Origin of the sequence: Streptococcus mitis (genome assembly GCF_009496285.1) — a bacterium.
In the GTDB taxonomy this organism is placed as follows: Bacteria; Bacillota; Bacilli; order Lactobacillales; family Streptococcaceae; genus Streptococcus; species Streptococcus mitis_BP.
Genome location: NZ_WIJK01000010.1, coordinates 1 through 57,671, shown reverse-complemented (window position 1 = coordinate 57,671; position 57,671 = coordinate 1). Strand labels below are relative to the sequence as shown.

At 40.7% G+C, this 57,671-nt stretch carries 45 protein-coding genes and 1 tRNA gene (1 of these 46 running past the window's edge); 42 read left to right on the top strand and 4 right to left on the bottom strand.

Annotated elements, in window-relative coordinates; all coding sequences use genetic code 11:
- On the top strand, positions 1–890 hold the end of the coding sequence (locus tag GEZ89_RS04715; protein ID WP_153225138.1) for a peptide ABC transporter substrate-binding protein. It extends 1,075 nt beyond the left edge of the window; only the last 890 of its 1,965 coding nucleotides appear in the window; its start codon lies off the left edge, out of view; it ends in the stop codon at positions 888–890.
- A gap of 249 nt (positions 891–1,139) precedes the next feature.
- Here the strand turns inward: GEZ89_RS04715 and GEZ89_RS04710 are convergent, their stop codons facing one another.
- Positions 1,140–2,984 (bottom strand): APC family permease, encoded by a 1,845-nt coding sequence (locus tag GEZ89_RS04710; RefSeq protein ID WP_153225137.1) that lies wholly within the window; start codon positions 2,982–2,984, stop codon positions 1,140–1,142.
- 154 nt (positions 2,985–3,138) lie between these two features.
- Here GEZ89_RS04710 and GEZ89_RS04705 point away from each other — a divergent pair, with 154 nt between their 5' ends.
- The 13 genes from GEZ89_RS04705 to pflA all read left to right on the top strand — a co-directional run bounded on the left by GEZ89_RS04705 (position 3,139) and on the right by pflA (position 15,272).
- Positions 3,139–3,915 carry a TatD family hydrolase gene (locus GEZ89_RS04705; RefSeq protein ID WP_153225136.1) on the top strand — a complete coding sequence of 259 codons (777 nt, stop codon included), beginning with the start codon at positions 3,139–3,141 and terminating at the stop codon, positions 3,913–3,915.
- Positions 3,912–4,475: a ribonuclease M5 gene (gene rnmV, locus GEZ89_RS04700; protein WP_075232259.1), complete on the top strand. Its 564-nt coding sequence runs from the start codon at positions 3,912–3,914 to the stop codon at positions 4,473–4,475. The genes GEZ89_RS04705 and rnmV overlap by 4 nt, the downstream gene beginning before the upstream one ends.
- Before the next feature lie 132 nt (positions 4,476–4,607).
- Positions 4,608–6,035 (top strand): SseB family protein, encoded by a 1,428-nt coding sequence (locus GEZ89_RS04695; protein ID WP_153225135.1) that lies wholly within the window; start codon positions 4,608–4,610, stop codon positions 6,033–6,035.
- Between the two features lie 89 nt (positions 6,036–6,124).
- Complete coding sequence (locus GEZ89_RS04690) at positions 6,125–6,838, top strand: dimethyladenosine transferase (RefSeq protein ID WP_153225134.1); 714 nt, start codon at positions 6,125–6,127, stop codon at positions 6,836–6,838.
- Between the two features lie 19 nt (positions 6,839–6,857).
- Complete coding sequence (gene rsmA / locus GEZ89_RS04685; protein WP_153225133.1) at positions 6,858–7,730, top strand: 16S rRNA (adenine(1518)-N(6)/adenine(1519)-N(6))-dimethyltransferase RsmA; 873 nt, start codon at positions 6,858–6,860, stop codon at positions 7,728–7,730.
- 1 nt (position 7,731) lies between these two features.
- Positions 7,732–8,610, top strand: a complete 879-nt coding sequence (gene rsgA / locus GEZ89_RS04680; protein WP_153225152.1) for a ribosome small subunit-dependent GTPase A — start codon at positions 7,732–7,734, stop codon at positions 8,608–8,610.
- Positions 8,611–8,620: 10 nt separating this feature from the next.
- Positions 8,621–9,277, top strand: a complete 657-nt coding sequence (gene rpe, locus GEZ89_RS04675) for a ribulose-phosphate 3-epimerase (RefSeq protein WP_049528300.1) — start codon at positions 8,621–8,623, stop codon at positions 9,275–9,277.
- On the top strand, positions 9,240–9,902 hold the full coding sequence (locus tag GEZ89_RS04670) for a thiamine diphosphokinase (RefSeq protein ID WP_153225132.1): 663 nt from the start codon (positions 9,240–9,242) through the stop codon (positions 9,900–9,902). Before rpe ends, GEZ89_RS04670 begins: the two co-directional genes overlap by 38 nt.
- Position 9,903: 1 nt before the next feature.
- Positions 9,904–11,160, top strand: coding sequence for a DNA recombination protein RmuC (rmuC, locus tag GEZ89_RS04665; protein WP_075232255.1), 1,257 nt, complete (start codon positions 9,904–9,906; stop codon positions 11,158–11,160).
- Positions 11,150–12,091, top strand: a complete 942-nt coding sequence (locus GEZ89_RS04660) for a 3'-5' exoribonuclease YhaM family protein (RefSeq protein WP_075232254.1) — start codon at positions 11,150–11,152, stop codon at positions 12,089–12,091. Before rmuC ends, GEZ89_RS04660 begins: the two co-directional genes overlap by 11 nt.
- A gap of 102 nt (positions 12,092–12,193) precedes the next feature.
- Positions 12,194–13,018, top strand: coding sequence for a pur operon repressor (gene purR, locus GEZ89_RS04655; RefSeq protein ID WP_045762704.1), 825 nt, complete (start codon positions 12,194–12,196; stop codon positions 13,016–13,018).
- Positions 13,019–13,090: 72 nt separating this feature from the next.
- A complete protein-coding gene (locus tag GEZ89_RS04650; RefSeq protein ID WP_153225131.1) occupies positions 13,091–14,344 on the top strand; it encodes a diaminopimelate decarboxylase in 1,254 nt (417 codons plus the stop codon).
- A gap of 133 nt (positions 14,345–14,477) precedes the next feature.
- On the top strand, positions 14,478–15,272 hold the full coding sequence (gene pflA, locus GEZ89_RS04645) for a pyruvate formate-lyase-activating protein (protein WP_001287990.1): 795 nt from the start codon (positions 14,478–14,480) through the stop codon (positions 15,270–15,272).
- 83 nt (positions 15,273–15,355) lie between these two features.
- On the opposite strand, the gene yidC is transcribed toward pflA, so the two are convergent.
- Positions 15,356–16,282, bottom strand: a complete 927-nt coding sequence (yidC, locus tag GEZ89_RS04640) for a membrane protein insertase YidC (RefSeq protein ID WP_322741482.1) — start codon at positions 16,280–16,282, stop codon at positions 15,356–15,358.
- 77 nt (positions 16,283–16,359) lie between these two features.
- Complete coding sequence (locus GEZ89_RS04635) at positions 16,360–16,638, bottom strand: acylphosphatase (RefSeq protein WP_153225130.1); 279 nt, start codon at positions 16,636–16,638, stop codon at positions 16,360–16,362.
- 33 nt (positions 16,639–16,671) lie between these two features.
- Here GEZ89_RS04635 and GEZ89_RS04630 point away from each other — a divergent pair, with 33 nt between their 5' ends.
- From GEZ89_RS04630 to GEZ89_RS04580, 11 genes are all read left to right on the top strand, one after another.
- Positions 16,672–17,412, top strand: a complete 741-nt coding sequence (locus GEZ89_RS04630) for a TrmH family RNA methyltransferase (protein ID WP_153225129.1) — start codon at positions 16,672–16,674, stop codon at positions 17,410–17,412.
- A gap of 54 nt (positions 17,413–17,466) precedes the next feature.
- The gene (locus GEZ89_RS04625) at positions 17,467–18,150 is read left to right on the top strand and encodes a Bax inhibitor-1 family protein (RefSeq protein ID WP_153225128.1); all 684 of its coding nucleotides are present in this window, start codon (positions 17,467–17,469) and stop codon (positions 18,148–18,150) included.
- A gap of 252 nt (positions 18,151–18,402) precedes the next feature.
- Positions 18,403–19,395, top strand: coding sequence for an aspartate--ammonia ligase (gene asnA / locus GEZ89_RS04620; RefSeq protein ID WP_153225127.1), 993 nt, complete (start codon positions 18,403–18,405; stop codon positions 19,393–19,395).
- A 60-nt stretch (positions 19,396–19,455) separates the two neighbouring features.
- Positions 19,456–19,995 (top strand): 16S rRNA (guanine(966)-N(2))-methyltransferase RsmD, encoded by a 540-nt coding sequence (rsmD, locus tag GEZ89_RS04615; protein ID WP_049509607.1) that lies wholly within the window; start codon positions 19,456–19,458, stop codon positions 19,993–19,995.
- The gene (gene coaD, locus GEZ89_RS04610) at positions 19,985–20,473 is read left to right on the top strand and encodes a pantetheine-phosphate adenylyltransferase (RefSeq protein ID WP_153225126.1); all 489 of its coding nucleotides are present in this window, start codon (positions 19,985–19,987) and stop codon (positions 20,471–20,473) included. The genes rsmD and coaD overlap by 11 nt, the downstream gene beginning before the upstream one ends.
- A complete protein-coding gene (locus tag GEZ89_RS04605; RefSeq protein ID WP_000730764.1) occupies positions 20,457–21,494 on the top strand; it encodes a SepM family pheromone-processing serine protease in 1,038 nt (345 codons plus the stop codon). Before coaD ends, GEZ89_RS04605 begins: the two co-directional genes overlap by 17 nt.
- A 56-nt stretch (positions 21,495–21,550) precedes the next feature.
- Positions 21,551–21,781, top strand: coding sequence for a DUF1146 family protein (locus tag GEZ89_RS04600; RefSeq protein WP_000615324.1), 231 nt, complete (start codon positions 21,551–21,553; stop codon positions 21,779–21,781).
- Between the two features lie 25 nt (positions 21,782–21,806).
- Positions 21,807–23,093 carry a UDP-N-acetylglucosamine 1-carboxyvinyltransferase gene (gene murA / locus GEZ89_RS04595; protein ID WP_153225125.1) on the top strand — a complete coding sequence of 429 codons (1,287 nt, stop codon included), beginning with the start codon at positions 21,807–21,809 and terminating at the stop codon, positions 23,091–23,093.
- Positions 23,080–23,274, top strand: a complete 195-nt coding sequence (locus GEZ89_RS04590) for a DNA-directed RNA polymerase subunit beta (protein WP_080979309.1) — start codon at positions 23,080–23,082, stop codon at positions 23,272–23,274. Before murA ends, GEZ89_RS04590 begins: the two co-directional genes overlap by 14 nt.
- Positions 23,275–23,480: 206 nt before the next feature.
- On the top strand, positions 23,481–24,311 hold the full coding sequence (locus tag GEZ89_RS04585; RefSeq protein ID WP_153225124.1) for a DNA/RNA non-specific endonuclease: 831 nt from the start codon (positions 23,481–23,483) through the stop codon (positions 24,309–24,311).
- Positions 24,312–24,565: 254 nt separating this feature from the next.
- The gene (locus GEZ89_RS04580; RefSeq protein WP_153225123.1) at positions 24,566–25,897 is read left to right on the top strand and encodes a hemolysin family protein; all 1,332 of its coding nucleotides are present in this window, start codon (positions 24,566–24,568) and stop codon (positions 25,895–25,897) included.
- 1,231 nt (positions 25,898–27,128) lie between these two features.
- On the opposite strand, the gene GEZ89_RS04575 is transcribed toward GEZ89_RS04580, so the two are convergent.
- Positions 27,129–27,199, bottom strand: a tRNA-Cys gene (locus GEZ89_RS04575).
- Positions 27,200–27,379: 180 nt separating this feature from the next.
- Between GEZ89_RS04575 and GEZ89_RS04570 the strand changes: the two genes are divergently transcribed.
- The 17 genes from GEZ89_RS04570 to GEZ89_RS04490 form a co-directional block, all read left to right on the top strand.
- The gene (locus GEZ89_RS04570; RefSeq protein ID WP_153225122.1) at positions 27,380–29,359 is read left to right on the top strand and encodes a peptide ABC transporter substrate-binding protein; all 1,980 of its coding nucleotides are present in this window, start codon (positions 27,380–27,382) and stop codon (positions 29,357–29,359) included.
- 65 nt (positions 29,360–29,424) lie between these two features.
- Entirely contained in the window at positions 29,425–30,921 is a 1,497-nt protein-coding gene (locus GEZ89_RS04565; RefSeq protein ID WP_153225121.1) for an ABC transporter permease, read from the top strand.
- The gene (oppC, locus tag GEZ89_RS04560) at positions 30,921–31,847 is read left to right on the top strand and encodes an oligopeptide ABC transporter permease OppC (RefSeq protein WP_000104373.1); all 927 of its coding nucleotides are present in this window, start codon (positions 30,921–30,923) and stop codon (positions 31,845–31,847) included. Before GEZ89_RS04565 ends, oppC begins: the two co-directional genes overlap by 1 nt.
- Positions 31,848–31,855: 8 nt before the next feature.
- Complete coding sequence (locus GEZ89_RS04555; RefSeq protein WP_153225120.1) at positions 31,856–32,923, top strand: ABC transporter ATP-binding protein; 1,068 nt, start codon at positions 31,856–31,858, stop codon at positions 32,921–32,923.
- Positions 32,924–32,933: 10 nt separating this feature from the next.
- The gene (locus GEZ89_RS04550) at positions 32,934–33,860 is read left to right on the top strand and encodes an ATP-binding cassette domain-containing protein (RefSeq protein ID WP_001291283.1); all 927 of its coding nucleotides are present in this window, start codon (positions 32,934–32,936) and stop codon (positions 33,858–33,860) included.
- Between the two features lie 446 nt (positions 33,861–34,306).
- Positions 34,307–35,290 (top strand): acetylxylan esterase, encoded by a 984-nt coding sequence (locus tag GEZ89_RS04545; protein WP_153225119.1) that lies wholly within the window; start codon positions 34,307–34,309, stop codon positions 35,288–35,290.
- A 368-nt stretch (positions 35,291–35,658) separates the two neighbouring features.
- Complete coding sequence (locus GEZ89_RS04540; RefSeq protein WP_322741481.1) at positions 35,659–40,017, top strand: SIALI-17 repeat-containing surface protein; 4,359 nt, start codon at positions 35,659–35,661, stop codon at positions 40,015–40,017.
- A gap of 622 nt (positions 40,018–40,639) precedes the next feature.
- Positions 40,640–44,203, top strand: a complete 3,564-nt coding sequence (locus GEZ89_RS04535) for an SIALI-17 repeat-containing surface protein (RefSeq protein ID WP_153225118.1) — start codon at positions 40,640–40,642, stop codon at positions 44,201–44,203.
- A 387-nt stretch (positions 44,204–44,590) separates the two neighbouring features.
- A complete protein-coding gene (locus tag GEZ89_RS04530) occupies positions 44,591–45,289 on the top strand; it encodes an N-acetylmannosamine-6-phosphate 2-epimerase (protein ID WP_001135642.1) in 699 nt (232 codons plus the stop codon).
- Positions 45,290–45,403: 114 nt separating this feature from the next.
- On the top strand, positions 45,404–46,729 hold the full coding sequence (locus tag GEZ89_RS04525; RefSeq protein WP_153225117.1) for an ABC transporter substrate-binding protein: 1,326 nt from the start codon (positions 45,404–45,406) through the stop codon (positions 46,727–46,729).
- 233 nt (positions 46,730–46,962) lie between these two features.
- Positions 46,963–47,829 carry a carbohydrate ABC transporter permease gene (locus GEZ89_RS04520; RefSeq protein ID WP_075227343.1) on the top strand — a complete coding sequence of 289 codons (867 nt, stop codon included), beginning with the start codon at positions 46,963–46,965 and terminating at the stop codon, positions 47,827–47,829.
- A gap of 15 nt (positions 47,830–47,844) precedes the next feature.
- Positions 47,845–48,687, top strand: coding sequence for a carbohydrate ABC transporter permease (locus GEZ89_RS04515; RefSeq protein WP_001183246.1), 843 nt, complete (start codon positions 47,845–47,847; stop codon positions 48,685–48,687).
- A gap of 200 nt (positions 48,688–48,887) precedes the next feature.
- Positions 48,888–49,340, top strand: coding sequence for a YhcH/YjgK/YiaL family protein (locus GEZ89_RS04510; protein ID WP_016466212.1), 453 nt, complete (start codon positions 48,888–48,890; stop codon positions 49,338–49,340).
- 20 nt (positions 49,341–49,360) lie between these two features.
- The gene (locus GEZ89_RS04505; RefSeq protein WP_153225116.1) at positions 49,361–50,011 is read left to right on the top strand and encodes a YesL family protein; all 651 of its coding nucleotides are present in this window, start codon (positions 49,361–49,363) and stop codon (positions 50,009–50,011) included.
- Positions 50,012–50,175: 164 nt separating this feature from the next.
- Positions 50,176–51,093 (top strand): dihydrodipicolinate synthase family protein, encoded by a 918-nt coding sequence (locus tag GEZ89_RS04500; RefSeq protein ID WP_153225115.1) that lies wholly within the window; start codon positions 50,176–50,178, stop codon positions 51,091–51,093.
- Positions 51,094–51,108: 15 nt separating this feature from the next.
- Positions 51,109–51,993, top strand: coding sequence for an ROK family protein (locus tag GEZ89_RS04495; protein ID WP_153225114.1), 885 nt, complete (start codon positions 51,109–51,111; stop codon positions 51,991–51,993).
- 322 nt (positions 51,994–52,315) lie between these two features.
- Positions 52,316–57,671, top strand: a 5,356-nt coding sequence (locus GEZ89_RS04490) for an alpha-L-fucosidase (RefSeq protein ID WP_153225113.1), incomplete at its 3' end; no start/stop codon positions are given.

Genomic DNA, 57,671 nt, shown 5'->3' with positions numbered 1-57,671 from the left:
CTGATCGAATCCTTAGAAATACAGTCACACCAAGTAACTTTGTTCAAATTGGTGGAAAAAACTTTGGAGATGCGGTCAATGAAAAGATGGTCAACTATGGTACAGAGTGGTCTAATATCAATCTGAACGATGCTCAAGCTGCTTTCTTGGATCATGAAAAAGCCAAGGCTGAATTTGCCAAGGCTAAAGATAGTTTGCAAGCAGAAGGTGTGACCTTCCCTATCCACTTGGATATGTTGGTTGATCAGACTGCTAAGTTGGATGTTCAGCAAGCAAGTTCCTTCAAGCAAACCGTTGAAGCAACGCTTGGATCAGATAATGTTGTGATTGATATCATTCAGTTGTCACCAGATGAGAAAGACAATGCCACCTTCTTTGCGGATACCGCCGATCAAAAGGACTATGACATCGATATCTCAGGATGGAGCGGAGATTTCTCAGATCCGAAGACCTATCTTGACCTTTTGGATCCAGACTCGGGTTCTCAGTTGAAAAATCTTGGCTTGACTCCAGGAAAAGACAATGAAGTCAAAGAAAAACTTGGTCTAGCTACCTACAAGGAGTTGTTGGATGCAGCAGATAAAGAGAATGAAAATACGCAAACACGTTATGAAAAATTTGCCGAAGTTCAAGCTTGGTTGACAGATAGTGCTCTCTTCCTACCAGTTCAAAGTGGAGGGGCTAATCCTATCTTCCGTAAGACAGTTCCATTTACAGCGGCCTTCTCATTTGTTGGGCACAAAGGAGATGCGGACAACTACAAATATGTTGAATTGCAAAAGGAACCAGTGACTGCTAAACAGTATCAAGAACTTTATGAAAAATGGCAAAAAGAAAAAGCTGAGTCTAATAAAAAAGCCCAAGAAGATTTGGCTAACCACGTTCAATAGAAGAAGGTTATCAATAAAATTTTAATACTCTTCGAAAATCTCTTCAAACTGCGTCAACGTCGCCTTGCCGTAGGTATGGTTACTGACTTCGTCAGTTCTATCCACAACCTCAAAACAGTGTTTTGAGCAGCCTGCGGCTAGTTTCCTAGTTTGCTCTTTGATTTTCATTGAGTATAAGTCTAATTTTAGGGACTAGATTCAGAAAAAAGGCACTACCAGGAGCTTGTTGGTTCTGGTAATGCCTTTTCTTTATTCTTTCAAATGATATGAATAGCTGGCAACGACGACATCTTCGTGCCATCTGAGAGCATATTTTAATTTGAGGCTCATTTGATTGTGTAGGATATTTTGCCAAGGTTTGTTAGGGATAAACTGGGGAACTAGAACTGTAACCGTATAGTTCTTTTCCTTGGCTTCTTGAGAGATTTTTCGAACATAGCGGACTGTAGGAGTAATGATATCGCGATAGCTAGTATTAATGTTTTTTAGAGTAATATTTGGGAAGTAGTCGGCAAATTCTTGGAGGATTTCTTGGTCTTTTTCCTCAGTTTCCTTGGTGGAAATGTGCATGGCCAAAACTTCATCTCCAATACTTTGAGCATAGTTAATAGCTCCGACGCTTACTCGAGTAACATTTCCTACTAAGACAAGGACGACATTGCCATCGTAGGTTTTCTTTTGAATCCCTTCATAAAGTCGAAGTTGTTTGGCCACTTTTTGGTAATGACTGTGGATGGACAGAAATAGGAAGGTTAGGATCAGGATAATTGGGAAGAATGGCCAGATATCTCCAAGTCTGAAGAAGAGTAGGATAAGAACGATAGCGTAACAAATGATAGCGCCGAGGATGTTAGCAAAGGCAGATTTTAAGAAATGAGAGCCTTTTTCTTTTTTCCAGTGGCGAATCATACCTGTTTGAGAAAGTGCAAAGGGGACGAAAACTCCGATAGTATAAAGAGGGATCAAGCGTTCTGTATTTCCGTTGAAAATGAGCAAAAGGATCATAGCGCCAAAGGCTAAGGTCAAAATACCGTTTGAATAACCAAGGCGGTCTCCTTTTTCCATAAAGAGATGGGGCATGTACTTGTTTTTAGCCATATTGTAAGCCAACATCGGAAAGGCAGAAAAACCAGTATTTGCAGCAACGGCTAGGATTAGGGCAGTTGAGAATTGGAAGAGATAATAAACAATCTGACCGAGAGTTGAATCCCCTAAAATTCCTTTAGCCATTTGTGAAAGGATTGTTTCTCCGTGTTGAGGAGTAATGCCCATCCAGTAGTTTAGGAAGGTAATTCCTGCAAAGAGAAAACCAAGAATCAGAGACATGATGGTCAGTGTTTGAGCTGCATTCTTCTCTTTGGGAGTTTTGAAAAATGGAACGGCATTTGAGATAGCTTCAACCCCTGTTAGTGAAGCTGAACCGCTGGTGAAGGCTCTTAAAATCAGGACGATTGAGAGACTTGGGACAGTTTGACCAATTGCAGAAGTTGCATGATAGCTGAGAGAACCTGTCAATAGTTGGAAGATACCAAACAATAAGAGGAAGACCGTGCTAAAGATAAAGAGATAGACAGGGATCATCAGAGAACTGGCAGATTCCTTCAAGCCACGCAGATTCAAAAGCATGAGCAAACATACTAGAAAAATGGAGATATGGAGATTGTAGGGATGGAGTGCAGGAAGTGCTGCTGTGATCGCATCAGCTCCTGCGGCCACGGATACGGCTACTGTTAGCATATAGTCAACAAGCAAGCTTCCACCGGCAATCAAACCGAGCTCAGGAGAAAGATTTTCTCGTGTTACCATGTAGGCACCCCCACCTTGAGGGTAGGCGTGAATGATTTGTCGGTAAGAAATGGTTAGACTAGCAAGTAGCAAGAGGACAAAAATGCCGATAGGGAGACTCCACCAAATAGCAAGCGGAGATAGACTAGCCAAGACAAGAACGACCTGCTCAGGTCCATAAGCAATAGAAGATAGGGCATCACTTGAAAGCATTGCAAGTGCCTGTGTTTTTCCAAGTAGTCCTCCATCGCCTTCAGTCAAGGACTTAAGAGGACGACCAATAAAGGTATATTTTAATTTTGTAAACATTTTCTTTCCTTTTCCGAAAATTTCAACAAGAGCTATTATACTGCTATGAAAATAAGCAGTCAAGAAAAAATGAATGATTTCAAAATATTTTTTCCTATAAGAATGAGACTAGTTTTTTGGTATAATAGAAGGTAGAAAAAACGAGGGAATATACATGATTTTTGATACACATACCCACTTGAATGTGGAAGAATTTTCAGGAAGAGAAGCAGAAGAAATAGCCTTAGCAGCTGAAATGGGTGTAACTCGGATGAATATTGTTGGATTTGATAAACTGACCATTGAGCGAGCCTTGGAATTGGTGGAAGAATATGACCAACTTTATGCGACTATTGGATGGCATCCGACAGAAGCAGGGACCTATACAAGGGAAGTTGAGAAATACCTGTTGGACAAGCTCAAACATCCTAAAGTGGTAGCCTTGGGTGAGATTGGAATGGACTATCACTGGATGACAGCGCCTAAAGAAGTTCAAGAGAAGGTTTTCCGTCGTCAGATTCAGCTATCAAAGGAATTGGACTTACCTTTTGTAGTTCACACTCGTGATGCGCTCGAAGATACCTATGAAATTATCAAAAGTGAGGGAGTCGGTCCCCGTGGTGGCATCATGCACTCCTTCTCAGGTTCTCTGGAATGGGCTGAAAGGTTTGTGGAGTTAGGTATGACCATTTCCTTTTCTGGAGTGGTGACCTTTAAAAAAGCGACAGACATTCAAGAGGCGGCCAAAGAATTGCCTTTGGATAAGATTTTGGTAGAGACTGATGCCCCTTACTTGGCACCCGTTCCCAAACGTGGTCGCGAAAACAAGACAGCATACACGCGCTATGTAGTGGACTTTATTGCAGATTTGCGTGGCATGACAACAGAAGAATTAGCTGCTGCGACAAGTGCAAATGCAGAACGAATTTTTGGACTGGAACGTAAATCATGAAAAAGAAAATTTCCCAAGTCATCGTAGTCGAAGGGCGTGATGATACGGCCAATCTCAAACGTTATTTTGATGTGGAGACCTATGAGACTCGTGGCTCCGCTATCAATGAGCAAGATCTTGAACGAATCCAACGTCTACACCAACGTCATGGGGTGATTGTCTTTACAGATCCTGACTTTAATGGGGAACGCATTCGCCGGATGATTATGACGGCTGTTCCAACAGTTCAACACGCCTTTCTCAAACGTGATGAGGCAGTGCCGAAGTCCAAGACCAAAGGACGTTCCCTAGGAATCGAACATGCCAGTTATGAAGATCTGAAAACAGCGCTGGAACAAGTCACAGAGCAATTTGAAGCAGAAAGCGACTTTGACATTAGCCGTAGTGACTTGATTCGTCTTGGTTTTCTAGCAGGCGCAGATAGCCGAAAACGCAGAGAATATCTAGGAGAGAGTCTACGTATTGGTTATTCCAATGGGAAACAACTTCTCAAGCGTTTAGAATTATTTGGCATCAGTTTAGCTGAAGTTGAAGATGCCATGAAATCTTATGAGGATTGAGAAACTCCCCCAAAATGTAGGGGGAATATGATACAATAGAAGTAAGCATATACGGTTTAATCAGGCTTGATAGCAAGCATTAGAAAAGTGCTCCACGGGATTAGCCTTGTGTGGAGTTAATGAGGAAAAGTTATGGGAATCTTTGATTTTTTAAAAAAGACGGAAACTGCAGAGGCAACTGAAATAAGTGAAGCACAGAAAGAAAGAGAAGAATCTAAAAACAATGCATGTATTGGAGTTCTAGATTTGTTCCCGATGAAGGAAACGAATCAATTATTGATTGTTGGAAGTCTAGAAGGTAGTCTCAAGGTTGGAGATCAGTTGCAGTTTTGCAATCCCGACCAAGGAATGGAAAGTCTTGGTACTGTAGAGGTTAAAAAACTCAGCAGTCAGAATAAGGATGCAGATAGTCTTACTGATGAAGTTCTCGCGCATCTTGTGGTTGATAGGGTTCCTTCTCTTGATAAACTGAAAAAAGGAAGTGTGCTCTTTAGTTCGGGTGTCGAGGAAGAGCAAAAATTATCTAGCTATTCAGATGCTCTTTATCGTGCTTTTGTAGCCATCCAAGAAGGTCAATTGACTAATGAAGACTATTTGGCAGCTAGCCTTGATGATAGCGTAGAGATTTTACGCCTCTTTTTATGGAAATGCCGTCAAAATCAGGAAACTGAAAGTGAAGAAAGCTATCAAGCTAACACCCGCAAGTTGGAGCGTCTAGCAGAAATTGTCAAGGATAAGTTGTTAGCAGCAGATTCAGTTTATGCAGTTTTTTCAGAAAAAACAGGTGAACCCTATCTTTTCTCAACTACCTATGACAGGGGAGAAGAGGGGTATCTCTGTACGGATCCCATGATTATGCTTTTGACGCCATCTTGGTATCGCCAATTCAAGGAAACCATTGATAGTCGACCAAACTCTGTCGTAAAACTGATTGAAAATACGGAAGATAAAAAAGGGATTGAGAATTTCCTTGGAACAGCCTTTTACTTAAATGGTGCCTTGGGAGCAATCTTTAATTCCAAGGAAGTTAGCATCAGTGCCTCAGCCTTGGTCCAAAAACCAGATTTTTCTGATTTGCCAGAAATACAAGTGCCTGTCATGAATCCTGACCTGGTAAGGTGGATGCTCCTGATGGGACAGATGGATCAACCGACTACAGAAGAGCAAGAACTAGTTTATGGGCTTTACTACAAGTTCTTCTCTATGGCTATGCCTAAAGCAAAATTCTTGCTTCCATTAGATGCAGCATCAGGATTCCCAGAGGATAATTCAGAAGGGAATTCCTTTGTTTTGGAAAAAGATGCAAACTTTAATATTCCCGTTAGAGAGGGAAAAGATGGACGAAATTCCGTCCCAGTCTTTACCGATTGGAAACGTCTGAGAATGGTCTTTGATGAAAAGTGGAATGGCATGATTGAAGAAGCTGGAGGCATGATTGAAGTTTTTGACTATGCCATTAATCCAACGGAATACTATGAAGCGGGTGCCTATGTTAGTCTAACAGCTTTTAAAGAGATGCAAGAGCTCAGTGAGGAACTAGAAGGCAGAGCTAAAGATTAGAGAGTTTCTTTACATTGGGAAACTATATAGTTTTATCTACATCCTACTTGAACCACTAACCTTTTTCAAAGATTGTGAAAGGAAATGATATGGCAAATAGAAGTTATATTTACTTAAAAAACGAAGATGGAGCTCGTATTTTAACAGAAGGCATCTACACGATACCTTATTTTTGGCAATTGTTTTGGGATGAAGAAGATTTAAAAGCTCCGATTGCTCTCTGGGAAACGGCAGAAAAACTGGAAGAAGATGAAGAGCAAGCAGAAAGATTTTACCAAGAGCAGAATGTAGATATCTTGCTTTCTATTGAAAAATTCCAGCAGAATGCCCTCAAAAACCGATCTTTTTTAGAAGAGAATGCCCCACAATCCGTGCAACTATATGATGCCTTTGTTCGTTATATTCTTGCAAACGTAAAAGATGGTGATGTGCTCGGATTTGATCTTTTAGATGTTGTTTTTATGGACCAAGTGTCTGTTGTTTCTGATAAACTGTTAAAAAATATACGGGCTATTCGGGAAAATCAACCCAAAGATTTAGATTTTTCTTTGACTGAAAAGAACTTAATTGGTCTTGCTATGGGCTTTCCTGACTATTATGCTTCAGAATTATTGCCAGAAGACAATATTCTAGATTCGGTTGCCTATCAGGATGAACTGAAGAAAACGAACCCCCAAGAAGATAAGAAAGTGCTTGATACGACTGGATCTGATTCAAAAGGGAGCAAACCTCGTGTTCTTTTAGTGTTTTGGATTTTGTTGGCACTAGGAATTATGTGGGTTTTATATATTATTTTTAGCTAATAAATAGAAAAGAGAATAAATGAGAATTGCAGATTATAGCGTGACCAAGGCAGTGCTGGAGCGTCACGGTTTTACCTTTAAAAAGTCCTTCGGGCAAAATTTCCTGACGGATACCAATATCCTTCAAAAAATTGTGGATACGGCTGAGATTGATGACCAGGTTAATGTTATCGAAATCGGGCCAGGTATTGGTGCCTTGACAGAGTTTCTGGCTGAGCGTGCAGCTCAAGTCATGGCTTTTGAGATTGACCACCGCTTGGTACCAATCCTAGCGGATACCTTGCGGGATTTTGACAATGTGACCGTAGTCAACGAGGACATTCTAAAAGTTGACCTAGCGCAACATATCCAAAATTTCAAAAATCCTGACTTACCCATCAAGGTAGTGGCAAACTTGCCTTATTACATCACGACCCCTATTCTCATGCACTTGATCGAAAGTGGGATTCCTTTTAGTGAGTTTGTGGTCATGATGCAAAGAGAAGTGGCAGATCGTATCTCTGCTAAGCCAAATACCAAGGCTTACGGCAGCTTGTCGATTGCCGTTCAGTATTACATGACAGCTAAGGTTGCCTTTATCGTACCTCGTACGGTCTTTGTGCCAGCACCAAATGTGGATTCAGCTATCCTGAAAATGGTGCGTCGTCCAGAACCGGCTGTAGCAGTAAAAGATGAGAACTTCTTCTTTAAGGTTTCCAAGGCTAGTTTCACCCATCGTCGTAAGACCTTGTGGAACAACTTGACAGGTTACTTTGGCAAGACTGAGGAAGTTAAGGATAAGTTGACTAGGGCTTTGGACCAGGCCGGACTATCCCCAAGTGTACGCGGTGAAGCTCTTGGCTTAGAAGAATTTGCTAGTCTAGCAGATGCGCTTAAAGGACAAGGACTCTAAGATGCAAGGACAAATCATTAAAGCTTTGGCTGGCTTCTACTATGTGGAAAGTGATGGTCAGGTTTATCAAACACGCGCGCGTGGGAATTTCCGTAAAAAAGGTCATACGCCCTACGTTGGAGATTGGGTAGATTTTTCTGCGGAGGAAAATTCCGAAGGTTATATTCTCAAGATTCATGAACGAAAAAATAGTCTGGTTCGCCCACCCATTGTCAATATTGACCAGGCCGTTGTCATTATGTCTGTTAAAGAACCTGACTTTAATAGCAACTTGCTGGATCGCTTCTTGGTCCTTTTGGAGCACAAGGGCATTCACCCTATTGTCTATATTTCCAAAATGGACTTACTAGAGGATAGGAGAGAACTGGATTTCTACGAGAAAACATATCGTGCTATTGGTTACGATTTTGTGACGAGTAAAGAAGAACTTTTACCCTTGTTGACAGGCAAGGTTACGGTCTTTATGGGGCAGACAGGTGTTGGAAAGTCAACTTTGCTCAATAAAATCGCACCTGATCTCAATCTAGAAACGGGAGAAATCTCAGACAGTCTGGGTCGTGGTCGTCACACCACTCGAGCGGTTAGTTTTTACAATCTCAATGGTGGGAAAATCGCAGACACACCAGGTTTTTCATCGCTAGATTACGAAGTAACAACAGCAGAAGACCTTAATCTAGCCTTTCCAGAAATTGCTAGTGTCAGTCGAGACTGCAAGTTCCGTACATGTACTCATACCCATGAGCCATCTTGCGCAGTGAAACCAGCAGTAGAAGAGGGGAACATTGCCACCTTCCGTTTTGACAACTACCTACAATTCCTCAGTGAGATTGAAAATCGTAGAGAAACCTATAAAAAAGTCAGCAAAAAAATTCCAAAATAAGGAGAAACCTATGTCTCAATACAAGATTGCTCCGTCAATTCTGGCAGCGGATTATGCCAACTTTGAACGTGAAATTAAACGCCTAGAAGCAACTGGGGCAGAATACGCCCATATCGATATCATGGATGGTCACTTTGTACCTCAGATCAGCTTTGGTGCAGGTGTGGTTGAAAGCCTTCGTCCTCATAGCAAGATGGTCTTTGACTGCCATTTGATGGTCTCTAATCCTGAACATCATCTAGAGGACTTTGCGCGTGCGGGAGCGGATATTATCAGCATCCATGTTGAGGCAACACCTCATATCCATGGCGCTCTTCAAAAAATTCGTTCTCTCGGTGTTAAACCTTCGGTAGTCATCAATCCTGGTACGCCTGTTGAAGCGATTAAGCATGTGCTTCATTTGGTTGACCAAGTATTAGTCATGACCGTTAACCCAGGTTTCGGCGGACAAGCATTTCTGCCTGAAACCATGGATAAGATACGTGAATTGGTTTCCCTTCGTGAGGAAAAAGGCTTGAATTTTGAAATTGAAGTGGATGGTGGGATTGATGATAAAACTATTGCTCAAGCCAAAGAAGCTGGTGCAACAGTTTTTGTAGCAGGATCCTATGTTTTTAAGGGAGATGTCAATGAACGAGTGCAAGCTCTCAGAAAACAACTGGACTAAAGTTGCAGTTTTTGCAGGCGGAGACCGCGGTCACTATCGGACAAATTTTGACTGCTTTGTCGGTGTGGATCGAGGCTCGCTTTGGGTACTAGAGGAAAAACTTCCTCTTGCTCTTGCAGTTGGGGATTTTGATTCTGTGACTGTAGAAGAACGTCAGTTGATTCAGGCGAATGCCCAGCGCTTTGTCCAAGCCCAGCCAGAAAAAGATGATACGGATCTGGAACTAGCGCTTTTAACGATTTTTGAAAAAAGTCCTCAAGCTCAGGTCACTATTTTTGGTGCCCTAGGTGGTCGCATTGACCATATGTTAGCTAATGTCTTTCTACCCAGCAATCTTAAATTGGCGCCCTATATGCGTCAAATAGAGATTGAGGATGGGCAAAATTTGATTAGCTATTGCCCAGAAGGGACCAGTCAGCTAGAACCACGTTCGGACTATGATTATTTGGCCTTTATGCCTGTGAGGGATAGTCGTTTGACAATACTCGGTGCCAAGTATGAACTGACAGAGGAGAATTTTTTCTTTAAGAAAGTTTACGCTTCTAACGAATATATAGATAGGGAAGTGTCAGTGACTTGCCCAGATGGCTATGTGGTTGTCTTGCATAGCAAGGACAGGAGGTAGGATGGAGATTGTATTACTACTGTTATTAATTGCTAACCTAGCCGGGCTTTTTCTGATTTGGCAAAGGCAGGACAAGCAGGAGCAATATTTGACCAAGAGTTTAGAAGATCAGGCAGATAATCTCTCAGACCAGCTGGATTATCGCTTTGAACAAGCTCGACAAGCTAGTCAGATTGATCAAAAAAATCTTGAAGTGGCTGTCAGTGATCGCTTGCAGGAAGTGCGTATCGAATTGCATCAGGGTCTGACTCAGGTTCGGCAGGAAATGAATGAGAACCTCCTCCAAACCAGAGATAAGACCGACCAACGTCTCCAAGCCTTGCAGGAATCAAATGAGCAACGCTTGGAACAGATGCGCCAAACAGTCGAGGAAAAGTTAGAAAAGACCTTGCAAACTCGCTTGCAAGCATCCTTCGAGACGGTTTCTAAACAACTGGAATCTGTCAATCGAGGTCTGGGTGAAATGCAGACGGTTGCGCGAGATGTCGGTGCGCTTAATAAAGTCCTTTCTGGAACCAAGACCCGAGGAATTCTAGGTGAATTACAACTGGGGCAGATTATTGAAGACATCATGACACCTGCCCAGTATGAACGAGAATTTGCAACGGTTGAAAACTCTAGTGAACGTGTGGAATACGCCATCAAGTTACCTGGGCAAGGTGACCAGGAATATGTTTATCTACCGATTGATTCTAAGTTTCCCCTGGCGGATTATTACCGTCTGGAAGAAGCCTATGCAGCAGGTGATAAGGATGAAATCGAACGCTGCCGTAAGTCTCTCTTAGCAAGTGTCAAGCGTTTTGCCAAGGATATCAAGAGTAAGTACCTGGCGCCACCTCGGACAACTAATTTTGGAGTCTTATTTGTTCCGACAGAAGGTCTCTATTCGGAAATCGTTCGCAATCCGATTTTCTTTGATGATTTGAGACGGGAGGAACAGATTATTGTTGCAGGTCCAAGTACCTTGTCGGCTCTTCTTAACTCCTTATCAGTTGGCTTCAAGACTCTCAATATCCAAAAGAGTGCTGACCATATCAGTAAAACCCTAGCTAGTGTCAAAACAGAATTTGGCAAGTTTGGAGGTATTCTGGTCAAGGCACAAAAACATCTCCAACATGCCTCTGGCAATATTGATGATTTATTAAACCGTCGTACTACAGCTATCGAGCGAACGCTTCGTCACATTGAGTTATCAGAAGGTGAGCCTGCGCTTGATTTGCTACAATTCCAAGAAGATGAGGAAGAATATGAAGATTAGTCACATGAAGAAAGATGAGCTTTTTGAAGGCTTTTACCTGATCAAGTCAGCTGACCTGAGACAGACACGTGCTGGGAAAAACTACCTAGCCTTCACCTTCCAAGATGATAGTGGAGAAATCGAAGGGAAGCTCTGGGATGCTCAACCCCACAATGTTGAAACCTTTACAGCAGGGAAAGTAGTCCATATGCAAGGTCGTCGTGAAGTGTACAACAATACGCCTCAGGTTAATCAAATCACCCTTCGCTTACCACAACCTGGCGAACCAAATGACCCAGCTGACTTCAAGGTTAAATCTCCAGTAGATGCCAAAGAGATTCGTGAGTATATGGCGCAGATGATTTTTAAAATTGAAAATCCAATTTGGCAGCGAATTGTTCGGAATCTCTACACCAAGTATGACAAGGAATTCTACTCTTATCCAGCTGCTAAGACCAACCATCATGCTTTTGAAACAGGTCTTGCTTATCATACTGCCACTATGGTTCGTTTGGCAGAAGCAATTGCAGATATTTATCCTCAGCTCAATAAGAGCTTGCTCTATGCGGGAATTATGTTGCACGACCTTGCCAAGGTTATTGAGTTGACAGGTCCTGACCAGACAGAGTACACAGTAAGAGGAAACCTTATCGGTCATATCGCTTTGATTGATAGCGAGATTACCAAAGCGGTAATGGAACTTGGCATTGATGATACCAGAGAAGAGGTTGTACTTCTTCGCCATGTCATTCTCAGTCATCATGGTCTCCTTGAGTATGGTAGTCCAGTTCGTCCTCGAGTGATGGAAGCAGAAATTATTCATATGATTGATAATTTGGATGCCAGCATGATGATGATGACAACAGCTCTGGCCCTTGTTGATAAGGGAGAAATGACCAATAAAGTATTTGCTATGGACAATCGTTCCTTCTACAAGCCAAAATTAGACTAGAAACTAAAAAAATGAACTTTATTTAGGCAATAAAGTTCGTTTTTTTGCTTTAGTGTGATATAATGAGAAAAAGACTAAATAAAAAAGAATGGTAAAAATATAATGAAATTAAGAAGAAGTGATCGGATGGTTGTCATTTCCAATTACTTGATTAACAATCCATACAAATTAACCAGTCTCAACACCTTTGCGGAAAAGTATGAATCTGCCAAATCGTCTATTTCTGAAGATATCGTCATCATTAAACGTGCTTTCGAAGAAATTGAAATCGGTCATATTCAAACGGTGACAGGTGCTGGTGGTGGTGTTATTTTTACACCATCGATCTCTACCCTTGAGTCTAAAGCGATTATCGAAGAGCTTCGTGATAAACTTTCAGAGAGTGACCGTATTCTTCCGGGTGGCTACATTTATTTATCTGACCTATTGAGCACTCCAGCTATTTTGAAAAATATCGGTCGCATTATTGCTAAGAGCTTTATGGATCAGAAGATTGATGCCGTTATGACTGTTGCGACCAAAGGGGTTCCGCTCGCAAATGCAGTGGCAAATGTTCTCAATGTTCCATTTGTCATTGTCCGTCGCGACTTGAAAATCACTGAAGGTTCAACTGTTAGTGTCAACTATGTTTCAGGTTCTAGTGACCGTATCGAAAAGATGTTCCTTTCAAAACGTAGCCTCAAAGCAGGAAGTCGTGTCTTGATCGTCGATGACTTCTTGAAGGGTGGAGGAACCATTAACGGGATGATTAGCCTCTTGTCTGAGTTTGATTCAGAGTTGGCTGGTGTAGCTGTCTTTGCTGATAATGCACAGGAAGACCGTGAACAACAGTTCGACTACAAGTCACTCTTGAGAGTCACAAATATTGATGTGAAGAACCAACAAATTGCTGTTGAAGTTGGAAATATCTTCGATACAGAAAAATAAGAATTGACTTGAAATACAAAGGTTGGAACTTTCGTCCCAGCCTTTCTTTGATAATGAATATGAAGGAGTCCTATGAAAACACCATTTATTAAACGTGATGCCTTAGAAAAGATTGTTGAGGAGTTTCCAACCCCGTTCCATCTTTACGATGAAAAAGGGATTCGTGAGAAAGCACGCGCAGTAAACAAAGCCTTTTCTTGGAATAAGGGCTTTAAAGAATACTTCGCAGTTAAAGCAACCCCAACACCAGCTATCTTGAAGATTTTGCAAGAAGAAGGATGTGGAGTGGATTGTTCTAGTTATGTCGAACTCTTAATGAGTCATAAACTAGGATTTGCAGGTTCCGATATGATGTTCTCATCTAATAATACTCCAGATAGAGAATATGCCTATGCTCGTGAATTAGGTGCGACGATTAATTTAGATGCCTTTGAAGATATCGAGCATTTGGAACGTGCAGCAGGCATCCCAGAAATCATCTCTTGCCGTTACAATCCTGGTGGCGTATTTGAACTGGGTACGGACATTATGGATAATCCTGGTGAAGCTAAGTTCGGGATGACTAAGGAACAGCTTTTTGAAGCCTTTGCCATCTTGAAGGAAAAGGGAGCTAAAACCTTTGGGATTCATTCCTTCCTAGCTTCCAATACAGTGACCCATCTCTACTATCCAGAATTAGCACGTCAGCTTTTTGAATTGGCAGTAGAAATCAAGGAAAAGTTAGGTATTTCACTGGACTTTATCAACCTTTCTGGAGGTATCGGAGTTAACTATCGCCCAGATCAAGAGCCTAATGACATCGCTTTGATTGGTGAGGGAGTTCGTCAGGTTTATGAAGAGGTTTTGACACCAGCAGGTCTTAGTCAAGTTAAGATCTTTACAGAACTAGGACGCTTTATGTTGGCACCTCATGGAATTTTAGTCACAAAAGTAACTCATAAAAAGAAAACCTACCGTACTTATCTAGGAGTAGATGCGTCAGCTGTTAACCTGATGAGACCAGCTATGTACGGTGCTTACCACCACATTACTAATATGATGCATCCTGATGGTCAGACTGAAGTAGTTGATGTTGTTGGCTCTCTTTGTGAAAACAACGATAAGTTTGCAGTTAATCGTGAACTACCTCAAACAGAAATTGGTGATTTGTTAGTCATTCATGATACAGGTGCCCATGGCTTCTCTATGGGATACCAGTACAATGCTAAACTTCGTTCGGCAGAGATTCTCTATACAGAGGACGGTGGTGCTCGACTAATCCGTAGAGCAGAGCGACCAGAGGACTATTTTGCGACTCTCTATGGGTTTGACTTTGACAAGGATTAATAAATATTTTGAAAATCATGAAAGTTGAAAGTGAAAAACAGATTGTTTTCTAAAAAATAGGCAAAATCTGTGGTTTTTCTTTTCAGTCATGGTATAATAAAGACTATAAAACGTTTTCAAGGAAGGTAACGATATGTCTGAGGAAATAATTGACTATGGACAAGTGACAGGAATGGTGCATTCGACAGAGAGTTTTGGGGCGGTAGATGGCCCTGGAATTCGTTTTATTGTCTTTTTGCAAGGCTGTCAGATGCGTTGCCAATACTGCCATAACCCTGATACTTGGGCTATGGAAACCAATAAATCTCGTGTACGAACAGTAGATGATGTTCTAGAAGAAGCGCTTCGTTATCGTGGTTTCTGGGGAGACAAGGGAGGTATCACAGTCAGCGGAGGAGAAGCCCTCTTGCAGATTGATTTCTTGATTGCTCTCTTTACTAAGGCAAAAGAAAAAGGTATCCACTGTACCTTGGATACTTGTGCCCTTCCATTCCGTAACAAACCACGCTATCTAGAAAAGTTCAACAAGTTAATGGCCGTGACAGACTTGGTTCTCCTTGATATCAAGGAAATCAACGAAGCACAACACAAGATTGTAACCAGTCAAACCAATAAAAACATCTTGGCTTGTGCCCAGTACTTGTCAGAAATCGGTAAACCTGTTTGGATTCGTCACGTTCTTGTACCTGGATTGACAGACAGAGATGAAGATTTGATTGAACTTGGTAAGTTTGTAAAAACTCTCAAAAATGTTGATAAGTTTGAAATCTTGCCTTACCACACCATGGGTGAGTTCAAATGGCGTGAACTTGGGATTCCATATTCCCTTGAAGGAGTTAAACCTCCAACAGCAGATCGCGTCAAGAATGCTAAGGAACTAATGGATACAGAAAGCTATCAAGATTATATGAAACGTGTACATGGATAAAATGAAAGAAGAGGTCGGGGTTTTTTCTCGGCCTCTTTTCGACTATAGAAAAGGCTCAGCATTTAAGCTAAGCCTTTTAATTTTTATCTAGAATGTTGTTTTCCAGAATTGCGTTTTTTATTTTTCTTCTTGTTAGAAGTTGTGATAGCTGTTGCTGGTTCAGGGGTTACATCTTTACGAGCGCCTGAAGTTTTGTTTGCTTTTGGTGGGTTCTTAGCAAATTCTTCGCGTACTTTTTTACGAAGTTTTGGACGAACGATGTAGTTGATGATAAATTGTTGAAGAATCATCATAAAACCACCGACAACCCAGTAAAGTGTAACGCTGGCTGGTGAGAAGACAGAGAACACGACAATCATGAGAGGGCTCATATAGAGCATCTTCTTGATTTGTTCTCTTTGAGTTTCATCCTCAACTCCATGTAAAGAAAGGAGTGATTGAAGATAGTAAAGGATACCAGCAAAGGCAACCAAAATCATACTAGGTGAGCCTAGAGGAATTCCTAGGTAGCTTGCTTGGGCAACTCCTTCAGTATGTTGGGCAGCAAAGTAGATAGCAGAGAAGAAAGGCATTTGAATGAGGATAGGGAAACATCCCACGCCGCCAAACATGCTGATGCCGTGCTCTTTTTGAGCAGCAAAGAGAGCTTGTTGAGCTTCTAATTTTTCTTCTTGAGTCGTTGCTTCTTTCAGACGAGTCTGATGTGGTTCAAGAACATGCTTGAGAGCATTCATCTTCTCAGAGTGAAGCGTTGCTTTCCATGATTGGTAGATACCAAGTGGGAGGATAATCAAGCGGACGATAATGGTTACAATGATGATTCCAACACCGAAACCGAGGCCTTGGTCATTAGCGAAGTATTTGATAGCTTCTCCCATCGGAGCACCCAAGAAATCCCAAACGGGACCAATTGGCTTACCTGTTGCTTTATCAACCTGGACACAACCTGTCAAGACTAATAGCATAGCCACTCCCATGACTGAGAGAGCGATTCGTTTAATTGATTTCACTGTTTTTATTCCTTCTTTAAAAATTATACCTTTCTATTCTACTGTTTTTTTGGAAAATATACAATAGTTCTAGAGACCTAATTTGCGACTTTGAAGTCTGAATAAGATGGAAAGTTACTCAATTGAACATCAAGATAGGTTACTTTAGAGAATGGGGTAGGGCCTTTTCGGATCTCTTGGATAAACTTAGCCATGATGGCAGAAGAGTCTGCTTGGGCCAGGATTCCAACGGTTCCGTCATCGTTATTCCAGACACGACCCGTAATGCCACCTAGTTCTAGAGCCAGACTATAGACACCCCAGCGGAAGCCCACTCCTTGGACGCGACCTTGGGCAATCATTTTAACCTTTTGCATACCAAACCTCCTTGATTGTGTTATAATATTTCTATGACTATTATAACCTCTAAAGCCAATTCTGTGGTAAAAAATGCCAAGAAATTGCATCAAAAAAAATATCGGAAAACCTCTTACTTGATTGAGGGATGGCATCTGTTTGAAGAAGCTATTCAGGCAGGTGCAAAGATTGAGAAAATTTTTGCTCTCGCAGAGTATGGTGAAAAATTAGTAGATTATCCTCAGACTGTCCTTGTGACAGAAGAAATCTTGCTCGATTTAGCAGATTCGCAAACTCCTCAGGGTATTGTTGCCATTGTTCAAAAGGAAGAGGAGCAGTTACCAGATTTGAGCCAAGGAAAGTATCTCTTTTTAGAAGATGTGCAGGATCCTGGAAATGTGGGGACCATGATTCGGACGGCAGATGCAGCAGGTTTTTCTGGAGTCATCGTTTCCAGCAAGTCAGCAGATATCTATAGCCTCAAAACGCTTCGCTCCATGCAAGGCAGTCATTTCCATTTGCCGATTTATCGTATGTCTGTCGAAGGGTTTGTGGAACAAGCTAAAAAGAGCGGTTTACCAATTCTGGCAACCACCTTATCACAAAACTCTAAAGATTATCGTGAACTGGCTTGCCTAGAGGATTTTGCCTTAGTCATGGGAAATGAAGGTCAAGGCATTAGTCCATTCATGACAGACCAGGCGGACCAACTGGTCCACATCAGCATGAAGGGCCAGGCGGAAAGTCTCAATGTTGCCATTGCAGCGGGTATACTCATGTTTTATTTGAGTTAAATCATTTTATTTTTGTTATAATCAGTAAAAAGATTTCATAAGGAGAAAAAAGATATGAATCAAACAATTATTCAAGAACGTTCTGGTTTGAATCAATTCTATGCAAAAGTCTATGCTTTTGTAGGTTTGGGAATTGGCTTATCAGCCCTTGTCTCAGGACTCATGTTGACAACTTTCCAGGATTTGCTCGTTCAAATTATGATGAATGCTCGTGTATGGCTAATAGTTGCGGGCTTTGTAGAAGTTGCTCTGGTCTATGTAGCGAGTAGTATGGCTTTAAAAAACAGTCCAGCAGCCTTGCCAATTTTCTTGCTTTATTCCGTTTTAAACGGTTTTACACTGAGTTTCGTTGTCTCGCTCTATACCCCAGGTACTGTTTTGACAGCCTTTGTATCTAGTGCAGCTCTTTTCTTTGTGATGGCTCTTATCGGAGTTGTGGTTAAGAAGGACTTGAGCGGTATGGGACGTGCCTTGTTGGCAGCTTTAGTGGGCCTCATACTAGCTATGATTGTCAATATCTTTTTAAACAGTAGCCTTTTTGACTATATCATCAGCATTATCATGGTTTTCGTTTTTGCAGGCTTGATTGCTTGGGACAACCAAAAGATTCGCTATGTTTATGAGGAGTCAGGTGGTCAGGTTGCAACAGGTTGGGCAGTTTCTTTGGCGCTCAGTCTTTACTTAGATTTTATCAACGTATTCCTTAGCTTGCTCCGTATTTTCGGTAGTGACGATTGATTTTTTAGAGAGTGGGACAGAAATCGTTAATTCGGTAGAATTCGATTTCGTCGTCCCACCTCCGCACAGTTGAGTAGGGCTGTAAAAGCTGATGAAATCAGCGTAGTAGAGCCCACTCAACCACTGCGTCTTGCGCGACAATCCAAAGACAATTGAGAGGCTGGGAAAAAGTCCCAGCCTCTTTTTTAATTTTTACTTTCATTTTTACTGGCAAAAGGGTATAATCATCTTATTATTCAAAAGGAGAGATGTATGAAGAAAAGTTTTATCCATCAACAGGAAGAAATTTCCTTTGTAAAAAATACCTTTACCCAGTATTTAAAAGATAAGTTAGAAGTGGTTGAGGTACAAGGTCCTATCTTGAGTAAGGTTGGGGATGGGATGCAGGACAATTTATCAGGTGTGGAAAATGCCGTGGAAGTTAAGGTTTTGCAAATTCCAGACGAAACCTATGAAGTGGTACATTCCCTTGCTAAGTGGAAACGCCATACCTTGGCTCGTTTTGGTTTTGGCGAGGGTGAAGGCCTCTTTGTTCACATGAAGGCCCTTCGTCCAGACGAAGATTCGCTAGATGCAACTCACTCAGTCTATGTGGACCAGTGGGACTGGGAAAAAGTTATTCCAAACGGACAGCGCAATCTTGCCTATCTTAAAGAAACGGTAGAAAAGATTTATAAGGCTATTCGTTTGACAGAGTTAGCAGTGGAAGCACGCTACGATATTGAGTCAATTTTGCCTAAGCAAATTACCTTTATCCATACAGAAGAGTTGGTAGAACGCTACCCAGACTTGACACCAAAAGAACGTGAAAATGCTATCTGTAAGGAGTTCGGTGCGGTCTTCCTAATTGGTATCGGTGGAGAATTGTCAGATGGAAAACCTCATGATGGACGTGCACCAGACTATGATGACTGGACAACTGAATCTGAAAATGGCTATCATGGCTTGAATGGGGACATCCTTGTTTGGAATGATAATTTGGGTGCAGCCTTTGAATTGTCTTCAATGGGCATTCGTGTCGATGAAGACACCCTCCGTCGCCAAGTAGCTATCACAGGAGACGAAGACCGCCTTTCTTTGGAGTGGCACAAAGCTCTCTTAAACGGCCTCTTCCCATTGACAATTGGTGGAGGAATTGGCCAATCTCGTATGGCTATGTTCCTGCTTCGTAAGAAGCACATCGGTGAAGTCCAAACCAGTGTTTGGCCACAAGAAGTGAGAGACACCTACGAAAATATTCTTTAATCAATCGAGCCGTAAGGTTCGATTTTCTTTTTTTGATAAGAATTTGGTATAATATACGGTATGAAAATCGTATCAGGTATCTACGGAGGGCGTCCTTTAAAGACGCTGGACGGTAAAACAACTCGACCTACTTCAGATAAGGTAAGGGGCGCTATTTTTAATATGATTGGTCCCTACTTTGAAGGTGGGCGAGTGCTAGATCTTTATGCTGGCAGTGGTGGTCTATCCATCGAAGCAGTCTCAAGAGGGATGTCCAGTGCCGTTCTGGTCGAGAAGGATCGCCGAGCCCAGAATATAGTCGCAGAAAATATCCGAATGACTAAGGAAACTTCCAAGTTTCAATTATTGAAAATGGAATCCAGTCGTGCATTAGAACAGGTGGATGGTGCCTTTGATCTAATTTTTTTGGACCCTCCCTATGCAAAAGAACAAATCGTGTCAGATATTGAAAAAATGGCAGAGAGAGATCTTTTTTCAGAAGATGTCATGGTGGTTTGCGAAACCGATAAATCAGTAGAACTTCCAGAAGAAATCGCCTGTTTGGGTATCTGGAAGGAAAAAATATATGGGATTAGTAAGGTGACGGTTTATGTCAGATAAGATTGGGCTATTTACAGGTTCCTTTGATCCGATGACCAATGGACATTTGGATCTCATTGAGCGTGCAAGTAAGCTCTTTGATCAATTGTATGTAGGAATTTTTTATAATCCTCATAAAACAGGATTTTTGACGATTGAGAGCCGAAAGAAAACTGTTGAAAAAGCACTAGCACATCTCAAAAATGTCCAAGTCATAGCTTCTCACGATGAATTAGTCGTTGATGTTGCTAGAAAATTAGGTGCAGAGGTCTTGGTGCGTGGCTTGCGTAATGCAACAGATCTTCAGTATGAAGCCAGTTTTGATTTTTACAACCATCAGCTAGCAGGAGAAATGGAGACAATCTACCTTCACAGTCGGCCGGAGCATGTTTACATCAGCTCTTCAGCTGTGAGAGAACTATTGAAATTTGGTCAAGATATCAGTGATTATGTACCAAATGCTGTCCTAGAGGAGTTAAACAATGAAGAAAAAAACTAGATGGCCCTTATATCTCATTATTGGGCTCATTATCACTTTTATCGCTTTTACGGTGCCCCTGCCTTATTATATCGAGGTGCCAGGAACTTCTGAAGATATTCGAAAGGTTTTACAAGTTAATAACCAACCTGACCAAGAGGAAGGTTCCTACCAATTTGTGACGGTTGGAGTTAAGCACGCTAGAATGGTTGACTTGTTTTATGCCTGGCTAACTCCTTTCACGGACATACATAGCGCCAAAGAGATGACTGGTGGTTCATCAGATGCAGAATTTATGAGAATCAACCAGTTTTACATGGAAACTTCGCAAAACATGGCCAAATATCAAGGTCTAAAGACGGCGGGTAAGGAAATAGAGCTCAAATATTTGGGTGTCTACGTTTTGACTGTAACAGATAACTCGACTTTCAAGGGAGTTCTTAATATTGCTGACACCGTAACAGCTGTGAATGATAAAACTTTTGAGAGTTCAAAAGAGATGGTGGATTACGTTAATTCTCAAACTCTAGGCGATCAGGTGAAGGTTACTTATGAGGAGGATGGAAAAGTTAAGACTGCCGAAGGAAAGATCATTACTCTAGAAAATGGGAAGAATGGTATCGGAATAGGTTTGATTGACCGCACAGAAGTATCTAGTGATGTACCAATCAAATTTTCAACTGCTGGCATTGGAGGTCCTAGTGCCGGAATGATGTTCAGTTTATCCATCTATACGCAAATTGCAGATCCTACTCTTCGAAATGGACGTATCATTGCGGGTACCGGAAGCATCGATAGAGATGGTAACGTAGGTGACATTGGCGGAATTGATAAAAAAGTGGTTGCCGCAGCTAAAAAGGGAGCTACTGTATTCTTTGCTCCTAACAATCCAGTAACTGAGGAAGCTAAAAAGGCAAATCCAAATGCCAAGAGTAACTATGACACAGCTCTAGAAGCAGCTCAAATGATTAAAACAGACATGAAAATCGTTCCAGTCAAAACGCTTCAAGATGCGATTGACTATTTAAAAAACAATCCCTAAACAGTAGGCGAATCCCTAAACTAGCGTAGAAAAAAAGAAGATGGTATAATAGGCAAATGATTCAATTGTTTTTTACCCTTAGTAGTCATATGTTTTTTGTCTACCTAGTCTTTCAGCTCTTGAAAGATTTGGTCAGATGGGATCAAATTTTGAAGGTGACAAAGGATAATGCGAAGAAGGTTCGACTCTTGGTAGTATTGTGTAGTATCGGTTTAGGATATCTGATTAGTTCCTTTTTTCTGAACCTCTACCAACTTTGGCAAGAAGCAGTTAGAACGTTATTCTAAAATTGTAAGTGAAGGAAAATACTTTATGGAAAAAATTGTAGTTCAAGGTGGCGATAATCGTTTGGTTGGAAGTGTTACCATCGAGGGCGCAAAAAATGCAGTTTTGCCACTGCTTGCAGCAACTATTTTAGCAAGTGAAGGAAAAACGGTCTTAAAAAATGTTCCTATTTTATCGGATGTTTTTACCATGAATCAGGTGGTTCGTGGATTAAATGCGAAAGTAGAATTTGATCAAGAAGCACATATTGTTGAAGTTGATGCTACTGGAGACATCACCGAAGAAGCACCTTATAAGTACGTCAGCAAGATGCGTGCTTCAATTGTAGTATTGGGGCCAATCTTGGCTCGTGTAGGACATGCAAAGGTTTCTATGCCAGGTGGCTGTACGATCGGTAGTCGCCCTATCGACCTTCACCTAAAGGGACTCGAAGCGATGGGGGCTCAAATTACTCAAACGGCAGGATATATCGAAGCTAAGGCAGAACGCTTGCACGGAGCTCACATTTACATGGACTTCCCAAGTGTAGGTGCTACTCAAAACTTGATGATGGCGGCAACTCTTGCTAACGGAGTGACTGTCATTGAAAATGCTGCGCGTGAACCTGAGATTGTCGACTTGGCTGTTCTCTTAAATAAAATGGGTGCCAAGGTCAAGGGAGCAGGAACAGAAACTGTGACCATTACTGGTGTTGAGCAACTACACGGTGCAACCCACAATGTTGTACAAGACCGTATCGAAGCAGGGACCTTCATGGTAGCAGCTGCCATTACAGGTGGAGATGTCTTGATTCAAGATGCCATCTGGGAACACAATCGTCCCTTGATTGCTAAATTATTGGAAATGGGTGTTGAAGTCATCGATGAGGACGAAGGAATTCGTATTCGTTCTCAACGTGAAAAATTAAAGGCTGTCCACGTCAAGACACTTCCACATCCAGGATTTCCGACAGACATGCAAGCGCAGTTCACTGCTCTAATGACCGTTGCTCAAGGTGAGTCAACCATGGTGGAGACTGTGTTTGAGAATCGCTTCCAACATTTAGAAGAGATGCGTCGGATGGGCTTACACTCAGAAATTATCCGTGATACAGCCCGTATCGTCGGAGGACAGCCTCTCCAAGGTGCAGAGGTTCTATCAACCGACTTGCGTGCTAGTGCGGCCTTAATTTTAACAGGCCTAGTGGCTGAAGGTGAGACAGTTGTAGGAAAGCTTGTCCATTTAGATAGAGGTTACTACCGTTTTCATGAAAAATTAGCCCAGTTAGGAGCTAAGATTGAACGGGTAAGTGTGGAAGCTGATGAAGATGAATAAACGATCCAAATATGTCTTACGTCGCTTTATCCTAGTAATTGTAGTATTACTACTAGGATTCTTAGCTCTTGCTATTGGTTTGATGATTGGCTATGGTATTCTAGGAAAAGGTCAAGATCCTTGGGCCATTTTAGCACCAGCAAAATGGCAAGAACTCATCGCAAAATTTACAGGAAAATAGGCTGGGAGACCAGTCTTTTTCTAGGAAGTGAATGTAATACTCAATGAAAATCAAAGAGCAAACTAGGAAGCTAGCCGCAGGTTGCTCAAAACACAGTTTTGAGGTTGTGGATAGAACTGACGAAGTCAGCTCAAAGCACTGCTTTGAGGTTGCAGATGGAAGCTGACGTGGTTTGAAGAGATTTTCGAAGAGTACAAGGAGAAAATATGAATAAAAAAACAAGGCAGGCCCTAATTGGCCTCTTGCTCTTTTTGCTCTTGTCAGCAGGAAGCTACTATATTAAACAAATGCAGTCTTCCAACACTGCACCACAAACACAAGTAAAACAAAAATCACAGTCGTCTGATACTCCAAGTCAAGAACTGGCAGAAAGTGTCCTAACAGATTCGATTAAAAAACAAATTAAGGGTACTCTAGAGTGGAATGGCGCAGGAGCCTTTGTCGTCAATAACAATAAAACCAATCTGGATGCTAAGGTTTCAAGCAAACCCTATGCAGATAACAAGACAAAAACGGTAGGAGGAGAGACAGTTCCCACAGTAGCGAATGCGATCATGTCAAAAGCAACAAGGCAGTACAAGGACCGTGAAGAAACTGGCAATGGTTCAACATCTTGGACGCCTGCGGGTTGGCATCAGGTTAAGAATCTAAAAGGAAGCTATAACCATGCGGTCGATAGAGGACACTTGTTAGGCTATGCCTTGATAGGTGGTTTAGATGGCTTCGATGCTTCTACCAGCAATCCTAAAAATATTGCCGTACAGACAGCTTGGGCCAACCAAGCGCGTGCAGAAGATTCTACAGGCCAAAACTATTATGAAAGTCTGGTTCGAAAAGCTCTAGATCAAAACAAACGAGTGCGTTACCGTGTGACGTTGCTCTATGCGTCTGAGGAAGACTTGGTGCCGTCTGCATCGCAGATTGAAGCTAAGTCCTCTGATGGAGAATTGGAGTTTAATGTCGTTATTCCAAATGTCCAAAAGGGAATTCAGTTAGATTACCGAACAGGTGAGGTCACAGTCACAAAAAATAACTAATTGATCAAGAGGTTGAGAGGAAATCCCAACCTCGTTTTTTATTAGTCATGAACTGTTGACGCGATTGCTTGTATTTTCCTCTTTTCAGATTTTAAAGAGCATTTTTGAAGATTTACAAGGCTTGAACTAGGGCGTCGGAATTTGGATTGCAGCTCTCTATTCAGCGACCCTTTATCATAGAAATTGAAAATTAATGTGTAGAAATTGGAAAATATGGTATAATAGTTTCAATTATACTTTTTAGGAGAAGGAAAATGGAAGACCCGAGCAGTCAGGATTTGTTACTGCAATTTGTTTTATTAGTTGTTTTGACCTTTTTAAATGCTTTTTTCTCTGCTACAGAGATGGCTATGGTTTCTCTTAGTCGCTCACGTGTTGAACAAAAGGCTGAAGAGGGGGATAAACGCTATATCCGTTTGCTAAAGGTACTTGAAAACCCCAATCACTTTTTATCAACCATTCAAGTTGGTATTACGTTAATTACAATCTTGTCAGGGGCTAGGTTAGCAGATTCTCTTGGCGAATTGATTGCCTCTTGGATGGGAAATAGCGAGACTGCGTATGCAGTAGCTTCTTTCTTATCACTTGCTTTTTTGACCTATATTTCAATCGTTTTTGGTGAACTTTATCCTAAACGCATTGCTCTAAATCTTAAGGATGCCTTGGCAATCCGAACTGTACCATTTATTATTGCTATCGGTAAGATTGTGAGTCCCTTTGTTTGGTTGCTATCTGCATCAACCAATCTTTTGAGCCGTTTGACGCCGATGACATTTGACGATGCAGACGAAAAAATGACTCGTGATGAGATTGAGTACATGCTGACTAAAAGCGAAGAAACTTTGGATGCTGATGAAATCGAGATGTTGCAGGGGATTTTTTCACTAGATGAACTTATGGCGCGTGAAGTCATGGTTCCTCGAACAGATGCTTTCATGGTAGATATCCAAGATGACACTCAGACCATTATCGAAAGTATCTTAAAACAAAACTTTTCTCGAATTCCTGTTTATGACGGCGATAAGGACAATGTTATTGGTTTGATTCATACAAAGAGTCTGCTAAAAGCAGGATTTACCGATGGTTTTGATAATATTGTATTGAGAAAGATTTTGCAGGAACCGCTCTTTGTACCTGAAACTATTTTTGTGGATGATTTATTAAAAGAGTTGAGAAATTCCCAAAGACAGATGGCTATCCTACTGGATGAGTATGGAGGTATGGCTGGTCTAGTTACGCTAGAGGATCTCCTTGAGGAGATTGTCGGTGAGATTGATGATGAAACTGACCGTGCTGAGGTTTATGTTCACACTATTGGTGAGAATACCTACATTGTTCAAGGTACGATGAACTTGAACGACTTCAATAGTTATTTCGATGTTGAACTTGAAAGTGATAATGTAGATACAATCGCTGGTTATTATTTGACGGGTGTCGGGACTATTCCAACAACTGAAAAGCTTAGCTATGAATTGGAAAGTGCCAACAAACACATTACATTGACTAATGACAAAGTCAAAAATGGCCGTGTGACCAAGTTGAAGGTTCAAATCACAGAAATTGAGCTGGAAGAAGAAACTGATTAACAAAAGAAGCTTTACTAGTCCTCGGCCAGTAAAGCTTCTCCATTTTGTAAAAAAAGACTCCAACTGGAGTCTTCTGAATCATAGAGGCGGTAGAATCAATAAATAAGGTGTAAAACAGTCAGTAACTTATCATGATTTTGTTAACAAAAGAAACAAGCAGATTGATCTTGAAGGTGAACTCCATAAGGTAAACGGAGTTCAAATTTTGTCACATGTGCGCCATGGTTATAATCATGACGAATATGGAGAAATTCATGCTTTGAGTTCTGAAGATATGAAAATAGTTGAAAAAACGGTCAAATCTTGCTATAGTAGAAAAAGAAATAGGATAGTAGTTTACGAGTGAAAACATGGTATAGCACCATTGGAAAGTGATGGAGCTAGCGAGGGTACACGAAATTTAGTAGTATCTAGCTATTGAAGCATGTGCGATTATCAAGACGACGGTTGAAATCCGTCCACCTATAATCTTTGGCCTCAATTCAATGTTGGGGCTTTTTTGCATCCTAAATCCAAAACAATAGTAACACATCCTCTTTTGAATTATAAATAATGAAATGATAAGTATAAAATATTTGTGATTTTTTGTTTTCCCTGAAAGTAGCAGAAAAAGCAATAAGCTTTGGTTTTTTCTTGTAGTGTGTGGGCGTAAGCAGTCATGCTGATAGCGTGTTTTAAACTCATGTTCATAATATCTGATACACCATTTTTATACTTATTCTACGGCCTGAATAGATACGCACAGTTTTTGCTGATAGCATAGGCTGTGGCGTTATCTAAAAGCCAGCGGATAGCTTTAATATCTACTGACATATATTACCTCATAAAATACCAAATTAGAAATAGAAGCAGAAGAAGTCCAATAATAAATTCAACTTTTTCACGTTTAGTAGTTTTTCTAGTTTTAAAATTTACTTTCATTATTTTTCCTGTTATAATTTAAGAACACCCCAAAAAGGGGCTGATAGTGATTTCTCACTATCCAAATTCGATATGCCATTCAAAGCTGATTATAAATGTGTTTATTTTGACTACTAGCTTATTTGTTTTGACTTTGAGTGGCTTCTTTTTGAACCTAAATATTTTTTCGCCCCAAACTCGCCCCAAAAGTTTTTTAAAGTTATCCTTATTTATATGAATTTATATGAAGATAAAAATAAAAAAGCCCGTAAAATCGGGCTTTGTTTTCGGATAAATTCCTATAATATAGTATAAAAATATAGTATAAAAAAGGCGGTAGACGGATTTGAACCGACGATCAAGCTTTTGCAGAGCCGTGCCTTACCACTTGGCTATACCGCCTTAACTTTTATTATTATACCTTTAAAATCTGCTCTCGTCAATAGTTTCTTTTCTGAAAATGTAAGTTTTCCGACTTTCAAAATGTGTGCGACAAAATATTCTGAAAATTCGTTTACTTTTTGAAGTAGTTGTGGTATAATAAGCATTATCTTATTAATTTCAACAGAGGAGTTAAGTAATATGAAAAAAAGTCGGATTTTTGCAGTAGCAGGCGTAGCCCTACTTGCAACAGGTGTTCTCGCAGCTTGCAGTTCTTCAAAATCATCTAATGCTGAAGCGCCAAAAGCCTATGGGTATGTATATACTTCTGATCCTGAAACTTTGGACTACCTTATCTCTGGTAAGCAAAGTACAAAAGTCGCTACTTCAAATGGTATTGATGGTCTCTTTACTAATGATAAATATGGTAACCTCACTCCTGCAGTCGCTGAAGACTGGTCAGTCTCTCAAGATGGCTTGACATATACCTACAAGATTCGTAAGGGTGTGAAATGGTATACATCAGATGGTGAAGAATACGCAGAAGTTACTGCTAAAGACTTTGTCAATGGTTTGAAACACGCAGCTGATAAGAAGTCAGAAGCCTTGTATCTTGCTCAAAATTCTGTAAAAGGATTGGCTGATTATGTAGCTGGGAACTCGACAGATTTCTCAACAGTTGGTGTTAAAGCAGTCGATGACTACACTCTTGAGTATACTTTGGCAAAACCAGAACCATATTGGAACACTAAGATGTCTTACTCAATTTTCTGGCCCTTAAATGAAGAATTTGAAAAATCAAAAGGCTCAGACTTTGGTAAAGCGACTGATCCAACATCATTGCTTTACAATGGACCTTTCTTGCTTAAAGGATTGACTGCTAAGTCTTCTATTCAGTTTGCTAAAAATGAAAACTATTGGGATAAAGATAATGTTCACTTGGACACTGTAAATCTTGCTTTCTATGATGGATCAGATCAAGAGTCAATCGAACGTAACTTTACAAGTGGTGCATATAGCTATGCTCGTCTATTCCCAAACAGTTCAAACTACTCTAAGATAGAAGAAACGTACAAAGACAATATCTATTATACTCCGCAAGGACCTGGTATTGGTGGTTTGGGTGTCAACATTGACCGTCAATCATACAAATACACTTCAAAAACTACTGACGAAGAAAAGACTGCTACTAAGAAAGCCCTTCTTAACAAGGATTTCCGTCAAGCTTTGAACTTTGCCTTTGACCGTACATTGTACTCAGCTCAAATCAATGGTAAAGATGGAGCAAGTCTTGCAGTTCGTAATATGTTCGTGAAGCCTGACTTTGTTTCTGCGGGAGATAAAACCTTTGGTGATTTGGTAACTGAAAAAGTTGTTTCTTATGGAGATGAGTGGAAAGATGTAAACTTTGCTGATGGTCAAGATGGTCTCTATAATGCTGATAAGGCTAAAGCAGAATTTGCTAAAGCAAAAACAGCTCTTGAAGCTGAAGGTGTGAAATTCCCTATCCACATCGATATTCCAGTAGACCAAACTTCTAAAAACTATATCGCTCGTATCCAATCCTTCAAACAATCAGTTGAAACAGTTCTTGGTACTGAAAATGTAGTGATTGATATTCAACAAGTTACTCAAGATGAATTGTTGAATGTTACTTATTATGCGGCTAATGCAGCCGCTGAAGACTGGGATCTTTCAGGTGCCGTTGGATGGAACCCAGACTATATCGATCCATCAACTTACCTTGATATCCTAAAAACTACAAATGGTGAAACTACTAAATCATACATGGGTTATGATGATCCATCAAACCCAGCGGTTGCTAAAGTAGGTTTGAAAGACTTTGATAAGTTACTTGAAGAAGCTGGAAACGAAACAAGCGATCTTAACAAACGCTATGAAAAATACGCAGCAGCACAAGCTTGGTTGACAGACAGTTCACTCTTCCTCCCAGCTATGTCGTCTGCAGGAGCAGCGCCAGTTATCTCTCGTGTTGTCCCATTCTCAGTATCTTACACTCAAGCTGGAGATAAAGGTTCAGACGTTTACTTCAAATATCTTCAATTGCAAGCAAACACTGTAACAACTAAAGAGTACCAAGAAGCTCGTGAAAAATGGCTCAAAGAAAAAGCTGAATCTAATGAAAAAGCTCAAAAAGAATTAGCGAGCCATGTCAAATAAATAATGCTCATCAGAACTTTCTCTCCACAAGGGGAAGGTTCTTTTGGGATTTTAAAGGAAATAATATGAAAAAATATGTTTTTATGCGTATCTTGCGGTCGCTTGTTTCTATCTTTTTAGTAACGACCTTGATTTACACGATTATCTATACGATGGTCCCACGGAAGTTGATTTTCAAACAAGATACGAACTACAATAAAATTGCTACGACTGCTGATAAACGGGATAACTATGAAAATACCGTTTTTGAACGTATGGGTTATATCGAATACTATGATACAAAAGAGTTGCAAGAAAAAGCTAGTAGTATGGACTCTTCTGTAACAGTTGAAGCAAATGATACCAATAAAGCTATCTATGAAAAGTATGTTCAACAACTTGGTAATGGCTGGACTTTAGGTGTCTTCACAGAAAGTGGCCAATTCTATGCGACACGTGAAATTCCAATTTTTGAACGTGTGTTTAAATTCTATGCAAACTTACTTGATATCGACCACACAAACAAGATTCAAGACCCAGAAAATCCAAACTTAGAGCGTTATTTGCGTTTTGAAAATGACCCAGCTATCGGCTGGTCTCTGGTAGGTTCAGGGACTAAACACAAGTACCTCTTGTACTTCAATAGTCAGTTCCCATTTGTTCACCAAAACTTTGTGAACTTGAATTTGGGTGATTCATATCCAACTTATGCTAATACTCCTGTTCTTCAAGTTATCACACAAGGCCAAGGTCAAACTAAGACATCAGAAGTGCAATTCCCAACTGGTAAGAAAACATCTTCAGTTAATATCTACTCAAGAACTTATAAATCTCCGAGTCAAGCTGATGCTCGTGAAGTAGCCAACTACGGTAAAGATGATCCATATACAGCTACTGAGAGCAACTATCAATACCCATCAATGATTGCAAGTTCTGCTATCACTGGTTTGATTGGTCTTGCGATTTCATATGCGATTGCAGTTCCTCTTGGTTCAGCAATGGCTCGTTTCAAGAATACTTGGATTGACAGCCTATCTACAGGTACTTTGACCTTCTTGATGGCCCTCCCAACGATTGCTCTAGTTTATATCATTCGTTTGATTGGTTCTTCTATCGGATTCCCAGACTCATTCCCAATCTTGGGTGCTGGCGATTGGCGATCTTATGTCCTTCCATCAGTCATTCTTGGTTTACTTGGAGCACCTGGTCTAGCTATCTGGATTCGTCGTTACATGATTGACTTACAATCTCAAGACTTTGTCCGTTTTGCTCGAGCTAAAGGTCTTTCTGAAAAAGAAATTTCTAACAAACACATCTTTAAAAACGCTATGGTACCACTCGTTTCTGGTATCCCAGGCTCAATTATTGGTGTTATTGGTGGAGCAACTCTTACTGAAACAGTCTTTGCCTTCCCAGGTATGGGTAAAATGTTGATTGACTCTGTAAAAGCATCAAACAACAATATGGTAGTTGGTCTGGTCTTCATCTTTACATGTGTTTCAATTTTCTCTTACTTGATTGGAGATATTTGGATGACTATTATTGACCCACGTATTAAATTGACAGAGAAAGGAGGCAAATAATGTCTACGATTAGTAATGATAAATTTCAATTTGTAAAACGAGATGATTTTGCCTCTGAAGCAATTGATGCTCCTGCCTACTCATATTGGGGTTCTGTCTTTAGACAGTTTTTGAAGAAAAAATCAACAATCATCATGCTTGGTATTTTGATTTCCATCGTATTGATGAGTTTCATCTATCCAATGTTTTCTGATTTTGACTTCAATGATGTAAGTAAGGTAAATGATTTTAGCGCTCGTTACATTAAGCCAAATGCTGAACATTGGTTTGGTACAGATAGTAATGGTAAATCTCTCTTTGACGGTGTCTGGTTTGGAGCACGTAACTCTATCTTGATTTCCGTAATTGCGACCTTTATAAACGTTGTTATCGGTGTTATTGTCGGCGGAATCTGGGGTATTTCAAAATCAGTTGACCGTATCATGATGGAAGTTTATAACGTTATCAATAACATCCCTTCACTTTTGATCGTTATTGTTTTGACTTACTCTATCGGTGCAGGTTTCTGGAACTTGATTTTTGCCATGAGTGTAACTACTTGGATTGGTATTGCTTATATGATTCGTATCCAAATCATGCGTTACCGTGATTTGGAGTACAACCTTGCTTCACGTACACTGGGAACACCAACCCATAAGATTGTTATTAAAAATATCATGCCTCAATTGGTTTCTGTTATTGTTACAACTACATCACAAATGCTTCCTGCATTTATCTCATATGAAGCCTTCCTGTCATTCTTTGGACTCGGCTTGCCAATCACAGTACCAAGTTTGGGACGTTTGATTTCGGATTATTCTCAGAACGTAACAACCAATGCTTACCTCTTCTGGATTCCATTGACAACTTTGGTCTTGGTATCCTTGTCACTGTTCGTAGTTGGTCAGAACCTAGCGGATGCTAGTGATCCACGTACACATAGATAGGAGTAGACATGATAAAAGGAAAAAATGTAATTTTGACTGCTCAAGATATTGTCGTGGAATTTGATGTTCGTGACAAGATTTTGACAGCTATTCGAGGTGTCTCCATCGATCTGATCGAGGGAGAGGTTCTCGCTTTAGTTGGAGAGTCAGGTTCAGGTAAATCAGTTTTGACAAAAACATTCACAGGAATGTTGGAAGGAAATGGTCGTATTGCACGAGGTAGTATTAATTACCGTGGCCAAGAATTGACCAGCCTTACATCTAATAAAGAATGGGAAAGTATTCGTGGTGCGAAGATTGCAACTATCTTCCAAGATCCGATGACCAGTCTAGACCCCATCAAGACAATCGGAAGTCAAATCACAGAAGTTATTGTTAAACACCAAGGCAAGACTGCGCAAGAAGCTAAAGAATTGGCTATCGACTATATGAATAAAGTTGGTATTCCAGATTCTGAGAAACGTTTTGACGAGTATCCTTTCCAATATTCTGGGGGAATGCGTCAACGTATCGTTATCGCGATTGCTCTTGCTTGTCGTCCAGACATTCTTATCTGTGATGAGCCGACAACAGCTCTTGACGTGACCATTCAGGCACAGATTATTGATTTGTTGAAGTCACTTCAACACGAATACCACTTTACAACAATCTTTATCACCCACGACCTAGGTGTCGTAGCAAGTATTGCTGATAAAGTAGCGGTTATGTATGCTGGTGAAATCGTTGAGTATGGTACTGTTGAAGAAATCTTCTACGACCCACGTCATCCATATACATGGAGCCTCTTGTCAAGCTTGCCTCAACTTGCGGATGACAAAGGTGAATTGTACTCAATCCCTGGAACACCTCCATCGCTTTATACTGAATTGAAGGGAGATGCTTTTGCTCTTCGTTCAGATTATGCTATGAAGATTGACTTCGAGGAAAAAGCACCTCAGTTTGCAGTATCTGATACTCATTGGGCTAAGACATGGTTGCTTCATGAACAAGCTCCAAAAGTTGAAAAACCAGCGGTGATTGCAGATTTACACGACAAGATTCGTGAAAAGATGGGCTTTACACATCTTGAGGACTAGGAGGAAGGAAATGTCTGAAAAATTAGTAGAAATTAAAGACTTAGAAATTTCCTTCGGTGAAGGAAGCAAAAAGTTTGTCGCTGTTAAAAATGCGAACTTCTTTATCAACAAAGGAGAAACTTTCTCACTTGTTGGAGAGTCTGGTAGTGGTAAGACAACAATTGGTCGTGCTATCATCGGTCTTAATGATACCAGCAAAGGTGATATCATCTTTGAAGGTCAAAAAATTAATGGTAAAAAATCACGTGAACAAGCTTCGGAATTAATTCGTCGTATCCAAATGATTTTCCAGGACCCTGCTGCAAGTTTGAATGAACGTGCAACGGTTGACTATATCATTTCTGAAGGTCTTTATAACCACCATTTATTTAAAGATGAAGAAGAAAGAAAAGAAAAAGTTCAAAATATCATTCGTGAAGTGGGACTTTTGGCTGAACACTTGACACGTTACCCACATGAGTTTTCAGGTGGACAACGTCAACGTATCGGGATTGCTCGTGCCTTGGTTATGCAACCTGACTTCGTTATTGCGGATGAGCCGATTTCAGCCTTGGACGTTTCAGTACGTGCCCAAGTTTTGAACTTGCTCAAGAAATTCCAAAAGGAATTAGGATTGACTTATCTCTTTATCGCCCACGATTTGTCAGTAGTTCGTTTCATCTCTGATCGTATCGCGGTAATTTATAAGGGTGTTATTGTTGAAGTGGCTGAAACTGAAGAATTGTTTAATAATCCAGTTCATCCATATACGCAAGCACTTCTATCAGCTGTTCCTATTCCAGACCCAATCTTGGAACGTAAAAAAGTTTTGAAAGTCTATGATCCAGATCAACATGACTATGAAACTGATAAGCCTTCTATGGTAGAAATTCGTCCAGGTCACTATGTTTGGGCAAACCAAGCAGAGTTGGAACGCTATAAAAAAGATTTGAAATAAGAAAGAGTTTTGTAATCTTGGTAGAATAATTCTATTAAGATTATGAAACTTTTTTATTTTTGTAAAAGAACATTAGTTTAAAGATAGACAACGATATACCCGAAAACATGCTAATACTCAATGAAAATCAAAGAGCAAACTAGGAAGCTAGCCGCAGGTTGCTCAAAGCACGGCTTTGAGGTTGCAGATAAAGCTGACCTAGTTTGAAGAGATTTTCGAAGAGTATAAGACTAGTCTTCAATGACTCTTGGATGAGAGAGAAAAGAAGTTGTTATTCTTTGAAAGTGTATTGAATGTATACAGAATGGAATGGATAAAACTACTTTCAGATAAGCTTTTATGAATCTTCAAAATTAAAATCACTTTCTATTTAAAATATCAGTCTTGCATTGCCTCCCTTTATGTGCTAGAGTTATGGTAACGGTTACAAAATTAAGGAGGGTTTTATGAGAAATCCAGCACTAATAGAAGAAATGAAAACTTACAGAGGGCGAGATGAAGTTCCGCAAGACTTCGATGCTTTTTGGGATGGGGAAATAGAGAAGGTTTCAGTCTTGCCAGATTACCAACTAGAGGAACGTGAATTTCGTATTCCAAACGTGAAGTGCTATGAGTTAACCTTTAAAGGTACACGCGATGGTCTTGTTTATGCACGTGTGGTCTTACCAAAATCAGAAAAGAAAGTACCAGTTATTTTTCACTTCCATGGATATATGGGACGTTGTTGGGATTGGACAGATATGTTATCCTTTACAGTCGCTGGTTATGGTGTCGTATCTATGGATGTCCGTGGTCAGTCTGGTTACTCACAAGATGGGTTACGCTCGCCTCTCGGAAATACAGTTAAGGGTCAAATCATTCGTGGTGCAGTAGAAGGAAAAGAGCAACTCTTCTACAAGGATGTTTATCTTGATATTTATCAATTAGTTGAGATTGTAGCTAGCTTCCCACAAGTGGATGAAGGCCAATTAGCAAGCTATGGAGCTTCTCAAGGAGGAGCGCTGGCTCTGGTGGCTGCGGGGTTGAATCCACGTATCAAGCGTACAGTTGCTATTTATCCATTTTTATCAGACTTTAGACGAGTGCTAGAGATTGGAAATACCAGCGAAGCCTATGATGAGCTCTTTCGTTACTTTAAGTTCCATGATCCATTCCATGAGACAGAAGAGCAGATTATGGAAACACTTAGCTATATCGATGTGAAAAATCTTGCTCATCGAATCAAAGGTGAGGTGAGAATGATTACTGGGCTTGATGATGATGTCTGCTATCCAATCACTCAGTTTGCTATTTACAACCGTTTGACTTGTGAAAAGAGTTATCGTATCATGCCTGAATATGCTCATGAAGCCATGAATGTTCATGTCAATGATCAAGTTTACAACTGGTTGTGTGGCAGTGAGATCCCCTTTACCTATCTTGGTCACTAAAAATTGAAAAAAAGCTCTGTAGTTTCGAATGAACTACAGGCTTTTCTTTATGTGACCCAGATAATGAGAAAGTAGTTTCAGGTAGTTTGAAACTTCTAAATATCTTTGAAAGTAGAATCTATTATAGATTATAAAGTCTAAAATTTAGAATATTTATTATATAATATGGTTAAAATAAAAAGTGAAAGGAGTATAGCTAGTTGCGAATCTTTTAACATAGAGTTTATAAAAGTGCAACAGCATTTCATTTACAAAGAATGGCAATTCCATTCAATAATACAGTTTCTTATTTGCAGCTAGTCTGAAAGGCTAAAAATTTTAAGCAAAAAAGAAAGCGCTTTATTTTTTAAAATAACGGAAGGGAAAACATGAATCAGAGAGATTTTGATAGAAAACAGAGGTACGGAATTCGAAAATTTGCAGTTGGAGCGGCATCAGTAGTCATTGGAGCGGTTGTTTTTGGTGCTGCCCCTGCTTTGGCTCAAGAGGTACCATCAGCGAATGGTGAAACAGCGGGGCAATCTTTGCCAGAATTGCCTAAGGAAGTAGAGACAGGAAGTCTAGCTAATTTAGATAAGGAGCTTGCAGGTCAAGTAACCACAGTAAATAATAGTGGAACAGAAGTGAGCCGTGAAGAGTTGCAAGCAAACCCAGGCTCTGAAAAACCAACAGAAACAGAAGCATCAAACGAAACTCCAGCTACAGAGAGTGAAGACGAAGAAGAAGTTGGAAACATTCCCCGTGACTTTTATGCCAGAGAGTTGGAAAATGCCAATACTGTTATAGAGAAGGAAGATGTTGAAACCAATCCTTCAAACGGTCAAAGAGTTGACATGAAGGAGGAGCTCGACAAGCTTAAAAAACTTCAAAATGCGACCATTCATATGGAGTTTAAGCCAGATGCATCTGCTCCACGTTTTTACAACCTTTTCTCAGTTTCTAGTGATACCAAAGTAAATGAGTATTTCACTATGGCCATCCTTGATAACACAGCTATCGTTGAAGGTCGTGATGCAAATGGAAACCAATTCTATGGTGATTATAAAACTGCTCCTTTGAAAATTAAGCCAGGTGAGTGGAACTCTGTAACCTTTACAGTTGAAAGACCAAATGCAGACCAACCAAAAGGTCAAGTTCGCGTCTATGTAAATGGTGTCTTGTCGCGAACAAGTCCTCAGTCTGGTCGTTTCATCCAAGACATGCCAGATGTTAATCATGTACAAATCGGTACAACAAAACGTACAGGCAAAAACTTCTGGGGTGCTAATCTTAAAGTCCGTAATCTAACGGTTTATGATCGTACTCTTACTCCAGAAGAAGTTAAAAAACGTAGCCAACTTTTTGAAAGAGGAGAGTTGGAGAAGAAACTTCCTGAAGGAGCAGAAGTTACTGATAAACTGGATGTTTTTGAAGGTGGTGAGAACCGCAAGCCAAATAAAGATGGTATCGCAAGCTACCGTATTCCAGCCTTGCTGAAAACGGATAAAGGAACCTTGATTGCTGGTGCAGATGAGAGACGCTTGCATCACTCTGACTGGGGCGATATCGGTATGGTTGTTCGTCGTAGTGATGATAAGGGTAAAACATGGGGAGATAGAATTGTCATCTCAAATCCTCGTGACAATGAGAAGGCTAAGAGAGCTCATGCAGGATCACCAGTCAACATTGACATGGCTCTAGTTCAAGATCCGAAAACTAAGAGAATCTTTGCCATTTATGATATGTTCGTAGAAGGCGAAGCTGTTAGAGATTTGCCAGGAAAAGCGCCACAAGCCTATGAGAAAATTGGTGACAAGGTATACCAAGTCTTGTACAAACAAGGTGATGCAGGACGTTATACCATTCGTGAAAATGGCGAAGTTTTTGACCCTGAAAATAGAAAGACAGAATACCGTGTTGTAGTTGATCCTAAGAAACCAGCCTATAGTGATAAGGGTGATCTATACAAGGGTGAAGAACTGATTGGTAATGTCTACTTCGATTATAGCGACAAGAATATCTTTAGAGTTTCAAACACTAACTATCTCTGGATGTCTTATAGCGATGACGATGGAAAAACTTGGTCTGCACCTAAAGATATTACATACGGCATTCGTAAGGACTGGATGCACTTCTTAGGTACTGGACCTGGTACAGGTATTGCCTTACATTCAGGACCTCATAAAGGGCGTCTGGTTATCCCTGCCTACACTACAAATAACGTATCCTACCTCAGTGGATCCCAGTCTTCACGCGTTATTTATTCAGATGATCATGGTGAAACTTGGCACGCTGGTGAAGCGGTCAATGATAACCGTCCAGTAGGTAACCAAACAATTCATTCTTCAACTATGAATAATCCAGGTGCTCAAAATACTGAGTCAACTGTTGTTCAGTTGAATAATGGGGATCTCAAACTCTTCATGCGTGGATTGACAGGGGATTTGCAAGTTGCAACGAGTAAAGACGGTGGAGCAACTTGGGAAAAAGATGTAAAACGCTATTCAGATGTCAAAGATGTCTATGTTCAAATGTCTGCCATTCATACGGTGCACGATGGTAAGGAATATATCATCCTCAGTAATGCAGGTGGTCCAGGACGTTACAATGGTTTGGTACACTTGGCACAAGTGGAAGCTAACGGAGATTTGACTTGGCTCAAGCACAATCCAATTCAAAGCGGTAAATTTGCTTATAACTCCTTGCAAGATCTTGGAAATGGTGAATTTGGTTTGCTTTATGAGCATGCAACTGCCACTCAAAATGAATACACCTTGTCTTATAAAAAATTCAACTGGGATTTCTTAAGTAAGGATAGAATTTCTCCAACAAAAGCAACTGTGAAAAATGCTGTGGAGATGAGCAAAAATGTCATCGCTTTAGAATTTGATTCAGAAGTATTGGTGAATCAACCACCAGTTCTTAAACTGGCAAATGGGAATTTTGCTACCTTCTTGACGCAGTATGATTCAAAAACCTTGTTATTTGCAGCTAGCAAGGAAGATATTGGTCAAGAAATTACAGAAATCATTGATGGTGCAATTGAGAGCATGCATAATTTGCCTGTAAGTCTCGAAGGTGCAGGAGTCCCTGGTGGGAAAAATGCTGCAAAGGCAGAAATCCATGAATTTCCAGAATTCGAAGGCGGTGTCAATGGTGAGGAAGCTGCAGTTCATGAAATTCCAGAAATAGAAGTTGAAGAAAATCCACCGGGCACTATTAATGAAGTCCCAGAATTCGAAGGTGGCGTGAATGGTGCCGAAGCAGCAGTTCATGAAGTCTCAGACTTCGAGGGTGGCGTGAATGGTGAAGAAGCAGCAGTCCATGAAGTTCCAGAATATATTCCAGTGGAAACTTCAAAAGGAGAAGCAGCTGTTCATGAAATTTCAGACTTTGAAGGCGGTGTCAATGGCGAAGGTACAGTTCATGAGAATCCAGCCTTTGATGGTGGCGTCAACGCAGTAGAAGCCTCTAAGTCAGACGCATCAGAGTTCGAAGGCGGTGTCAATGGTGAGGGAGGGGCTAAGGCAGAGAGTCCAGAGTTCGAAGGCGGCGTCAACGCAGTAGAAGCCTCTAAGTCAGACACATCAGACTTTAAAGGCGGTGTCAATAGTGAGGAAGGAGCTAAGGCAGAGAGTCCAGAGTTCGAAGGCGGCGTCAACGCAGTAGAAGCCTCTAAGTCAGACACATCAGACTTTGAAGGCGGTGTCAATGGTGAGGAAGGAGCTAAGGCAGAGAGTCCAGAGTTCGAAGGTGGCGTCAACGCAGTAGAAGCCTCTAAGTCAGACGCATCAGAGTTCGAAGGCGGTGTCAATGGTGAGGAAGGAGCTAAGGCAGAGAGTCCAGAGTTCGAAGGCGGCGTCAACGCAGTAGAAGCCTCTAAGTCAGACACATCAGACTTCGAAGGTGGTGTCAATGATGAGGAAGGAGCTAAGGCAGAAAGTACAGAGTACGCAGGCGGTGTGAATGCAGTAGAATCCGCTAAGCTAGAGGTGCCAGAATATACAGGCGGTGTGAATGCAGTAGAATCCGCTAAGTTAGAAGCTCCAGAATACACAGGTGGTGTCAATGCAGTGGAATCCGCTAAGTTAGATTCTCCAGAATACACAGGTGGTGTCAATGCAGTGGAATCCGCTAAGTTAGAGGTGCCAGAATATACAAGTGGTGTAAATGGAGTAGAATCTGCTAAGTTAGAAGTTCCAGAGTACACAGGTGGCGTCAATGGAGTAGAGGCTGCTAAGTTAGAAGTTCCAGAGTACACAGGTGGCGTCAATGGAGTAGAGGCTGCTAAGTTAGAAGTTCCAGAATACACAGGTGGCGTCAATGCAGTAGAATCTGCTAAGTTAGAAGCACCAGAGTATACAAGTGGTGTAAATGGAGTAGAATCTGCTAAGTTAGAAGTTCCAGAGTATACAGGTGGTGTAAATGGAGTAGAATCTGCTAAGTTAGAAGTTCCAGAGTACACAGGTGGTGTCAATGGAGTGGAATCTGCTAAGTTAGAAGTTCCAGAGTACACAGGTGGTGTTAATGGGCTAGAAGCTGCTATCTATGAGGTCTCAGAGTATAAGGGAGAACAGTCAATTGTGGTTCAAGCTATGGCACAAGATAAAACTTATCAAGCCCCTGCTGCTCGTCAGCAACTTCTTCCTGAAACAGGAAGTGAAGATCTTGCTCCTCTTGCCTCTCTAGGACTTGTAGGAATGCTCCTAGGTATGTTTGCTATGGGCAAGAAAAAAGAAGATCAATGAAATAGTTAAAATCAACGAAATTCATAGAGAAATTTGATCTTATATTAGAAAGGGTCGTGACTAGAACTAGTTACGGCCTTTTTGATCTAGATAAATCAGGAGTCAAATAGTTAATACTCTTCGAAAATCTCTTCAAACCACGTCAGCTTCGCCTTACCGTATATGTGTTACTGACTTCGTCAGTTCTATCCACAACCTCAAAACTGTGTTTTGAGCAACCTGCGGCTAGCTTCCTAGTTTGCTCTTTGATTTTCATTGAGTATAAGTTTGAGATAAAGTTCATTAAAAAAACGATTCAACCGAATGAAGCAATTTTATGTTAGAAAAATCCAAAGCACCCGAAAGTAGTTTCAAATGTCTGAGTTTATGTTTTAAAAACTGAAAGTATAATCTGTTCTATCTCAATCTCTCTTAAAAGGGGAGGATTTATTATATAATGAGAATAAGATAAAATTTGAAAGGAGTAGGAGACTCTAGTTAACGATGGGTCGTTAAGTGAGAGAAAATTTGAAAGAGCGAGTGTAACCATTCGTGAAAAAGTAATTTTTGTCATTTAGTCAGATGACTAAAAATTTTAAGCGAAAAAGAAAGCGCTTTATTTTTAAAAATGAAAGGAAGAAAGATGAAGCATAATCAGTTGGATAGAAAACAACGATACGGAATTCGCAAATTTACAGTAGGAGCCGCTTCAGTCGTTATTGGAGCAGTTGTTTTTGGTGCATCGCCAGTATTAGCACAAGAGTCAACGGTCACTAGTAAAGAGACCGCCGAGCTTAGTGTCGAAAAGGAACAGCCTGAAAAAGCAGAGATCGTTGAAAAGAATGTTACGGAATCTAATGGGGTAGATACAGTTACACATGCATCTACAGAAGCACATACTGGAACAGAGACAACTACAACGGCAGAAGCAACTAGAGAAACCGAAAAAGATCCAGCTGCGCTTCCACGTGATTACTATGCTAGAGAGTTGGAAAATGTCAATACTGTTCTTGAAAAGGAAGATGTAGAGACTAATGCTGCAAATAGCAATAGAATTGATCTGACAGAGCAATTAGGCAAACTGAAACAACTTCAAAACGCGACCATTCATATGGAGTTCAAACCAGATGCTTCTGCGCCAGCATTTTACAACCTTTTCTCAGTCTCAAGTGATAAGGTTCGAAATGAATATTTCACCATGGCTGTTTACAACAACGTTGCCTTGATTGAGGGCCGCGATCAAAACGGCGACCAATTTTATGATAGATACACAGACGCACCATTAACTGTCAAACCAGGTCAGTGGAACTCAGTAACCTTTACAGTTGAAAGACCAAGTGCAGATTCTCCAGATGGGCAAGTTCGTCTCTATGTAAACGGAGTTTTGTCACGAACAAGTAAGAAATCAGGACGCTTTATCAAAGATATGCCTGATGTGAATCATATGCAAATTGGTACCACAAATCGTGCAGGAAGTATGGTTTGGGGGGCAGGTTTACAAGTTCGTAATCTAACTGTTTATGATCGTGCCTTGAGTCCAGAAGAAGTTCAAAATCGTAGCTACCTATTTGAAAGATCCGAATTAGAGAAAAAGCTTCCAGAAGGAGCTGAGATAACAGATAAAAAGGATGTCTTTGAAGCTGGTAAAAATGGGCAGTCAAATCCAGATGGCATTAATAGCTATCGTATTCCAGCCCTCCTTAAGACTGACAAGGGAACTTTGATTGCTGGAGCTGACGAACGTCGTTTGCACCACTATGACTGGGGCGATATCGGTATGGTCGTCAAACGAAGTGAAGATCAGGGTCAAACATGGGGCGATCGTATCACACTTACGAATCTACGCGACAATCCAAAAGCTACTGATCCATCTGTTGGTTCACCAGTAAATATCGATATGGTTTTAGCCCAAGATACTGAAACCAAGCGCATCTTTTCTGTCTATGATATGTTCCCAGAAGGAAAAGGTATCTTTGGGATGTCAGCTGAAAAAGAGGAAGCTTATAAAGAAATTAATGGGAAAACCTACCAAATTCTCTATCGTGAAGGAGAAAATGGAGCCTATACCATTCGTGAAAATGGTGTTGTCTACACACCAGATGGTCAGGCAACGGATTACCGTGTTGTTGTAAATCCAGTCAAGCCGGCTTATAGTGATAAAGGTGATCTTTATCAGGGTGAGCAACTGCTAGGAAATATCTATTTTACAAGCAATAAAACTTCTCCATTTAGAATTGCTAAAGACAGCTACCTATGGATGTCTTACAGTGATGATGACGGTAAGACTTGGTCTGCACCACAAGATATTACCCCAATGGTCAAAGCTGATTGGATGAAATTCTTAGGTGTGGGACCTGGAGTGGGCATTACCCTCCAGAATGGACCTCATAAAGGTCGTATCGTCGTTCCTGTTTATACGACAAACCGTACTAACCACCTCAACGGTTCTCAATCATCTCGTATCATCTACTCAGATGACCATGGTAAGACTTGGCATATGGGTGGCGGTGTCAATGATAACCGTACACTTTATGATGGTACAGTAGTTGATTCAAGCAACATGAACAATTACTACGCTCAAAATACGGAAGCTTCTGTTGTTCAATTGAATAATGGTCAGTTGAAACTCTTTATGCGTGGTTTGACAGGTGATTTGCAGGTTGCGACAAGTAATGATGGTGGTATTACATGGGACAACTATGTAGCACGCTATGATGTACCTGATGTTTATGTTCAAATGGCGGCGACTCATACGGTTCAAGATGGTAAAGAGTACATCCTTCTAGCAAATGCCAATGGCCCAGGTCGTAAGAATGGTTACATTCGAGTGGCTCGTGTAGAAGAAGATGGCGAGTTGACTTGGCTGCATCATCATTTGATTCAAGAAGGGGAGTATGCCTATAACTCACTTCAACAGATCGGACCAAAAGAATTTGGTCTCTTGTATGAACATCATGAAGCTGGTGGCAATCCTTATACTCTATCCTTCAAGAAATTCAACTGGGATTTCTTGACGAAGGAAAGAATTTCTCCTAAAGAAACCAAAGTTAAAAATGTTATTGAAAAATGGCCAGGAATTCTTGCAGTAGAGTTTGATTCAGAAGTTTTGGTTAACAAAATCCCAACACTTCAGTTGGCAAATGGTAAAAAAATAAACTTTATGACCCAGTACGATACTAAGACTCTTCTATTCACAATAGATAAGTCAGATCTAGGTCAGGAGATAACTGGCCTTGCTTCTGGAGCGATCGAGAGTATGCACAACCTTCCGGTGAGTCTTGAAGGAGCAGGTATTCCTGGAGCTGCCAACGGTAGTGAAGCAGCTGTTAACGAAGTACCAGAATTCACAGGTGGTGTTAATGGTGTAGAAGCTGCGATTGCTGAACTTCCAGAATTTACTGGTGGAGTCAATGGTAGTGAAGCAGCTGTTCATGAAGTACCAGAATTCGAAGGTGGGGTGAATGGCGAAGAGGCTGCTGTAACGGAGCTCCCAGAGTATACTGAACCTATTGGTACAGTAGGCGAAGAAGCAGCACCGATAGCAGAACTTCCAGAATTCACAGGCGGAGTTAATGGAAGCGAAGCAGCTGTACATGAAGTACCAGAATTCGAAGGTGGGGTGAATGGCGAAGAGGCTGCTGTAACGGAGCTCCCAGAGTATACTGAAGCTATTGGTACAGTAGGCGAAGAAGCAGCACCGATAGCAGAACTTCCAGAATTCACAGGCGGAGTTAATGGTAGCGAAGCTGCTGTTAATGAAGTACCAGAATTTGTAGGTGGAGTCAATGGTGAGGAAGCTGCAGTAGCCGATGTTCCAGAATTTGCAGGTGGAGTCAATGGTAGTGAAGCAGCTGTGCATGAAGTACCAGAATTCACAGGTGGAGTCAATGGTGTAGAAGCAGCGGTTCATGAACAACCAGAATTTACAGGTGGTGTGAATGCAGTAGAAGCAGCAAAAGCAGAATTTCCAGAATTTGTAGGTGGAGTCAATGCTGCAGAATCTGCAGTCCAGGAAGTCCCAGAGTTCACAGGTCAGCAGTCTATTGTATCTCAGGCTACGGCACAAGATAAGACTTATCAAGCACCTGCAGTTCGTCAAGATGTTCTTCCTAAGACAGGAAGTGAAGATGCCACTGTCCTTGCTTTTGTAGGACTTGTTGGGATGCTCCTTGGTATGTTTGCTTTGGGGAAGAGAAAAGAAGATTAGTCAAATCGTTAAAATTGAAGGTTTCCTTAGTGAAACTAAATCTTATACTCAATGAAAATCAAAGAGCAAACTAGGAAGCTAGCCGCAGGTTGTACTTGAGTACGGCAAGGGGACGCTGACGTGGTTTGAATTTGATTTTCGAAGAGTATTAGTTAGAAAGGGTCGTAACGAAAATTAGTTACGGCCTTTTTCTTTAAAAAAGGGCTGGTTTTAAGATTTAAGAGGTGTTGGGATAGATGTTAGATCCCTGAAACTACTTTCAGAAGAAACTGTTGCATAAAATTGTTTTGAAACTCCAATCTATTCTAGCACAAGTTGTTGAAAGCGCTTTAATAATAAGCTATAATAGTCACATAAACACAAAGGAAAAGAAAAGGAGGAAAGTAGATGCCACAAATTAGTAAAGAAGCCTTGATTGAACAAATCAAAGATGGAATCATCGTTTCTTGTCAGGCACTTCCTCATGAACCGCTCTACACAGAAGCGGGAGGAGTTATCCCCTTGTTGGTGAAAGCAGCTGAACAAGGTGGTGCAGTCGGTATCCGAGCAAACAGTGTTCGAGATATCAAGGAAATTAAAGAGGTCACTAAACTTCCGATTATCGGGATTATCAAGCGGGACTATCCACCGCAAGAACCATTCATTACTGCTACAATGAAGGAAGTGGATGAACTAGCGGCTCTTGACATCGAAGTCATTGCTCTTGACTGTACCAAGCGTGAACGTCATGATGGCTTGGAGATCCAAGAATTTATCCGTCAGATCAAAGAAAAATATCCAAATCAACTCTTGATGGCTGACACAAGTACCTTTGAGGAAGGTCTAACAGCAGTTGAAGCGGGAATTGACTTTGTCGGAACAACCTTATCAGGTTACACTTCTTACAGTCCAAAAGTGGATGGCCCAGACTTTGAACTCATCAAGAAACTCTGTGATGCAGGGGTGGACGTCATCGCTGAAGGAAAAATTCACACACCAGAACAAGCTAAGCAAATCCTAGGTTACGGAGTGCGAGGTATCGTAGTTGGTGGCGCTATTACTAGACCAAAAGAGATTACGGAACGATTTGTTGCGGGTCTTAAATAACACAATATAAAAAACGAGGAGAGTGGTTGATTAGTAGGAAAAAATGAAAACGTATACAAAGTCGACATTGCTCATTATCCAATATGGATACGCTTATCAATTAGGAGAATACAAATGAAATTTAGAAAACTAGCTTGTACAGTACTTGCGGGTGCTGCGGTTCTATCACTTGCTGCTTGTGGCAAATCAGACGCTAACAAAGATGCTGCCAAATCAGGCGATGCAGCAGCAACAACAGAAATTACTTGGTGGGCATTCCCGGTATTTACTCAAGAAAAATCTGGTGACGGTGTTGGAACTTATGAAAAATCTATCATCGAAGCTTTCGAAAAAGCAAATCCAGATATCAAAGTTAAATTAGAAACAATCGACTTCAAATCTGGACCAGAAAAAATCACAACAGCTATCGAAGCTGGTACAGCTCCAGATGTACTTTTCGATGCACCAGGTCGTATCATCAATTACGGTAAAAATGGTAAATTGGCTGAGTTGAATGACCTCTTTACAGATGAATTTGTGAAAGATGTTAACAACGAAAACATCGTACAAGCAAGTAAAGCTGGTGACAAAGCATACATGTATCCAATCAGTTCTGCACCATTCTACATGGCTATGAACAAGAAAATGTTGGAAGATGCTGGTGTAGCTAACCTTGTTAAAGAAGGTTGGACAACTGATGATTTTGAAAAAGTCTTGAAAGCACTTAAAGATAAAGGATACACTCCAGGTTCATTGTTCAGTTCTGGTCAAGGGGGAGACCAAGGAACACGTGCCTTCATCTCTAACCTTTACGGCGGTTCTGTAACTGATAAAGAAGTAACTAAATACACAACTGACGATCCTAAATTCGTTAAAGGTCTTGAAAAAGCAGCTAGCTGGATCAAAGATGGTTTGTTGAATAACGGTTCACAATTTGACGGTGGAGCAGACATCCAAAACTTTGCAAACGGTCAAACTTCTTACACAATCCTTTGGGCACCAGCTCAAAACGGTATCCAAGCTAAACTTTTGGAAGCAAGTAAAGTTGAAGTGGTTGAAGTTCCATTCCCATCTGATTCTGGCAAACCAGCTCTTGAATACCTTGTAAACGGATTTGCAGTATTTAACAACAAAGATGAAAAGAAAGTTGCTGCAGCTAAGAAATTTATCCAATTTATCGCTGATGATAAAGAGTGGGGTCCTAAAGACGTAGTTCGTACAGGAGCATTCCCAGTTCGTACTTCATTTGGAAAACTTTACGATGACAAACGTATGGAAACAATCAGTGGTTGGACTCAATACTACTCACCATATTACAACACAATCGACGGATTTGCTGAAATGAGAACACTTTGGTTCCCAATGTTGCAAGCTGTATCAAATGGTGACGAACAACCTGCTGCAGCATTGAAAGCATTCACTGAAAAAGCGAATGAAACAATCAAAAAAGCAGCTAAATAATAAGCCCTAAATAAAAACTGAGTTCCCCCCTTTTCCCTGAGCATATCTGTGTATGAAAAGGGGGACTTTTGTTTGAAATAGAAGCAACTGACAGGTCAAAATTAAAATGAAGTTTTTACATTGACGAATCTTAGAAAAATTTCATTTTGATTTTAGATCAGGGTCAGATAACAGTCAAAAAAACAAAACTATGTGAAAGTGAGGTGCCAACTGTGAAAATCAATAAAATTCGCATGCGGGAAACTATTATTTCCTACGCATTCCTAGCACCAGTATTAATCTTCTTTACCGTCTTCGTTTTAGCTCCAATGATCATGGGCTTCATCACAAGTTTCTTCAACTATTCGATGACTAGCTTTGAGTTTGTGGGCTTGGACAACTACATTCGTATGTTTAAAGACCCTGTGTTTACAAAATCTTTGATTAATACCGTAATCTTGGTTATCGGGTCTGTACCAGTCGTTGTACTCTTCTCGCTCTTTGTAGCATCACAAACTTACCAACAAAATGCCATCGCTAGATCTTTCTACCGTTTCGTCTTCTTCCTTCCTGTAGTAACAGGTAGTGTTGCCGTAACAGTAGTATGGAAATGGATCTACGATCCACTATCAGGTATTTTGAACTTCGTGCTTAAGTCAAGCCATATCATCAGCCAAAACATTTCTTGGTTGGGAGATAAAAACTGGGCTTTGATGGCGATTATGATTATCCTTTTGACAACATCAGTTGGTCAACCAATCATTCTCTACATCGCTGCAATGGGTAATATTGATAACTCACTTGTAGAAGCAGCTCGTGTTGACGGTGCGACTGAGTTCCAAGTATTCTGGAAGATTAAATGGCCAAGCCTTCTTCCAACAACACTTTATATCGCAATCATTACAACCATCAACTCATTCCAATGTTTCGCCTTGATTCAGTTGTTGACATCTGGTGGTCCAAACTACTCAACAAGTACACTTATGTACTACCTCTACGAAAAAGCCTTCCAATTGACTGAATATGGCTATGCCAATACAATTGGTGTATTCTTGGCAGTTATGATTGCCCTTGTCAGCTTCGCTCAATTCAAGATCCTCGGAAACGATGTAGAATACTAAGGAAAGGAGACAGCTATGCAACCTACACAACAAAAGAAACCATTAACAGCCTTTACTGTTATTTCAACAATCATTTTGCTCTTGTTGACTGTACTGTTTATCTTCCCATTCTACTGGATCTTGACAGGTGCATTCAAATCACAACCAGATACCATTATGATTCCACCACAATGGTTCCCTAAAGCTCCAACAATGGAGAACTTCCAACAATTGATGGTGCAAAACCCAGCCTTGCAATGGATGTGGAACTCAGTGTTCATTTCTTTAGTAACTATGTTCTTGGTTTGTGCAACCTCTTCACTAGCAGGTTATGTTTTGGCTAAGAAACGTTTCTATGGTCAACGCATTCTCTTTGCAATCTTTATCGCTGCCATGGCTCTTCCAAAACAAGTTGTCCTTGTACCATTGGTACGTATCGTCAACTTCATGGGAATCCATGACACTCTTTGGGCAGTTATCTTGCCTTTGATTGGATGGCCATTTGGGGTCTTCCTTATGAAGCAATTTAGTGAAAACATTCCTACAGAATTGCTCGAGTCTGCTAAAATCGATGGATGTGGTGAGATTCGTACCTTCTGGAGCGTAGCTTTCCCTATTGTGAAACCAGGATTTGCAGCTCTCGCAATCTTTACCTTCATCAATACTTGGAATGACTACTTCATGCAATTGGTAATGTTGACTTCACGTCAAAACTTGACCATCTCACTCGGGGTTGCGACTATGCAGGCTGAGATGGCAACAAACTACGGTTTGATCATGGCAGGGGCTGCCCTTGCAGCTGTGCCAATCGTAACAGTCTTCCTTGTCTTCCAAAAATCCTTCACTCAAGGGATTACTATGGGAGCTGTCAAAGGATAGTACTCTGCGAAAATTGAATATAGTACAAACTGTTTATCAGTATGCAGAAGTATAGTTGATAGACTAAGAGAATACAGGATATATAAGTGTCTACAAAATTGAGAGGAGTTGCTTGCTTCACGAAATTTTGTTAGACACTTATAAACTTACTGGCTAGACATCTTAGGTCTGAAGGTAACAATCAGGTAAAGGAAATTACTATGATTTTTGATGATTTAAAAAACATTAGCTTTTACAAAGGAATTCATCCAAATCTCGATAAGGCCATCGATTATCTCTATGAGCATCGTAAGGATAGCTTTGAATTAGGCAAATACGAGATTGATGGGGATAAAGTCTTCCTAGTTGTACAAGAAAATATTCTCAATAAAGAAGAAAATGATCGCTTTGAGCATCATAAAAACTATGCAGATTTGCATTTGTTGGTTGAAGGACATGAGTATTCTAGTTACGGTTCTCGTGTAAAAGATGAGGCTGTAGCCTTTGACGAAGCTAGCGATATCGGCTTTGTTCATTGTCATGAACAATACCCACTTTTATTGGGTTATCACAATTTTGCAGTCTTTTTCCCAGGTGAACCTCATCAGCCTAATGGCTATGCAGGTATGGAAGATAAAGTTCGCAAATACTTATTTAAAATTTTAATCGATTAGTCAGTTAGGAGGAGCAAACAATGGCACATAAAGGATCTGGATTGATAAAAGCGGCATTTGATACGGATAACTTTCTGATGCGATTTTGTGAGAAGGTTTTAGATATCGTGACGGTTAACCTACTCTTTGTTGTGTCTTGTTTGCCTATTGTGACAATCGGAGTAGCAAAAATTAGTCTCTATCAGACAATCTTCGAAGTTAAGAGTAGTCGTCGTGTCCCTGTTTTTAAAACTTATATAAGAGCCTTTAAGCAAAATTTGAAATTAGGACTCCAGTTAGGTTTGTTGGAACTAGGAATTTTTCTAATTAGTGTAGTTGACTTGTCTCTATTCTGGGGGCAAACAGGCCTAGGCTTCCAGCTCATTAAGGCCATTTGCTTGGGAATTCTGATATTTTTAACCCTAGTTATGTTAGCTAGCTATCCTATTGCAGCACGTTATGAGCTGACTTGGAAAGAAGTACTCCAAAAGGGCTTGCTCTTAGTTAGCTTTAACTTCGTGTGGTTCTTCTTGATGCTTGCGATTATTTTATTAATCATTATGCTTCTCTATCTATCAGGCTTTACTCTAGTGCTCGGTGGATCAGCATTTCTACTCTTTGGCTTTGGTCTTCTTGCCTTTTGCCAGACTGGATTAATGGAAAAATTGTTTGCCAAATATCAAGCAGATTGAAAATGATATGAAACTACTTTCAAACAAGAAAAGCTACGGGAGATGTATAGAAATTAAAATCTAAGTGGCTTGGATGTATTGAAAGCGCTTTTCACAAGGTGTATACTAAAATAGTAAAAAATCATCTGCTCAGAGCAGAAAATAAGAAATCTTAGGAGAAATCTATGTCAGATTTAAAAAAATACGAAGGTGTTATTCCTGCCTTCTACGCATGTTATGATGATGAGGGAGAAGTAAGCCCAGAACGTACTCGTGCTTTGGTGCAATACTTCATTGATAAAGGTGTTCAAGGACTTTATGTCAACGGTTCTTCAGGTGAATGTATTTACCAAAGCGTAGAAGACCGCAAGTTGATCTTGGAAGAAGTGATGGCAGTTGCTAAAGGCAAGTTGACTATCATTGCTCACGTGGCTTGCAACAATACTAAAGACAGTATCGAACTTGCTCGTCATGCAGAAAGCTTGGGAGTAGATGCTATTGCAACAATCCCACCAATTTACTTCCGTTTGCCTGAATACTCAGTAGCCAAATACTGGAACGACATCAGTGCAGCAGCACCAAACACAGACTATGTTATCTACAATATTCCTCAATTGGCAGGTGTTGCTTTGACTCCAAGTCTTTACACAGAAATGTTGAAAAACCCACGTGTCATCGGTGTTAAAAATTCTTCAATGCCAGTTCAAGATATCCAAACTTTTGTTAGTCTTGGTGGTGATGATCATATCGTCTTTAACGGTCCAGATGAACAATTCCTCGGTGGACGTCTCATGGGTGCAAAAGCTGGTATCGGTGGTACTTATGGTGCTATGCCAGAACTCTTCTTGAAACTCAATCAATTGATTGCAGACAAAGACCTAGAAACAGCGCGTGAATTGCAATATGCAATCAACGCTATCATTGGTAAATTGACTGCTGCACATGGAAATATGTACGGCGTTATCAAAGAAGTCTTGAAAATCAATGAAGGACTTAATATCGGATCAGTTCGTTCTCCACTTACACCAGTGACCGAAGAAGATCGTCCAGTTGTAGAAGCAGCTGCTCAATTGATTCGTGAAACTAAGGAGCGTTTCCTCTAATCAATAGGAGGCTTTATGACTAATTACGTTGCAATTGATATTGGTGGAACTAATATCAAATATGGTTTGATTGACCAAGATGGACAACTTGTTGAGTCTCACGAAGTAGCGACTGAGGCTCATAAGGGCGGTCCACATATCTTACAGAAAACAAAAGATATCGTAGCTAGCTATCTAGAAAAAGGTCCAGTAGCAGGTGTGGCAATTTCCTCAGCGGGAATGGTTGATCCTGATAAGGGTGAGATTTTCTATGCTGGTCCACAGATCCCAAACTATGCTGGAACCCAATTTAAAAAAGAAATTGAAAAAAGTTTCCAAGTTCCTTGTGAAATTGAAAATGATGTCAACTGTGCAGGGCTAGCAGAAGCGGTTTCTGGATCTGGAAAAGGTGCAGGAATAACGCTATGTTTGACCATCGGAACAGGTATCGGCGGTTGCTTAATCATTGACGGCCAGATTTTCCATGGATTTAGTAATTCTGCCTGTGAAGTTGGCTATATGCATATGCAAGATGGGGCTTTCCAAGATTTAGCTTCTACAACTGCCTTGGTTGAGTATGTAGCTAAGGCTCATGGTGAAGAAGTAGAACATTGGAATGGTCGTAGAATTTTCAAAGAAGCTACAGAAGGCAATAAACTCTGTATGGAGGGAATTGACCGTATGGTAGACTATCTTGGAAAAGGTCTTGCTAACATCTGTTATGTTGCCAATCCAGAGGTTGTTATACTAGGTGGTGGTATTATGGGGCAGGAAGCGATTTTGAAACCGAAAATTCGTACAGCTCTGAAAGATGCGCTTGTTCCAAGTTTAGCGGAAAAAACAAGATTAGAGTTTGCGCGTCATCAAAATACTGCGGGTATGCTTGGAGCTTACTATCACTTCAAAACAAAACAATCCTAAGTTGGCCTTGCCAATTTAGGATTTTTTAGTGGTAAATAGTGGCAAAAGTATTTAGTAAAAATCCAGTTAAAACTTTGGAAGCCCTTGCATTTTTCAGGATAATATAGTATATTTATTATACTGCAGAAACTCTAGGTAAAATTTTTGCTAGTTTGAGCCTTATTTTATTTTCAAGAAATGTAAGCGATTTCCTCATAAGGGCTTGCCCAAAAATAAATAGCTTAGGAGCAGAATTTTAAGCTAGGAAATCAAACAAAAATTGTCGCCAGATAACACTGGGCTCGGGCAGTAGCTGACTGCTCTAGAAGATTAGGAGTATTTGATGAAACAATATTTTTTAGAAAAAGGTCGAATATTTAGTATTCGTAAACTGACTGTTGGTGTTGCTTCTGTAGCAGTCGGTCTTGCTTTTTTTGCATCTGGTAATGTTGCGGCTAGTGAACTTGTGACAGAACCAAAACTTGAAGTAGATAGTCAAGCAAAAGAAGTAGCAGATGTAGGTCATAAAAAAGAAGAAGTAGTTAAAGAAGAAGTAACTGAAAAAACAGAACCTGCTATCGAGAAAGTAGCAGAGGAAGGAAAAACTGCTGAAGTGGCTGGCGATTTACTCCCTGAAGAAATCCCTGATCGTGCTTATCCTGATACACCAGTGAAAAAAGTGGATACTGCAGCTATTGTATCAGAAAAAGATAGCCCACAAGTAGAGACTAAGAGCATTTTGAAACCTACAGAAGCAGCTCCATCTGAAGGCGAAAAAGAAAATAGAGCTATTATCAATGGCGGACAAGACCTTAAGCATATCAATTATGAAGGTCAACCGGCAACATCTGCTACTATGGTTTATTCAATCTTTAGCTCACCTTTGGCCAATGGCGGTAGTCAGCGATACCTTAACTCAGGCTCAGGTATCTTTGTTGCTCCAAATGTCATCTTGACAGTGGCCCACAACTTCTTGGTCAAGGATGCGGATACTAATGCTGGCTCTATCCGTGGTGGTGACACGGCTAAGTTCTATTACAATGTAGGTTCAAATACTGCTAAGAATAATTCTTTACCAAGCTCAGGAAATACTGTTTTGTTCAAGGAAAAGGATATTCATTTCTGGAATAAAGAAAAATTCGGTGAAGGCTATAAGAATGACCTAGCCTTGGTTGTAGCCCCAGTTCCACTTTCAATTGCCAGCCCAAATAAGGCAGCAACCTTTACTCCGTTAGCAGAGCATCGGGAATACAAAGCTGGAGAACCTGTGAGCACAATTGGCTATCCTACAGATTCAACTTCTCCAGAATTGAAGGAACCAATCGTACCTGGTCAATTGTATAAGGCTGATGGTGTTGTTAAAGGTACTGAAAAGTATGATGATAAGGGAACAGTTGGTGTTACTTATCGTTTGACTTCTGTATCAGGTCTTTCAGGTGGAGGTATCCTCAACGGTGATGGTAAAGTTATCGGTATTCACCAACGGGGTACAGTTGATAATGCGAACATTCCTGAAAAAGACCGTTTCGGTGGAGGTCTTGTCCTCTCACCAGAACAATTGGCATGGGTCAAAGAAATCATTGACAAATACGGTGTTAAAGGCTGGTATCAAGGCGATAACGGCAATCGTTATTACTTCACTCCAGAGGGAGAAATGCTTCGAAATAAGACAGCTGTTATCGGTGAAAACAAATATTCCTTCGATGAAAGTGGTGTAGCGACTCTTCTTGAAGGTGTTGATTATGGACGAGTTGTTGTCGAACACCTAGACCAAAATGATAATCCAGTCAAAGAAAACGATACTTTTGTTGAAAAGACAGAAGTTGGAACTCAGTTCGACTATAACTATAAAACAGAAATTGAAAAGACTGACTTCTTCAAGAAGAATAAAGACAAATATGAGATTGTATCGATTGACGGCAAAGCTGTCAACAAGCAACTAAAAGATGCTTGGGGAGATGATTATAGCGTTGTGAGCAAGGCTCCTGCAGGAACACGCGTCATCAAGGTTGTTTATAAGGTCAATAAAGGTTCCTTCGACGTTCGTTACCGCTTGAAAGGTACAGATCAAGAATTGGCACCTGCAACTGTTGACAACAACGAAGGGAAAGAATATGAAGTTTCCTTTGTTCACAGATTCCAAGCTAAAGAAATCACGGGCTACCGTGCAGTAAATGCAAGTCAAGAAGCTACCATCCAACACAAAGGAGCGAACCAAGTTATTTTTGAATACGAAAAAATTGAAGATCCAAAACCAGTAACACCAGTCACTCCAGTAGTGGATCCAAAAGATGAAGAAACAGAAATTGGAAACTATGGACCGCTGCCAAGTAAGGCTCAATTGGACTACCACAAGGAAGAATTGGCCGCCTTCATCCACTATGGTATGAATACTTATACCAACTCTGAGTGGGGGAACGGTAGAGAAAATCCTCAAAACTTTAACCCAACTAACCTTGATACAGACCAGTGGATTAAGACTTTGAAGGATGCCGGATTCAAACGAACAATCATGGTTGTAAAACACCACGACGGTTTTGTGATTTATCCATCTAAATACACAGACCACACGGTTGCTGCTAGTCCATGGAAAGATGGTAAGGGAGACCTTCTCGAAGAAATCTCTAAATCAGCGACTAAGTATGACATGAATATGGGTGTTTACCTATCACCATGGGATGCCAACCATCCTAAATATCATGTTGCAACTGAGAAAGAGTACAATGAATACTATCTCAACCAACTCAAGGAAATCCTTGGCAATCCTAAATACGGAAACAATGGTAAATTTATCGAAGTATGGATGGATGGTGCGCGTGGTAGCGGAGCTCAAAAAGTAACCTACACCTTTGACGAGTGGTTCAAGTACATCAAGGAAGCTGAAGGAGATATCGCTATTTTCTCTGCACAACCGACAAGTGTCCGTTGGATCGGTAATGAACGTGGTATCGCTGGAGATCCAGTTTGGCATAAAGTCAAGAAAGCTAAAATCACTGACGATGTGAAGAATGAATATCTCAATCATGGAGACCCAGAAGGAGATATGTACTCTGTCGGTGAAGCAGACGTTTCTATTCGTTCAGGTTGGTTCTACCATGACAATCAACAACCAAAATCAATCAAAGATTTGATGGATATCTACTTCAAATCTGTTGGTCGTGGAACGCCACTTCTCCTCAATATTCCACCAAATAAAGAAGGTAAATTCGCAGATGCAGATGTGGCGCGCTTGAAAGAATTCCGAGCAACCTTGGACCAAATGTATGCGACAGACTTTGCCAAGGGAGCAACTGTAACTGCAAGCTCTACTCGTAAGAATCACTTGTATCAAGCAAGCCATTTAACAGATGGTAAGGACGATACCAGCTGGGCACCAGCAAACGATGCTAAGACAGGTGAATTCACTGTCGATCTCGGTCAAAAGAGACGCTTTGACGTAGTCGAACTCAAAGAAGATATTGCTAAAGGTCAACGCATCTCAGGATTTAAGGTTGAAGTTGAGCTTAATGGCCGCTGGGTTCCATATGGAGAAGGTTCGACTGTTGGTTATCGTCGTCTTGTCCAAGGTCAACCTGTAGAAGCCCAAAAGATTCGTGTGACTATTACTGGTGCGCAAGCGACTCCTATTTTGACAAACTTCTCTGTTTATAAGACACCAAGTAGTATCGAAAAAACAGATGGTTATCCTCTAGGCTTGGATTACCATTCAAATACAACAGCTGATAAAGCAAATACAACCTGGTATGACGAATCCGAAGGCGTTCGTGGAACATCCATGTGGACCAATCAAAAAGATGCTAGCGTAACCTACCGTTTTAATGGAACTAAGGCTTATGTCGTATCTACAGTTGATCCAAATCACGGTGAAATGTCAGTTTATGTGGATGGTCAAAAGGTTGCAGACGTACAAACTAATAATGCGGCTCGTAAACGTAGCCAGATGGTTTATGAAACAGATGACTTGGCTCCAGGTGAACACACCATCAAACTCGTCAACAAAACTGGCAAAGCTATTGCAACTGAAGGTATTTACACGCTCAATAATGCTGGTAAAGGTATGTTTGAGTTGAAAGAAACTACCTATGAAGTTCAAAAAGGCCAACCAGTTACTGTAACCATTAAACGTGTTGGTGGTAGCAAAGGAGCTGCAACAGTCCATGTCGTGACTGAACCAGGGACAGGGGTTCATGGTAAAGTGTATAAGGACACAACAGCTGACCTAACCTTCCAAGATGGCGAAACAGAAAAGACTTTGACAATTCCGACAATTGACTTTACTGAGCAAGCTGACTCTATCTTTGACTTCAAAGTGAAAATGACTAGCGCTTCAGACGATGCCTTGCTTGGATTTGCAACTGAAGCAACTGTTCGAGTAATGAAGGCTGAATTGCTTCAAAAAGGTCAAGTAAGTCACGATGATCAGGCCAGTCAACTTGACTATAGCCCAGGTTGGCACCATGAAACCAATTCTTCTGGCAAATACCAAAACACTGAGTCTTGGGCATCATTTGGTCGTTTGACTGAAGAGCAAAAGAAAAATGCTAGCGTAACAGCCTACTTCTACGGTACAGGTCTTGAAATCAAAGGTTTTGTTGATCCTGGACATGGTATCTACAAGGTAACTCTGGATGGTAAAGAACTTGAGTATCAAGATGGTCAAGGAAATGCCACTGATGTCAATGGCAAGAAGTACTTCAGTGGTACAGCAGCTACACGTCAAGGCGATCAGACTCTCGTTCGTTTGACAGGACTCGAAGAAGGTTGGCATGCTGTAACCTTGCAATTGGATCCAAAACGAAATGATACGTCTAGAAATATTGGTATCCAAGTTGATCAGTTCATCACTCGTGGTGAAGATAGCGCTCTTTATACCAAAGAAGAATTAGTTCAAGCTATGAAGAACTGGAAGGATGAATTGGCTAAATTTGACCAAACAAGCTTGAAGAACACTCCAGAGGCGCGTCAAGCCTTCAAGTCAAACTTGGACAAATTATCAGAACAACTTTCAGCAAGCACTGTCAATGCGCAAGAGTTGATGCTGACAGCCACAACCTTACAAGCTATCCTTGATAAGGAAGACAACTACGGTTCAGATGACACACCGACACCAGACCAGCCAGAGGAGCCAAACTACGACAAGGCTATGGCAAGTCTGGCAGAAGCGATTGAAAGAAAGACTAAAGAACTTGGCGATGATAAGGAAGCTAAGAAGAAATTAGTTGAGTTGGCCGAACAAGCTCTTACTGCTATCCAGGAAGCTAAGACTCAGGATGCAGTAGATAAGGCTTTGGAAAATGCTCTAGCTGGTATTAATCAACTTCAAGCGACTCCAAAAGAGGATCCAAAACCAGAAGAACCAAGCAAACCAGAAGAGTCTAAGATTGACTATGATAAGGCCATGGCAAGTTTGGCAGAGGCTATTCAAAACAAGACTAAGGAACTAGGCAATGATAAAGAAGCTAAGAAGAAACTAGTCGAGTTATCAGAACAAGCCATCGCAGCGATCGAAGCAGCCAAAACTCAGGATGCAGTAGATAAGGCTTTGGAAAATGCTCTAGCTGGTATTAATCAGCTTCAAGCGACTCCAAAAGAGGATCCAAAACCAGAAGAACCAAGCAAACCAGAAGAGTCTAAGATTGACTATGATAAGGCCATGGCAAGTTTGGCAGAGGCTATTCAAAACAAGACTAAGGAACTAG

Excerpts from the sequence above, each read along its gene's own strand:
- rsgA (WP_153225152.1), top strand. The coding sequence starts at position 7,732 with ATGCAAGGACAAATCATTAAAGCTTTGGCTGGCTTCTACTATGTGGAA.
- GEZ89_RS04505 (WP_153225116.1), top strand. The coding sequence starts at position 49,361 with ATGGCACATAAAGGATCTGGATTGATAAAAGCGGCATTTGATACGGAT.
- GEZ89_RS04650 (WP_153225131.1), top strand. The coding sequence starts at position 13,091 with ATGAAAACACCATTTATTAAACGTGATGCCTTAGAAAAGATTGTTGAG.
- oppC (WP_000104373.1), top strand. The coding sequence starts at position 30,921 with ATGTCTACGATTAGTAATGATAAATTTCAATTTGTAAAACGAGATGAT.
- GEZ89_RS04580 (WP_153225123.1), top strand. The coding sequence starts at position 24,566 with ATGGAAGACCCGAGCAGTCAGGATTTGTTACTGCAATTTGTTTTATTA.
- GEZ89_RS04530 (WP_001135642.1), top strand. The coding sequence starts at position 44,591 with ATGCCACAAATTAGTAAAGAAGCCTTGATTGAACAAATCAAAGATGGA.
- GEZ89_RS04690 (WP_153225134.1), top strand. The coding sequence starts at position 6,125 with ATGGCAAATAGAAGTTATATTTACTTAAAAAACGAAGATGGAGCTCGT.
- GEZ89_RS04515 (WP_001183246.1), top strand. The coding sequence starts at position 47,845 with ATGCAACCTACACAACAAAAGAAACCATTAACAGCCTTTACTGTTATT.
- GEZ89_RS04710 (WP_153225137.1), bottom strand. The coding sequence starts at position 2,984 with ATGTTTACAAAATTAAAATATACCTTTATTGGTCGTCCTCTTAAGTCC.
- GEZ89_RS04625 (WP_153225128.1), top strand. The coding sequence starts at position 17,467 with ATGAATCAAACAATTATTCAAGAACGTTCTGGTTTGAATCAATTCTAT.
- GEZ89_RS04550 (WP_001291283.1), top strand. The coding sequence starts at position 32,934 with ATGTCTGAAAAATTAGTAGAAATTAAAGACTTAGAAATTTCCTTCGGT.
- GEZ89_RS04500 (WP_153225115.1), top strand. The coding sequence starts at position 50,176 with ATGTCAGATTTAAAAAAATACGAAGGTGTTATTCCTGCCTTCTACGCA.
- asnA (WP_153225127.1), top strand. The coding sequence starts at position 18,403 with ATGAAGAAAAGTTTTATCCATCAACAGGAAGAAATTTCCTTTGTAAAA.
- GEZ89_RS04635 (WP_153225130.1), bottom strand. The coding sequence starts at position 16,638 with ATGCAAAAGGTTAAAATGATTGCCCAAGGTCGCGTCCAAGGAGTGGGC.
- GEZ89_RS04660 (WP_075232254.1), top strand. The coding sequence starts at position 11,150 with ATGAAGATTAGTCACATGAAGAAAGATGAGCTTTTTGAAGGCTTTTAC.
- rsmA (WP_153225133.1), top strand. The coding sequence starts at position 6,858 with ATGAGAATTGCAGATTATAGCGTGACCAAGGCAGTGCTGGAGCGTCAC.
- murA (WP_153225125.1), top strand. The coding sequence starts at position 21,807 with ATGGAAAAAATTGTAGTTCAAGGTGGCGATAATCGTTTGGTTGGAAGT.
- GEZ89_RS04590 (WP_080979309.1), top strand. The coding sequence starts at position 23,080 with ATGAAGATGAATAAACGATCCAAATATGTCTTACGTCGCTTTATCCTA.
- GEZ89_RS04495 (WP_153225114.1), top strand. The coding sequence starts at position 51,109 with ATGACTAATTACGTTGCAATTGATATTGGTGGAACTAATATCAAATAT.
- rsmD (WP_049509607.1), top strand. The coding sequence starts at position 19,456 with ATGAAAATCGTATCAGGTATCTACGGAGGGCGTCCTTTAAAGACGCTG.
- rnmV (WP_075232259.1), top strand. The coding sequence starts at position 3,912 with ATGAAAAAGAAAATTTCCCAAGTCATCGTAGTCGAAGGGCGTGATGAT.
- GEZ89_RS04565 (WP_153225121.1), top strand. The coding sequence starts at position 29,425 with ATGAAAAAATATGTTTTTATGCGTATCTTGCGGTCGCTTGTTTCTATC.
- GEZ89_RS04525 (WP_153225117.1), top strand. The coding sequence starts at position 45,404 with ATGAAATTTAGAAAACTAGCTTGTACAGTACTTGCGGGTGCTGCGGTT.
- GEZ89_RS04570 (WP_153225122.1), top strand. The coding sequence starts at position 27,380 with ATGAAAAAAAGTCGGATTTTTGCAGTAGCAGGCGTAGCCCTACTTGCA.
- GEZ89_RS04535 (WP_153225118.1), top strand. The coding sequence starts at position 40,640 with ATGAAGCATAATCAGTTGGATAGAAAACAACGATACGGAATTCGCAAA.
- GEZ89_RS04545 (WP_153225119.1), top strand. The coding sequence starts at position 34,307 with ATGAGAAATCCAGCACTAATAGAAGAAATGAAAACTTACAGAGGGCGA.
- pflA (WP_001287990.1), top strand. The coding sequence starts at position 14,478 with ATGTCTGAGGAAATAATTGACTATGGACAAGTGACAGGAATGGTGCAT.
- GEZ89_RS04510 (WP_016466212.1), top strand. The coding sequence starts at position 48,888 with ATGATTTTTGATGATTTAAAAAACATTAGCTTTTACAAAGGAATTCAT.
- GEZ89_RS04600 (WP_000615324.1), top strand. The coding sequence starts at position 21,551 with ATGATTCAATTGTTTTTTACCCTTAGTAGTCATATGTTTTTTGTCTAC.
- GEZ89_RS04705 (WP_153225136.1), top strand. The coding sequence starts at position 3,139 with ATGATTTTTGATACACATACCCACTTGAATGTGGAAGAATTTTCAGGA.
- GEZ89_RS04605 (WP_000730764.1), top strand. The coding sequence starts at position 20,457 with ATGAAGAAAAAAACTAGATGGCCCTTATATCTCATTATTGGGCTCATT.
- coaD (WP_153225126.1), top strand. The coding sequence starts at position 19,985 with ATGTCAGATAAGATTGGGCTATTTACAGGTTCCTTTGATCCGATGACC.
- GEZ89_RS04540 (WP_322741481.1), top strand. The coding sequence starts at position 35,659 with ATGAATCAGAGAGATTTTGATAGAAAACAGAGGTACGGAATTCGAAAA.
- GEZ89_RS04670 (WP_153225132.1), top strand. The coding sequence starts at position 9,240 with ATGAACGAGTGCAAGCTCTCAGAAAACAACTGGACTAAAGTTGCAGTT.
- GEZ89_RS04630 (WP_153225129.1), top strand. The coding sequence starts at position 16,672 with ATGACTATTATAACCTCTAAAGCCAATTCTGTGGTAAAAAATGCCAAG.
- GEZ89_RS04585 (WP_153225124.1), top strand. The coding sequence starts at position 23,481 with ATGAATAAAAAAACAAGGCAGGCCCTAATTGGCCTCTTGCTCTTTTTG.
- rmuC (WP_075232255.1), top strand. The coding sequence starts at position 9,904 with ATGGAGATTGTATTACTACTGTTATTAATTGCTAACCTAGCCGGGCTT.
- GEZ89_RS04695 (WP_153225135.1), top strand. The coding sequence starts at position 4,608 with ATGGGAATCTTTGATTTTTTAAAAAAGACGGAAACTGCAGAGGCAACT.
- GEZ89_RS04520 (WP_075227343.1), top strand. The coding sequence starts at position 46,963 with ATGCGGGAAACTATTATTTCCTACGCATTCCTAGCACCAGTATTAATC.
- GEZ89_RS04555 (WP_153225120.1), top strand. The coding sequence starts at position 31,856 with ATGATAAAAGGAAAAAATGTAATTTTGACTGCTCAAGATATTGTCGTG.
- purR (WP_045762704.1), top strand. The coding sequence starts at position 12,194 with ATGAAATTAAGAAGAAGTGATCGGATGGTTGTCATTTCCAATTACTTG.
- rpe (WP_049528300.1), top strand. The coding sequence starts at position 8,621 with ATGTCTCAATACAAGATTGCTCCGTCAATTCTGGCAGCGGATTATGCC.